Origin of the sequence: Pseudonocardia sp. (genome assembly GCF_050250275.1) — a bacterium.
GTDB lineage: Bacteria > Actinomycetota > Actinomycetes > Mycobacteriales > Pseudonocardiaceae > Pseudonocardia.
Map to the genome: position 1 here is coordinate 1 of NZ_JBFWOY010000038.1, position 48,252 is coordinate 48,252.

The 48,252-nt window shown below is 72.3% G+C and carries 41 protein-coding genes and 1 pseudogene; 24 read left to right on the plus strand and 18 right to left on the minus strand.

Annotated elements, in window-relative coordinates:
* Nucleotides 1-290: 290 nt before the first annotated feature.
* Nucleotides 291-3,023 (minus strand): restriction endonuclease, encoded by a 2,733-nt coding sequence (locus AB7F12_RS27055; protein WP_428500995.1) that lies wholly within the window; start codon nt 3,021-3,023, stop codon nt 291-293.
* Nucleotides 3,024-3,432: 409 nt separating this feature from the next.
* A complete protein-coding gene (gene sodN / locus AB7F12_RS27060) occupies nt 3,433-3,840 on the minus strand; it encodes a superoxide dismutase, Ni (protein WP_428500996.1) in 408 nt (135 codons plus the stop codon).
* Between the two features lie 125 nt (nt 3,841-3,965).
* Between sodN and AB7F12_RS27065 the strand changes: the two genes are divergently transcribed.
* Nucleotides 3,966-4,250 carry a S26 family signal peptidase gene (locus tag AB7F12_RS27065; protein WP_428501020.1) on the plus strand — a complete coding sequence of 95 codons (285 nt, stop codon included), beginning with the start codon at nt 3,966-3,968 and terminating at the stop codon, nt 4,248-4,250.
* A gap of 99 nt (nt 4,251-4,349) precedes the next feature.
* Here AB7F12_RS27065 and AB7F12_RS27070 read toward each other — a convergent pair whose 3' ends face one another.
* Nucleotides 4,350-4,574, minus strand: a complete 225-nt coding sequence (locus AB7F12_RS27070; protein WP_428500997.1) for a hypothetical protein — start codon at nt 4,572-4,574, stop codon at nt 4,350-4,352.
* Nucleotides 4,575-4,647: 73 nt separating this feature from the next.
* Between AB7F12_RS27070 and AB7F12_RS27075 the strand changes: the two genes are divergently transcribed.
* Complete coding sequence (locus tag AB7F12_RS27075; protein ID WP_428500998.1) at nt 4,648-4,977, plus strand: putative quinol monooxygenase; 330 nt, start codon at nt 4,648-4,650, stop codon at nt 4,975-4,977.
* Here the strand turns inward: AB7F12_RS27075 and AB7F12_RS27080 are convergent.
* On the minus strand, nt 4,974-5,327 hold the full coding sequence (locus AB7F12_RS27080; RefSeq protein ID WP_428500999.1) for a VOC family protein: 354 nt from the start codon (nt 5,325-5,327) through the stop codon (nt 4,974-4,976). The genes AB7F12_RS27075 and AB7F12_RS27080 overlap by 4 nt on opposite strands.
* 119 nt (nt 5,328-5,446) lie before the next feature.
* On the opposite strand from AB7F12_RS27080, the gene AB7F12_RS27085 reads away from it, so the two are divergent.
* The 8 genes from AB7F12_RS27085 to AB7F12_RS27120 all read left to right on the plus strand — a co-directional run bounded on the left by AB7F12_RS27085 (nt 5,447) and on the right by AB7F12_RS27120 (nt 14,766).
* Complete coding sequence (locus AB7F12_RS27085) at nt 5,447-6,223, plus strand: alpha/beta fold hydrolase (RefSeq protein ID WP_428501000.1); 777 nt, start codon at nt 5,447-5,449, stop codon at nt 6,221-6,223.
* 218 nt (nt 6,224-6,441) lie between these two features.
* Nucleotides 6,442-7,605: an NAD(P)-dependent malic enzyme gene (locus AB7F12_RS27090; protein WP_428501001.1), complete on the plus strand. Its 1,164-nt coding sequence runs from the start codon at nt 6,442-6,444 to the stop codon at nt 7,603-7,605.
* A gap of 222 nt (nt 7,606-7,827) precedes the next feature.
* Nucleotides 7,828-10,593: a putative bifunctional diguanylate cyclase/phosphodiesterase gene (locus AB7F12_RS27095; RefSeq protein WP_428501002.1), complete on the plus strand. Its 2,766-nt coding sequence runs from the start codon at nt 7,828-7,830 to the stop codon at nt 10,591-10,593.
* Nucleotides 10,594-10,739: 146 nt separating this feature from the next.
* Nucleotides 10,740-11,867 (plus strand): ABC transporter ATP-binding protein, encoded by a 1,128-nt coding sequence (locus tag AB7F12_RS27100; RefSeq protein WP_428501003.1) that lies wholly within the window; start codon nt 10,740-10,742, stop codon nt 11,865-11,867.
* Nucleotides 11,868-11,878: 11 nt separating this feature from the next.
* Nucleotides 11,879-12,541 (plus strand): ABC transporter permease, encoded by a 663-nt coding sequence (locus tag AB7F12_RS27105; protein ID WP_428501004.1) that lies wholly within the window; start codon nt 11,879-11,881, stop codon nt 12,539-12,541.
* Nucleotides 12,538-13,254 (plus strand): ABC transporter permease, encoded by a 717-nt coding sequence (locus AB7F12_RS27110; RefSeq protein ID WP_428501005.1) that lies wholly within the window; start codon nt 12,538-12,540, stop codon nt 13,252-13,254. Before AB7F12_RS27105 ends, AB7F12_RS27110 begins: the two co-directional genes overlap by 4 nt.
* Nucleotides 13,255-13,283: 29 nt before the next feature.
* Nucleotides 13,284-14,207 carry an ABC transporter substrate-binding protein gene (locus tag AB7F12_RS27115; protein ID WP_428501007.1) on the plus strand — a complete coding sequence of 308 codons (924 nt, stop codon included), beginning with the start codon at nt 13,284-13,286 and terminating at the stop codon, nt 14,205-14,207.
* A 103-nt stretch (nt 14,208-14,310) separates the two neighbouring features.
* A complete protein-coding gene (locus AB7F12_RS27120) occupies nt 14,311-14,766 on the plus strand; it encodes a helix-turn-helix transcriptional regulator (protein ID WP_428501008.1) in 456 nt (151 codons plus the stop codon).
* Between the two features lie 3 nt (nt 14,767-14,769).
* Here the strand turns inward: AB7F12_RS27120 and AB7F12_RS27125 are convergent, their stop codons facing one another.
* Nucleotides 14,770-15,693, minus strand: coding sequence for an SDR family oxidoreductase (locus AB7F12_RS27125; protein WP_428501009.1), 924 nt, complete (start codon nt 15,691-15,693; stop codon nt 14,770-14,772).
* A gap of 165 nt (nt 15,694-15,858) precedes the next feature.
* Here AB7F12_RS27125 and AB7F12_RS27130 point away from each other — a divergent pair, with 165 nt between their 5' ends.
* Both AB7F12_RS27130 and AB7F12_RS27135 read left to right on the plus strand, forming a co-directional pair.
* Nucleotides 15,859-16,929 carry a helix-turn-helix domain-containing protein gene (locus tag AB7F12_RS27130; RefSeq protein WP_428501010.1) on the plus strand — a complete coding sequence of 357 codons (1,071 nt, stop codon included), beginning with the start codon at nt 15,859-15,861 and terminating at the stop codon, nt 16,927-16,929.
* 27 nt (nt 16,930-16,956) lie between these two features.
* Nucleotides 16,957-18,150: an LLM class flavin-dependent oxidoreductase gene (locus AB7F12_RS27135; protein ID WP_428501011.1), complete on the plus strand. Its 1,194-nt coding sequence runs from the start codon at nt 16,957-16,959 to the stop codon at nt 18,148-18,150.
* A gap of 34 nt (nt 18,151-18,184) precedes the next feature.
* On the opposite strand, the gene AB7F12_RS27140 is transcribed toward AB7F12_RS27135, so the two are convergent.
* Together AB7F12_RS27140 and AB7F12_RS27145 are read right to left on the minus strand one after the other, a co-directional pair.
* Complete coding sequence (locus AB7F12_RS27140) at nt 18,185-18,880, minus strand: hypothetical protein (RefSeq protein ID WP_428518025.1); 696 nt, start codon at nt 18,878-18,880, stop codon at nt 18,185-18,187.
* On the minus strand, nt 18,862-19,200 hold the full coding sequence (locus AB7F12_RS27145) for a PadR family transcriptional regulator (protein WP_428501013.1): 339 nt from the start codon (nt 19,198-19,200) through the stop codon (nt 18,862-18,864). Before AB7F12_RS27145 ends, AB7F12_RS27140 begins: the two co-directional genes overlap by 19 nt.
* 100 nt (nt 19,201-19,300) lie before the next feature.
* Between AB7F12_RS27145 and AB7F12_RS27150 the strand changes: the two genes are divergently transcribed.
* The 7 genes from AB7F12_RS27150 to AB7F12_RS27180 all read left to right on the plus strand — a co-directional run bounded on the left by AB7F12_RS27150 (nt 19,301) and on the right by AB7F12_RS27180 (nt 25,931).
* Entirely contained in the window at nt 19,301-19,738 is a 438-nt protein-coding gene (locus AB7F12_RS27150) for a hypothetical protein (protein ID WP_428501014.1), read from the plus strand.
* Nucleotides 19,735-21,318 (plus strand): multicopper oxidase family protein, encoded by a 1,584-nt coding sequence (locus AB7F12_RS27155; RefSeq protein ID WP_428501015.1) that lies wholly within the window; start codon nt 19,735-19,737, stop codon nt 21,316-21,318. The genes AB7F12_RS27150 and AB7F12_RS27155 overlap by 4 nt, the downstream gene beginning before the upstream one ends.
* 120 nt (nt 21,319-21,438) lie before the next feature.
* Nucleotides 21,439-22,083: a DUF5134 domain-containing protein gene (locus AB7F12_RS27160; RefSeq protein ID WP_428501016.1), complete on the plus strand. Its 645-nt coding sequence runs from the start codon at nt 21,439-21,441 to the stop codon at nt 22,081-22,083.
* Nucleotides 22,084-22,224: 141 nt separating this feature from the next.
* A complete protein-coding gene (locus AB7F12_RS27165) occupies nt 22,225-22,485 on the plus strand; it encodes a hypothetical protein (protein WP_428517000.1) in 261 nt (86 codons plus the stop codon).
* A gap of 31 nt (nt 22,486-22,516) precedes the next feature.
* Nucleotides 22,517-22,765: a hypothetical protein gene (locus tag AB7F12_RS27170; RefSeq protein WP_428501018.1), complete on the plus strand. Its 249-nt coding sequence runs from the start codon at nt 22,517-22,519 to the stop codon at nt 22,763-22,765.
* A 65-nt stretch (nt 22,766-22,830) separates the two neighbouring features.
* Nucleotides 22,831-25,545 (plus strand): FtsK/SpoIIIE domain-containing protein, encoded by a 2,715-nt coding sequence (locus tag AB7F12_RS27175; RefSeq protein WP_428516998.1) that lies wholly within the window; start codon nt 22,831-22,833, stop codon nt 25,543-25,545.
* Entirely contained in the window at nt 25,542-25,931 is a 390-nt protein-coding gene (locus tag AB7F12_RS27180) for a hypothetical protein (protein ID WP_428502052.1), read from the plus strand. Before AB7F12_RS27175 ends, AB7F12_RS27180 begins: the two co-directional genes overlap by 4 nt.
* A gap of 74 nt (nt 25,932-26,005) precedes the next feature.
* On the opposite strand, the gene AB7F12_RS27185 is transcribed toward AB7F12_RS27180, so the two are convergent.
* The 8 genes from AB7F12_RS27185 to AB7F12_RS27220 form a co-directional block, all read right to left on the minus strand.
* Nucleotides 26,006-26,176, minus strand: a complete 171-nt coding sequence (locus tag AB7F12_RS27185; RefSeq protein ID WP_428502053.1) for a DUF6104 family protein — start codon at nt 26,174-26,176, stop codon at nt 26,006-26,008.
* 47 nt (nt 26,177-26,223) lie between these two features.
* Nucleotides 26,224-29,946 carry a multifunctional oxoglutarate decarboxylase/oxoglutarate dehydrogenase thiamine pyrophosphate-binding subunit/dihydrolipoyllysine-residue succinyltransferase subunit gene (locus AB7F12_RS27190; protein WP_428502059.1) on the minus strand — a complete coding sequence of 1,241 codons (3,723 nt, stop codon included), beginning with the start codon at nt 29,944-29,946 and terminating at the stop codon, nt 26,224-26,226.
* Nucleotides 29,947-30,285: 339 nt separating this feature from the next.
* Nucleotides 30,286-31,317, minus strand: a complete 1,032-nt coding sequence (locus tag AB7F12_RS27195; protein ID WP_428502054.1) for an LLM class F420-dependent oxidoreductase — start codon at nt 31,315-31,317, stop codon at nt 30,286-30,288.
* A 64-nt stretch (nt 31,318-31,381) separates the two neighbouring features.
* Entirely contained in the window at nt 31,382-32,209 is an 828-nt protein-coding gene (locus AB7F12_RS27200; protein WP_428502055.1) for a DUF427 domain-containing protein, read from the minus strand.
* A gap of 39 nt (nt 32,210-32,248) precedes the next feature.
* A complete protein-coding gene (locus tag AB7F12_RS27205) occupies nt 32,249-33,073 on the minus strand; it encodes a class I SAM-dependent methyltransferase (RefSeq protein ID WP_428516996.1) in 825 nt (274 codons plus the stop codon).
* Nucleotides 33,074-33,149: 76 nt separating this feature from the next.
* The gene (locus AB7F12_RS27210) at nt 33,150-34,709 is read right to left on the minus strand and encodes a long-chain-fatty-acid--CoA ligase (protein ID WP_428516994.1); all 1,560 of its coding nucleotides are present in this window, start codon (nt 34,707-34,709) and stop codon (nt 33,150-33,152) included.
* 65 nt (nt 34,710-34,774) lie between these two features.
* Nucleotides 34,775-35,797, minus strand: coding sequence for an adenosine deaminase (locus AB7F12_RS27215; RefSeq protein ID WP_428502057.1), 1,023 nt, complete (start codon nt 35,795-35,797; stop codon nt 34,775-34,777).
* Nucleotides 35,798-35,826: 29 nt separating this feature from the next.
* Nucleotides 35,827-36,657, minus strand: coding sequence for an aldo/keto reductase (locus AB7F12_RS27220; RefSeq protein WP_428502058.1), 831 nt, complete (start codon nt 36,655-36,657; stop codon nt 35,827-35,829).
* A 221-nt stretch (nt 36,658-36,878) separates the two neighbouring features.
* On the opposite strand from AB7F12_RS27220, the gene AB7F12_RS27225 reads away from it, so the two are divergent.
* The gene (locus tag AB7F12_RS27225) at nt 36,879-40,679 is read left to right on the plus strand and encodes an ABC transporter ATP-binding protein (protein WP_428517004.1); all 3,801 of its coding nucleotides are present in this window, start codon (nt 36,879-36,881) and stop codon (nt 40,677-40,679) included.
* Nucleotides 40,680-40,863: 184 nt separating this feature from the next.
* On the opposite strand, the gene AB7F12_RS27230 is transcribed toward AB7F12_RS27225, so the two are convergent.
* Complete coding sequence (locus AB7F12_RS27230; protein ID WP_428502435.1) at nt 40,864-41,730, minus strand: DUF559 domain-containing protein; 867 nt, start codon at nt 41,728-41,730, stop codon at nt 40,864-40,866.
* 700 nt (nt 41,731-42,430) lie between these two features.
* Here AB7F12_RS27230 and AB7F12_RS27235 point away from each other — a divergent pair.
* Nucleotides 42,431-42,709, plus strand: a complete 279-nt coding sequence (locus AB7F12_RS27235) for a hypothetical protein (RefSeq protein ID WP_428502437.1) — start codon at nt 42,431-42,433, stop codon at nt 42,707-42,709.
* Between the two features lie 9 nt (nt 42,710-42,718).
* Entirely contained in the window at nt 42,719-44,554 is a 1,836-nt protein-coding gene (gene glmS, locus AB7F12_RS27240; protein WP_428502438.1) for a glutamine--fructose-6-phosphate transaminase (isomerizing), read from the plus strand.
* A gap of 65 nt (nt 44,555-44,619) precedes the next feature.
* Here glmS and AB7F12_RS27245 read toward each other — a convergent pair whose 3' ends face one another.
* Nucleotides 44,620-45,846: an MSMEG_0568 family radical SAM protein gene (locus AB7F12_RS27245; RefSeq protein ID WP_428502439.1), complete on the minus strand. Its 1,227-nt coding sequence runs from the start codon at nt 45,844-45,846 to the stop codon at nt 44,620-44,622.
* 300 nt (nt 45,847-46,146) lie between these two features.
* Here AB7F12_RS27245 and AB7F12_RS27250 point away from each other — a divergent pair, with 300 nt between their 5' ends.
* Nucleotides 46,147-47,268 (plus strand): LLM class flavin-dependent oxidoreductase, encoded by a 1,122-nt coding sequence (locus tag AB7F12_RS27250; protein WP_428502440.1) that lies wholly within the window; start codon nt 46,147-46,149, stop codon nt 47,266-47,268.
* Nucleotides 47,246-47,749, plus strand: coding sequence for a MarR family winged helix-turn-helix transcriptional regulator (locus tag AB7F12_RS27255; RefSeq protein ID WP_428502441.1), 504 nt, complete (start codon nt 47,246-47,248; stop codon nt 47,747-47,749). Before AB7F12_RS27250 ends, AB7F12_RS27255 begins: the two co-directional genes overlap by 23 nt.
* On the opposite strand, the pseudogene AB7F12_RS27260 reads toward AB7F12_RS27255, so the two are convergent.
* Nucleotides 47,736-48,252: pseudogene (locus AB7F12_RS27260) on the minus strand (hypothetical protein); the annotation flags it as partial. The gene AB7F12_RS27255 and the pseudogene AB7F12_RS27260 sit on opposite strands and share 14 nt — an antisense overlap.

Below are 48,252 nucleotides of genomic sequence, written 5' to 3' on the forward strand. Positions count from 1 at the left end.
AGGGCCATTCCCGGCCTCCCGCCACCGTCGTCACGAGGACGAGGAGCAGGAAAGCCGATCAGGCCCGGACGTCAAGCATCAGGTGAGACCGGAACGTCAAGCATCAGCCGAGACCCGACAGCGCGGCGTCAGCGTGCCGTGTTCAGACTTTCTCTTCCTGATCAAGGCGGCGCCATCGGCGCCGCGCCGCTTCCCGCCGGCCGGGGCGTGCGGCCTCCGGCCGGTCCCCGCCCGGCGACGCGGCCTGTCTGAGGAATAGCCAATCACTCAGAGGGGCGTGCATTGGCACGTCAGGTCCTGACCGCGTTTGGTCGCCGCACCTGCACTCCAATAGTCTTGGCCCAAGATCGCACATTCTTTCCTATTCCGTATGCAGTTGCGTCGGACCACTGCGCCTTTAGTACCTCTCCTACGATTCTTCCAACTTCAAGGAGGCCGAGGGAGCCGTCAGAATCTAGGGCGTCGAGTGCTGCACGCAGACCGCCCACTTCGGAGAGGAGATCTCGCAGGACTGAACGATTCCAAGAGTCACCTTGGAGGACGTCGGGTGCAAGAAGTGCAACGGAACCGTCGCGTTTGAGAGACACAGCGCGTAATGTGGCCAACTCGCGGCACACTCGGCGATCACGAGTGGGCAAATCGTTGATCGAGGTGACCGCCGAGTCTCGGACACGGAGCAGCATCGCGAGTGCGGGGCCTGCCGGAATCTGAGGGAACACCCCGGTCCGTCGAACAGACGTCTGCGCTGATAGCAGGTTAGTGGAACTCGCATACCCCTCGGGCGCAATCTCGGCAGTCTGTCCGTACACGGTCGCCAGATTCGCATACTCAAACCAGTGCGCGTATACCCGTGCATACGCGACCCAAGTGGTGTCTGCAACAGCGACAGCCGGGAACACGCCGCGAAGTGCCCGCCCTAACGAGACGAAGGAGGCGCTTCCGCCACCTCGTTCGCAGACTGAGAGAAAGGAGGAGTAGGCGCGATGTCGACGCAGCGACCGGCCTACTCGGTTTCTCAGGGCCGCTTCTCGGTCTCCTGCTGTCCAGATCTCAGGCAAGAGATTCGCACGATTCGGCTCGGACGAGCTAGCGCCGAGCAGTCGAAGCTCTCTCACTAGGTTTCGCAGGGTGTTTTCACTCGTAGAGAGGCGTTGTGCAACGTCTGGTAAGTAGCTGTCGCCACCGTCGCGCTCGATCTCTGTCAGCAGGCGTGCAACTGAGATCGGTGCCATTCGAAGAATGTAGGAATCTTCAATTGGGACTCGTCCGCTCACCAGGAAGTCGCGGAAGATGTCCCAGTAAGTATCGAGCCTCTCTCCAACCTGGACGATCAGTCTGCGGTCGAGGAGAGATTGCAGAACTGCAGGCTCGACGCGATCCATTACATCGACCAGATTGATTGGAGCGAAACGCGCTACATGTCGAAGTGCCTCTTGCTGATGAGGATTCAGCTCTGAGAGGTCTGCCTCGAAAAGGCTTTGTACGTTGAGTGCTTCAGACAGAAGCTGCTCTTGGCTAGTGCCCGCACGAACCTCGGCAATGACATGTCCTGCCAGTTTCTTGAAAAGCCACGGCAATCCTTGCGAATATTCACGCAGTCTCTGTCGAAGTTCGCGCGACAAGCGCGTACCAGCAGCCTTTTCAAGCCGTCTGAGCAGAGTTTCGACGTCGCGCGGGCCGAAAGGCTCCAGGCGGACAACTTGCGCAACGGCCCGGATCTCGTCGCGAAGCTGGTACGGGTGACCTTCGGTCCATCCGACGTAGTCAGTCTTCCACGAGAATCCAATAATTAGATTCGTCGGAATCTCTGCAACGCTAAGTGCGAGATCTCGAAACTCTCGAGTGAGAGACTCGTCTCGGAAGACATTCTCAAACTGATCAAAAAGCAGCAGGAGCGTCGCCCCAGGCTTTATGGTGGAGTTTGCGAGGCTGCGTAGCGCTCCAGGTAGTGTGGCCCAACTCGAATCTTCAGGAAGAGTTAGAAGGCCTTTGCGGCTAGAATCTATGGCAAGCCGCCGCAGAACTGAACTGACGTACGCCTTGCTTGAGGCGGTCCGAGCGTCAAGTACCATGGCGTGGCCGCTTGTGTCCTCGACGAGCTGCTTGAAGCGGAGGGCGAGCGAACTCTTCCCCCACCCAGACTGAGCATTCAATACAATGACGCGGCCACGGTTCTCAAGTATTGAGTCGAGGTCTCGAATCGCGTCCCGCCGGCCGACAAAGTATTTCGGCGCGGCCGGCAGCTGATATTCGAAGTCAGAACTGCTGCCGGTCACAGTTGCGATGACGGGCTCGGTCTCGTGCAGAGGGCCCTCTCTCAGGGCAGGTGCCGCCGACGGGGCGTCAGTCTGATGCGAAAGAACTGGCAACCCGCGGGCGTACTCTGACTGCTCAAGCAACTTGATTACAGGATGCGGGGCCGCCAGTCCATGCTCGCCAGCAACCCTTACGGCGGTTCCGAGGCGAGTCGCCTCGTCCAACTCGATTGCTGCTGCGAACGCACCATGCTCGGTGATGACCAAGGCGGGATCTGCGAGGCGGGCATCTGAGCTTGGTAAGTCAACAACTAGATCGCGAGAACTAATTGCTTCAGCGACGTCATTTGCCACAAGTACACGTAGATTCTTGTCGGTAGCTTGAACCTTGTCGGCAAAAGACCTTGCCTCGGCTGTAAGGCGAGGAAGTGCGACGAAGAACCCTTGAGTTGCAGGATGGTCGAGCTTCTCGGCGCTTAGCTTGCCGTAAAAGCTGGTAACTGCTGCTGCGTTTACCGGCGACGAGTAGGCTTTGCATTCGATGATTGCCGTACTGCCGGACAATTTGTGTCGAAGTCGCAGGTCAAGTTCGATTCCATGGGAATAAACCTGTAAGCGATCGGTAGTCGGCTCTTCGTAGCCAAACTGCTCGAATAGGCGCCCGATGAACTGTTCAAACAAATGTCCGCGCTTATGTGAGACGGCGCCATCAGAGTCAGCCTCGGCAAGGACGAGAATGACCGGATCAGGTCGCGCCGTCGTATCCATGCACCCTCCGCTCACTGACTGACGTGATCATGCCACGGGTGGGTGACGACTGAGGTGCGGGGCACGCCCCAAAAGCTCGCCCTCGCCGGGCGGCAGATCAACAGGATGGTGGCCCGTGCCATCCCGACGACCTCCCCGAGGGCTACCACACGGCCACCCGTGGGCGGAGCCTCCGGAGGTCGGCCGGCGGTGGCGTCGAGGGCCGCCCACGGGCGTCCGTGCGGTCGGGCTGCGCCAGGTCGACGGGATGGCACTCGGATGCGGGCAGAGGCGCGTTCAGGGGTGATCGCGGGCCGTCTGCGGGCCGTCCGGGCCGTGGCTGGGCCGTGAAAATTCGCCCGACAACGAAAAACGACGCTGACCCACGAGAAGCTATCCCCGCTGGTCAGCGCCGCTTTCAGCGCCTGGATCAGGCAGCCTGCTTGGTCTCCCAGAAGATCTTGTCGATCTGGGCGATGTAGTCGAGCAGGGCCTGGCCGGTGGCGGGGTCGTTGGACCCCTTGGTGCCGGCGGCACCGGCGGCCTTGGTGGCCTTGTTGAACAGCTCGTGGAGCTCGGGGTACTTCTCGAAGTGCGGGGGCTTGAAGTAGTCGGTCCACAGCACCCACAGGTGGTGCTTGACGAGGTCGGAGCGCTGCTCCTTGATCTCGACGGCGCGGGCGCGGAAGTCGACGTCGTCGTTGCCCTGGTACTTCTCCTGGATCGCCTTGACCGACTCGGCCTCGATCCGGGCCTGGGCGGGGTCGTAGACGCCGCAGGGGAGGTCGCAGTGCGCGGTGGCCTCGAGCTGCGGGCGGAAGATGCGGGACAGCCGCATAGGTCCTCCCAAGATTGGGGGTCAATGGTGATCGTTCTGGCGTGGCCAACCCTACCCTCGGTGCCCTCGGGGTTCAGCGTGACGGCGGGAGGAGATGCGCGGTGTCGAGGTGGCGGCGGGTGGCGGTGCGGGGTCCGTCGATGTCACCTGCGCTTTCCGACGGTGATGTCGTCATCGTCCGGTTCGGGGCGCCGGTCGCGGCGGGCGACGTGGTGCTCGTCAGGTGGGCGTCGCGGCCGGGGCAGCTGTCGGTGAAGCGCGCCGTGCGCGAGGAGGCCGGGGGCTGGTGGGTCGAGGGTGACAACCCGTTCGGATCGACGGACTCGCGCACCCTCGGTCCGGCGATGGTGGACGCGGTCGTCAGGGCGCGGATGTGGCCGAGGCCGGGGACGTTGCGAAGGAGACGGTGAAGCACGCCCCACCCTCGGGTGCGGGGGAGGCGCTGCCGGAGTCGCAGCCGGCGAGGACGAGCACGCCGACCGCTGCGGCGACGGCGGCGGCGGGGAACCTCACGAGCAGTCGTTCGTCCGGATGTCCTCGACGGTCCGCTTCGCGGCGGCGAGCCGGTCGAGGCGGTCCTGGCGTTTCGACAGGCGAGCGGTGACGAGGTCGGCCGGCGCGTCGCCGCCGGCGGCGCGCGCGGTCGACTCCTTGTTCGTGAGCCAGGCGGATGCCGAGCGGGGGTGAAGCGTCGGTGCGGGCCGTGTTCGGGTCGTGTCAGGGCGCAGTCTCACCCGTGAGACACCGCTGGGATCAGGTGTGCGGTATGCCTTCGTTCCGAAGAGGACCGGACCCAGGAGGCCCTGCATGATCTTCATCGTCTTCAGGCTCGACGCCCGACCGGACAAGCGCGACGACTTCCTCGACGGGATCGTCCGCTACTCGGAGCAGGTGCGCGCCGAGCCCGGGAACCTGGTGTTCAGCTGCTACGAGAGCGTCGAGCGTGCCAACGAGTTCACGGTGCTGGCCAACTACGTCGACCAGGCGGCGGGGGAGGCGCACGTGTCGTCGGAGCACGCGAAGTGGTTCTTCGGCTGGCTGCCGTCGGTGGTGACGGCGCAGCCGAAGATCGTCTTCACGGAGCTGCCGGGCGACGGCTGGGGGCCGATGGGCGAGGTCGTGATGGACGAGGCCTAGCGGGCCGCGTAGACGACGACGGTGTTCCCCCACGGGTCACGCGCGACCGCGCGGACCTCGTGGGGGCCTTCCTCGGGGGCGCGGACGACGGTGCCGCCCGCCTCGAGCAGCGCCGTGAGTGCCGACGGCACGTCGGCGACCTTGATCGACGCCGCGGGGACGCCGCCGGTGACGTCCTCCTCGGGCGCGGCGAGGGCGAGGGTGGTGCCGCCGGCGTCGAGGGCGGCGTAGCGCTCGCCGTCGACGAACTTGGTCGCGAACCCGAAGACGGAGCCGTAGAACGTCACGGCCGCGCCGATGTCGGCGACGGGGTGCAGGACATTGCCGATGCGGGCGGGGGTGTCGGACACGGGTGTCTCCCTCTGGTCGGAACGGTGATCGCATCCTGTCCGGGCGGGGGGCCGCGAGGGCAGGCGGGTGTGGCGCACGCCTCCCCGCCGGATCGGCGGAGTGCGTGCAGGGTGGGTGGATGACGACCGTCACGACCTCCGACGGAACCCGCCTGTACGTCAAGGAGCAGGGCGGGGGTGACCCGCTGATCCTGTTGCCCGGTCAGGGATCGAGTCACCTGATGTGGGGGCGCACGATCGGCCTGCTGGCGGCGCGGCACCGTGTCGTCGTGTTCGACTACCGCGGCACGGGGCGGAGCGACACGCCGGCGGACGGGTACTCGACGCGGGGGTTCGCGGGCGACGCCGTCGCGGTGCTCGACGGGCTCGGGATCGGGCGGGCGCACGTGTACGGGTTCTCGATGGGCGGGCGGGTCGCCCAGTGGGTGGCGATCGACCATCCCGAGCGGGTGGGTGCGCTGGTGCTGGGCGCGACGACACCCGGTGACGCGCACGGCGTCCCGCGCCCGGCGCACGTGGACGAGCGGCTCGGCGCGGGCGGTGACCTGACGGAGTTCCTGCACAACCCGGGCTGGGCGCGGGCCCGGCTGCGCGTCGAGGGTGTGTGCGGGGACTGGCGGGCCGGCACGTCGCAGCGGGCGGCGCTGAGGCACTACCGGGCCAGCCAGGCGCACGACTCGTGGGACGGGCTGGCGTCGGTCACGGCGCCGACGCTGTGCGTGCACGGCACCGAGGACGTGCTGAACGTCGCCGCCAACAGCGATCTGCTGGCCGAGCGCATCCCCGGTGCGCGGGTGCACCGCATCCCGGGCGCACAGCACGCCTACTTCGAGGAGCAGGAGGCCGAGGCGGCGGAGGTCGTCCTCGACTTCCTGGCGCAGCATCCGATCGGGTAGGGGTGACGAACGCGACCGTGCCCGTCGTCGGCGGGTCTGGGTAGCATCGGCGGCGAACCCGACCGCCTCCACGGCCGGCAGTGACCGCGACATCCGCGGTGACCGGCAGGTGGGGCAGTCCGGCACCGCGAGCGGGAGACCACCCGCCACCTCCGGTGTACGGAACGCGCGATGTCGTCGCGCACACCCACCGCACCCGAGGACGAGGGACCCCTGTCATGACCACCGCGCCCGAGCGCGCCCTGTCGACCCCTACCCGCGACGAGATCTTCGACGCCCACCGTGGCGGCAAGCTGTCCACCGGGCTGACCGCCGCCCTGCGTGACCAGCGCGACCTGGCGATCGCCTACAGCCCCGGTGTGGCCGAGGTCAGCCGGGCCATCGCCGCCGACGCGGCCGTCGCCCGCACCCACACCTGGGCCGACCGGCTCGTCGCCGTCGTCAGCGACGGGACCGCGGTGCTGGGCCTGGGCGACATCGGTCCCCGTGCCGCGCTGCCGGTGATGGAGGGCAAGTCGGCGCTGTTCAAGACGTTCGGCGGGCTCGACTCGATCCCGCTGGTCCTCGACACGACCGATGTCGAGGAGATCGTGGAGACGCTGGTGCGGCTGCGGCCGAGCTTCGGCGCGGTCAACCTGGAGGACGTGTCGGCCCCGCGCTGCTTCGAGCTGGAGGCCCGGCTGATCGAGGCGCTCGACTGCCCGGTCATGCACGACGACCAGCACGGCACCGCGATCGTGCTGCTGGCGGCGGTGCGGGGGGCGTGCGAGGTGACCGGTCGCGACCTGTCGGCGTTGCGGTTCGTCGTGTCGGGTGCAGGTGCGGCGGGCATCGCGTGCGCGCGGATCCTGCTGGCGGCCGGCGCGCGCGACGTGGTCCTGCTCGACTCGCGCGGCATCGTCGACGCGGCGCGTGGGGGCGAGAAGGCGGCGCTCGCCGCGCTCACCAACCCGCGGGGGGTCTCCGGTGGGATCGCGGACGCGATGGTGGGTGCGGACGTGTTCGTCGGGCTGTCGGGTGCGTTGCTGTCCGAGGGCCTGCTGGCGGCGATGAACCCGGGCGGGATGGTGTTCGCACTGTCCAACCCGGACCCGGAGGTGCACCCGGACGTGGCGGGCCGGTACGCCCCGATCGTGGCGACCGGGCGCAGCGACTTCCCGAACCAGATCAACAATGTGCTCGCCTTCCCCGGTGTGTTCCGGGGTGCTCTCGACGCCGGGGCGCGCCGCATCACCGAGGCGATGAAGCTCGCCGCGGCCGATGCGATCGTCGCCGTCGCCCGCGACGACCTGGCGCTGGACCGCATCGTTCCCGGCCCGTTCGACCCGCGGGTGGCCCCTGCGGTCGCCGCGGCGGTCGCGGAGGCCGCGGAACGCGGGTGAGCACGATCCGGGGGTCCACCGATCACGCAACGCAGCGTGAACGAGCCCTGGACCCCCACCTGGGGCTATTCAACCGGTCGGCCCTCGTGATCACAGCCTGTGCGTGTTCCTTCGGTCCCTCACTCGGGGCGGCGTAGTCCGTCCGTGTGAAGTCGGCGCATCGAGTGGACGAGTCCCTCGTTGTTCCCAGTGCACCGTCGGCGCACTTGGTGGGGGAAGCCCGTGAGCGAGTTCGGACGTGGTCCCCGCGACGAGCGGGACGAGAACCGGGACGACATCCCGGTCACGGAGGCCGTCGTCATGGCCGACCTGCGTCGGTCGCGGCAGGCGGTCCGCGGCCCGGTCGACCCCGGTGCGGCGCGGTTCGCCGAGAACCTCGCACGGGCGATCGACCGGGCCCCCGGCCACCCCGACGACGACGTGGACGTCGCGGAGCGCGACGTCGCGATCGCGGCCGTCGCGCCCGCCCCGGCGGTCGCCGAGCCGCTCACCGACCCGCGCCGCGAACGGTCGTCCGGCCCCGCGTCGCTGCCGCCCGGCACGATCCACCCCGGACACCAGGTGCCCCGGTCGTCCGGCCCCGACGCACCGGCCCGCCCCGGCGTGCCGCCGGGCCTGCGGGAGTCGGCGTTCGGCCGGGCGGCGCCGTCGGGGGTCGACATGCTGCCGCTGCCGGCGGCCGCAGCCGCGGTGGTCGTCGACCGGTCCGACCGGATCGTGCGGGTCAACGCCGCGTTCGCCCGCCTCGCGGGCCGCATGTCCGGTGACGCCGACAACGGCCCGCTCGGGATGCCGTTGCGCCGGCTCGTCGTCGGGGCCGACGGTGACGCCCGGCTGATCCGCGCCGACGGCACGCTCGCGCGTGTCCGCGTCGTCCGCTGGGACCTCGCGATGGACCTGCAGGCGGTCGTGTTCGTGGAGCTGGGTTCGGCATCGGACGCGCGTCGCATCGCGGAGCTGGAGCGGATGGCCCGGGTCGGCACCTGGACCTACGAGCTCGCGTCCGCGACGCTGCGCCGCAGCGAGTCGCTGGAGGACCTCTACCGCGCGGCCGGTGTCGTCGCCGACGGCCCCGACGGGCCGGTCGAGGGCGAGCAGGTCGCGCTGCTGTGCCAGGGCCTGCGGGGCGGCAACCGCCCCGGCGACCACCACGTGGACCTGCGCCTGCCCGGCGGCCGGCTGCTGGGCTGCCGCGCCGTCGTCGAGCGCGCGGAGGACGGCACCCCGGTCCGGCTGGTCGGCACGGTGCGCGACCTGTCGGCCCAGCGCATGGCCGAGAACCGGCACCGGGCCGCGGGCGCCCGCTTCGCCGACCTCGTCGCGTTGCTGCCCACCGGCGTCCTGCTGCTCGACGCGGCGGGCCGCGTCCTCGATGCCAACCCGGCGGTGTGCACCATCCTCGACACCGCGCCCGAGGACCTGCGCGGCGTCTCCGCGGCCGCGCTGTCGGCCGAGCCGGAGCCGCTGTCGGCCGACGGCCTGCCCGACTGGCTGCGCCGCGTTCCCGAGGGCGCCGAGCACGGCTACCGGATCGACGCGCTGCCGCTGTTGCGCGCCGACGGCACGCGCGTCTGGTGCGGCGTCGGCGTCACCGTCACCCGTGCCGACGACGGCGCCCCGCTGTTCCTCGTCACCTGCGAGGACGTCGACGACCGCCGCCGTGCCGCCGAGGTGCTGCGCAGCGCGGGCACGGTCGACCCGCTGACCCGGCTGCTCAACCGGGCCGCCGCGCTCGACGCGGTCGACCGGCTGCTGGTCGGCCCGGCCCGCGACGGTGTCGTCCTGGTCTGCGGCGACCTCGACGACTTCGCCCGCGTCAACTCGTCGCTGGGCCACGACGCCGGCGACGACGTGCTCGTCACCCTGGCGGGCCGGCTGCAGCGGGAGCTGCCGTTCGGGTGCACCGCGGCCCGCCTCTCCGGCGACGAGTTCGTCGTCATCTGCTCCGACCACTCCGAGGCGGGCGGACCGGAACGGCTGGGGCACATCGTCGCCGATCTGCTGCGCACGTCGGTGACGGTCGCGGGCCGTCCCGTCGAGGTCACCGCCTCGGTCGGGCTGGCGACGCCGACGCCCGACCCCGGGCTGCGCGCCGCCGACATGCTGCGCTTCGCCGAGGTCGCCATGCAGGAGGCGAAGAAGCGTTCCCGCGGCGGTGTGGGCGTGGCCACCGAGGTGGTGATGAGGTCGGCGACGAGCCAGCTCGTCGTCGAGGCGGAGCTGCGGGCGGCGATCGCCGACGACCGGCTCGTCCTGGAGTACCAGCCCGTCGTCGCCGCCGACGGCACCGTCCGCAGCAGCGAGGCGCTGATCCGCTGGCCGCACCCCGAGCGCGGGATGATCCCGCCCGGCGAGTTCCTGCCCGTCGCGCAGCGCGGCGGCCTGATGCGCGAGCTCGACATGTGGGTGCTGCGCACCGCGGCCCGGGAGGCGGCGTCGTGGGCGCCGCTGGCCGAGGTCGCCGTCGCGGTCAACCTGGCGGGGCTGCTGCCCGGCGACCCGGAGTTCGCCGACGTCGTCAACGCCACCCTGGCCGAGACCGGGCTCGACCACTCGCGGCTGATCCTCGAGCTGGTCGAGACGAGCCTGGTCGCGCTGCCGCCGCACGCCCTGTCGGCCATGGCCGATCTCGTGGCGCGCGGCGTGCGCTTCGCCGTCGACGACTTCGGCACCGGCTACTCCTCGCTGGCCCGGCTCAAGGAGCTGCCCGCCCAGACGGTCAAGGTCGACCGCGCCTTCGTCACGGGCGTCGCCGACGACCCGGTCGACCACGCCGTCGCCCGCGCGGTCGTCGACATGGCGCGGGCCATGGGGCGCACCACGGTCGCGGAGGGCGTCGAGACGTCGGCCCAGTTCGAGGCGTTGCGCGCCATCGGTGTCGACGCGTTCCAGGGCTGGCTCTTCGCCCGCCCGCTGGCGGCCGAGGCCATGCGTGACGTGCTGCGCGCGGGCCGGTTGCGGGTGCCGCCGCGGACCGACGTCGCCTGATCGGCCGGGGGTTCCGTGGGCCGTTCGGGGGCGGCGCGGCAGTGTCGCGGTCAGGTCACATCGGTCGCGGCTGTCGGTGCGCCGGGCTAGATTCGCGGAACTGCGGCGGCCGACAAGAGGCCGTCGGCGACGACGGGGGTACCCGGATGATCGAGTTCCGGGGCGTGACGAAGCGCTACCCGGACGGCACCATCGCGGTGGACGATCTCGACCTCGTCGTCGATTCGGGTCGCATCACCGTGTTCGTGGGGCCGTCCGGCTGTGGGAAGACCACGTCGTTGCGGATGATCAACCGCATGATCGAGCCGACCGGCGGCACGATCTCGGTGGAGGGCAAGGACATCATGTCCTGCGACGCGGCCGAGCTGCGCCGGGGCATCGGCTACGTCATCCAGCAGGCCGGCCTGTTCCCGCACCGCACGATCCTCGACAACATCGCGACGGTCCCGTTGCTGCTGGGCTGGAACAAGAAGCAGGCCCGCGAGCGGGCGGCCGAGCTGATGGACACGGTCGGGCTCGCCCCGGAGATGTCCAAGCGCTACCCGGCGCAGCTCTCGGGTGGTCAGCAGCAGCGCGTCGGCGTGGCCCGGGCCCTGGCGGCCGACCCACCGGTGCTGCTCATGGACGAGCCGTTCAGCGCGGTCGACCCCATCGTGCGCGAGACGCTGCAGGACGAGCTGCTGCGGCTGCAGGACGAGCTGAGCAAGACGATCGTGTTCGTCACCCACGACATCGACGAGGCGATCAAGCTGGGCGACAAGGTCGCGGTGTTCCGCACCGGCGGCAAGCTCGCCCAGTACGACGAGCCGGGCGTGCTGCTGGCCCGCCCGGCCGACGACTTCGTCGACTCGTTCGTCGGCCGCGACCGCGGCTACCGGGGCCTGGGTTTCCTGTCCTCGGACGGGCTGCCGATCGGGGACCTGCCCGTCGTCGCGGTGGGCGACCGGATGCCCACCGACGGCTGGGCGCTGGTCGTCGACGGCGAACGGCGCCCGCTCGGCTGGGTCGCCCGCGGCACCGGCACCGTCGCCGAGGACGCACTGGTCCCCGGCGGCTCGCTGTACGACGCGGGTGCCGGCTCGCTGCGCGCCGCGCTCGACGCGGCGTTGTCCTCGCCGTCGGGGCGCGGTGTCGCCGTCGACGGCGACGGCCGGGTGCTGGGCTCGATCGGCGCCGACGACGTGCTGCGTGGCCTCGCCGACTCCCGTGAGGCCGAGGGCGCCCCCGGCGCCGAGGTCGCTCCGGGGCCCGGCGCGAGCGACCGGGTCGGCTGAGGCGGCACGTCGTGAACTGGGTGATCGAGAACCTCGGGTTCATCGCGAGCCTGCTGACCGACCACATCGTGTTCTCGCTGGTGCCGGTGGTCATCGGGCTCGTCATCGCCGTCCCGCTGGGGTGGCTGGCCAACCGGGCCGGGTTCGGTCGCGCCGTCGTGGTCAACCTGGCCGGGCTGCTGTACACGATCCCGTCGCTGGCGCTGTTCGTGTTCCTGCCGGTGATCCTCGGTACGGGCATCCTCGACCCGATCAACGTGATCGTGGCGCTGTCGGTCTACACGGTCGCGCTGCTGGTGCGCACGGTCGCCGACGCGCTGGAGGCGGTCCCGCCGCTGGTGGTCGACGCCGCCACCGCGATGGGCTTCAAGCCCTTCCGCCGGTTCGTCGCCGCCGAGCTGCCCATCTCGGTGCCGGTCATCCTGGCGGGGGTCCGGGTGGCGGCGGTGTCGTCGATCAGCCTGGTCACGGTCGGGTCCGTGATCGGCTTCGGCGGGCTGGGCCAGCTGTTCACCGACGGCTTCCAGCGCAGCATCACCGCCGAGGTCGTCGCCGGCATCGTGCTGGTCGTCGCCCTGGCGCTGGTCGTCGACGCGATCCTGCTGCTCATCGGGCGCCTGCTCACGCCGTGGGACCGGGCCGCCCGCGCGGTGGCGAAGGGGGCGACGGCGTGAACGTCTTCGGGTGGCTGTTCGACCCGGCGCACTGGACGGGCGCCGGGTCCATCCCGCAGCGGCTGGTCGAGCACGTCGGCTACACGGCGCTGACCATGTTGATCGCCGTCGTCATCGCCGTGCCGCTCGGCGCGTACATCGGGCACACCGGCAAGGGCAGCTTCCTGGTCGTCGGCTCGGCCAACGGGCTCCGTGCGCTGCCGACGCTGGGTGTGCTGATCCTGCTGGTGCAGTGGACCGGGCTGGGCCTCACGGGGCCGCTCATCGCCCTGGTGCTCCTCGCGATCCCGCCGGTACTGGCCGGCACCTACGCGGGGGTGCGCAACGTCGACGCCTCGGTGGTCGACGCCGCACGCGGCATGGGCATGCGTGGGCGCGAGATCCTGTTCGGCGTCGAGCTCCCCAACGCCCTGCCCCTGATCATCGGCGGTATCCGCAGCTCGGTGCTGCAGGTCATCTCGACGGCCACGATCGCCGCCTACGTCGGCCTCGACGGCCTGGGCCGCTACATCATCGACGGCCTGTCGACGCGCGACTTCCCACAGATGATCGCCGGTTCCATCCTCGTCGCCCTGCTCGCCGTCGCCGCCGACCTGGTGCTCGCCGGCCTGCAGCGGCTCCTCGTCTCACCCGGCCTGCAGACCGCCGGCACGGGCCGCCGGGTGCGCGCCCTGGCCACCCGCCCCACCGACACGGCCGCTCAGGCGGCCTGAGCCCCGACCGAACCGCCGGAGGAACAACCATGAAGCGCAGTCTGATCGCCCGGATCGCGGTGGTCGCCACCGCCGCACTGGCGCTCGCCGCCTGCGGCGGAGGCGGCGACCCGCTGCAGAACGGCGGCTCGGGGGGCTCCGCTCCCTCGGGCGACACCGTCGTCATCGGGTCGGCCAACTTCACCGAGAGCCAGATCATCGCCAACATCTACGCCCAGGCCCTGGAGGCCAAGGGTGTGAAGGTCGACCTGCGGCCGCCGATCGGCAGCCGGGAGACCTACTACCCGGCGATCCAGGAGGGCTCGATCGACCTCATCCCCGAGTACACGGGGACGTTGCTGCAGTACATCAACAAGAACGCCACCGAGACCGAGCCGGACGCGGTCTACGACGCCCTCAAGGCGGCCCTGCCCGCCAACCTCACGGTGCTCGACAAGTCGGCCGCCGAGGACAAGGACGCCGTCGTCGTCACCCAGGAGACGGCGACGAAGTACAACGCCAAGTCGATCGAGGACCTCGCCGCCAACTGCGGCCAGCTCGTGTTCGGTGGGCCGCCGGAGTTCCAGACCCGTCCCGACGGCATCCCGGGCATCCAGAAGACGTACAACTGCACGTTCAAGGAGTACAAGGCGCTCGACGCCGGCGGCCCGCTCACGGTCGCCGCGCTGAAGAACGGCGACATCCAGGCCGCCGACATCTTCACCACCGATGCCTCGATCGTCACCAACAACTTCGTCGTGCTCACCGACCCGAAGGACAACTTCGCGGCGCAGAACGTCGTCCCGTTGATCACCAAGGCCAAGGCCACCGGGGCCACGCTCGACGTGCTGAACCAGATCTCGGCGAAGCTCACCACCGACGGGCTGACCAAGCTGAACGCGGAGGCGTCCTCCGACGCCAAGCCGTCGCTGGCGACGGTCGCGAAGAACTGGTTGTCGCAGAACGGTTTCTGACCGCACCGACCGGGGCCCGTCCGCGTTGCGCGGGCGGGCCCCGTCGTGTGTCCGGGGGGCGCTCGGCGCACCGATCGCCCCGGGTTGTGATTCCGGTCACCTGATGGGAGCATCGCGGCGCCAGGAGTTCGCCACGTCGACCTTGGGGGCACCGTTGGCCGAGCTCGAACCGAGGAACTTCCTGCAACCGTGCCTGCTCCTGCTGCTGCGCGAGCAGCCCGACCACGGCTACGAGCTGGCGGCGCGGCTGCGCCCGATGCACGACGGCGACGGTGACGCGGGCGGGGTGTACCGGGCGTTGCGCGGCTTGGAGAAGCGCGGGCTGGTCCGGTCGCAGTGGGAGTCGTCGGAGGTCGGCCCGGCGCGGCGGATCTACCACATCACGTCGGAGGGCCTCGCCTGTCTCGACGCGCAGGCCCGCGGGCTGCGCCACGTCGACGACGCCCTGCACGTCTTCCTGGACCGCTACGCGAAGGCGACCGGAGCCGGTGGTCCGGGCGGCCCGCGGGGCGCGGTGCAGCGCGCGCACGCCGGGGCGTCGAACGGCCGTCCGCGCTGATCGTCAGCGGTAGCCGGTGACGTCGGCAGGCCGGCCGGCGTCCTGCACCTCGACGACGTAGCGCCACGCGTCGGGGGCCGATCCGTCGAGGTCGGTGAACCCGTACTCCTTGGCGAGCCCGCCCGACGACAGCGACCGCCCGTTCCAGCGGTGCCGGTCGTCGTCGGCGGCGAGCGCGGCGACGGCCCGCCCGACGAACCGTGGCGTCTCCGAGATCGCGAAGTGCGGTTCGGCCCCGCACGCGTCGCGCCAGGTGTCCTCGGTGACGCCGTAGTGGTCGAGCATGCCTTCGGAGCGCAGCCAGCCCGGCGTGATCGCGACGGACGTGGCGCCGTGGTCGCGCAGCTCGTGGGCCCAGCTGCGGGACAGCCGGATCGGCGCGACCTTGGCCAGGTCGTAGTAGAGGTTGAGCCGGTAGTTGTCGTCGTTGTACTCGGCGGTGCCGTCGGTCACCTCGACGACGAGCCCGCCCGGGTTGCGGATCATCAGCGCGAGCGCGAAGTGCGCGGTGACGATGTGGGTGTCGATCGCCAGGTGCAGCAGGTGCAGGCCGTTGTCGAGCGAGTGCTCCCAGACGGGGGTGTCCCACTCGGTGAGCGGGTCGCCGCCGAAGATGTCGTTGACCAGGATGTCGAGGCGGCCCCGCTCGGCGTCGATGCGCTCGACGAGCGCACGGACCTGGTCGGGGACGAGGTGGTCGGTCGGGACGGCGATGCCGGTGCCGCCGGCGGCGGTGACGAGGTCGGCGGTGTCCTCGACGGTCTCGGCGCGGCCGTACTCCGAGGGGGCGCCGCGGCGGCTGCGCCCGGTGACGTAGACGGTCGCGCCGGCGGCGCCGAGCTCGACGGCGATGCCGCGGCCGGCTCCTCGGGTGGCACCGGCGACGAGGGCGACACGGCCGGTCAGGGGGCGTTCTGGTGTCGTCATGAGCTCATCGTGGCGCCGTCCCCTGACACCTCCTGTCAGGGATCGTGGGCCGTCCAGGAATTGAACAGGTCACGCTGCCGTGTGACTTCGCATACTGGGGTCGTGGGCGGTGCGGGGCTCCACCGGTCAGCGACGACCGGGCCCGGGACGGCCGGTGGGGGTGCGATGGACAGGCGACGGGAGTGGGAGACGTTCGTGTCCGGTGCGGAACCGGGCGGTGTCGGCTCCGGGCTGCTGGCGTCGTGGCGGCGATCGCGGTGGAGCGGCGTCGACCCCGTGGACACCGACATCCCGCAGGTCACCGTCGACGCCGACACCCCGTTCGTGCGGGTCGCGTCCCCGGTGATGCACGCGCTCGCCGACCAGCTCGTCGGCACGTCGAGCTGCCTGGCCCTCGCCGACCCGCGCGGCACCGTCGTCTGGCGCTGGGTGTCCGACGCCGCCATCGCCGGCGAGCTCGACGACGTCGGCGTCGTCCGCGGGGGCATGTTCGCCGAGGAGGCCATCGGCACGAACGGGATCGGCACCGCGCTGGAGAGCGGCGCCGCCGCGGTGGTGCTCGGCGCCGACCACTACGTCGAGGCGTTCCACCGCTGGGCGTGCGTCGCCGCGCCGGTCGTGCACCCGGTGACACGCAAGGTGTGCGGCGCCGTCAACATCACCTGCCACGCGCGGGACGCGAGCGGGTTCCTGACCCTGGCCGCGTCCGCGATGGTGCAGGGTGTCGTCGAGGCGCTGCGGGCCGACGCGACCGTGCCGGAACGCCGGTTGCTCGACGCCTTCCGCACCGCGCGCTCGCGCACGACCGCACCCGTCGTCGCCCTCGACGCGTCGACCCTGCTCGCCGCCGACAGCACCGGTGGTGTCGGCCTCGACCACGCCGAGCTGTGGGCGCTGGTCACCGAGGCGGGCCCGGGGGAGGACATCGATGTCGCCGACGGGCTGCGCGCCCAGATCTGGCCGCTCACCCCGGGCACGACCGCCGACGGCGTCGTCCTGACGCTTCGGCCCGACCCGATGGCCGTCGCGCCGGTGGGCGGGCACGACCCGCTCGCCGGCCTCGGGCCGCTCGAACACGCGGAGGCCGAGGTCGTCGCCGGGGTGCTCGCGGAGTGCGGAGGCAACAAGGCCGCCGCGGCCGCCCGGCTCGGTATCTCCCGCGGAACCCTGTACGCCAAGCTCCGCCGCTACCGCCTGACCGCCGCGCCGACCCGCGGCGCGCACCGCCCCGTCTGAGGCAGACCGCCGTCCCCGAGGAGAGCCATGCCCGTGAACCCCGTCAACAAGCTGCGGTTCGGGATCTTCATGCCCCCGTTCAACAGCCCGTCCACCCAGAACCCGACGACGTCGTTGCAGCGCAACATCGAGACGATCCAGCTGCTGGACCGCCTCGGCTACGACGAGGCGTGGATCGGCGAACACCACAGCGCGGGGACGGAGATCATCGCCGACCCGCTGACGTTCATCGCCCACGTCGGTGCGGTGACCCGCCACATCAAGCTCGGCACCGGCGTCGTGTCGCTGCCCTACCACCATCCGCTGTGGATCGCCGACCGCGCGATCCTGGTCGACCACCTGCTCCGGGGCCGGCTGATGCTCGGGGTCGGGCCCGGGTCGCTGCCGACCGACTCCGAGATGATCGGGCTGGAACCCTCCCAGCTGCGCCCGGCGCTGGGCGAGGACCTCGACGTCCTGCTGCGGCTGCTGCTGACCGAGGAGCGGGTCACGCACCGGACCGACCGGTACTCCGTCGTCGACGCCCGCACCCAGCTCGCGCCGTTCTCCGACCCGTGCTTCGAGATCGCCGTCGCCGCGACGGTGTCCCCGGCGGGCCCGATCCTCGCGGGCAAGCACGGGCTCGGCCTGCTGTCGCTGGGGGCCACGACCCGTGAGGGCTTCGACGTGCTCGCCCACCACTGGGACGTCGTCGAGGCGGAGGCCGCGAAGGCGGGACAGCCGACCGACCGGTCGCGGTGGCGCCTCGTCGGCCCGATGCACATCGCGGAGACCAAGCAGCAGGCGATCGAGGACGTCCGCTACGGCTTCGACCTGTTCTGCGAGTACACACAGAAGACGCTGGCCCTGCCGACGTTCCGCGCGGTGGGGGAGACGTTCGAGGAGCGGGTGGCCTGGATCAACGAGACCGGCCTGGGCGTCATCGGCACCCCGGACGAGGCGGTCACCCAGATCCAGCGGCTGATGGACCAGTCCGACGGCGGGTTCGGCTGCTACATGATGATGCAGCACGACTGGGCCAACTGGGAGGCGACGCAGCGCCACTACGAGCTGTTCGCCCGCCACGTCATCCCGGCGTTCCAGCCGTCGCAGCGGCGGCTGCTCGCCGCACAGGACTGGGCCCGTAGCCGCCACGGCGAGCTGGACGAGAAGAACGGTGCGGCGATCCAGGCGTGGTCGGAGAAGTACGCGGCCGAGAAGGAGGCCGCCGGTCAGGCGTGATCAGCGCCCGTGCGTGGCGGTGGCCGCCAGGCGGCTACCGCCACGCACAGGGGTTGCGGGAGGTCCCCCGGGTATGGACCAGCATCCGGTGCGCCCTGGTGACCGAGCGGACCAGCAGCGCCAGGACCGAAGCGGTCGCGACGTACCCGGCGACGTGGGCGCCCCCGCCGTGCGGACCGAGCACGGCCATGCCGAGCGCGGCGCCGACGCACAGGGTCGGGGTGAGCACCCCGAGCGTCGTGACCAGCATCAGGACGCGCCGCGGGGGGCCGTGGCGCAGTGCGACGAGGGCGCCGAGGGCGAGGACGCCGGCCACGAGGCTCGTGATGTCCTCCAGCCGCGACAGGAACGAGAACATCGGCGTCGACGGCGCCACGGTGCCGGGCACGACCGACCACAGCAGGTTCCCCGACAGGAGCCGCGGGGGGAACGCGACGCCCATCAGCGTGGCGGTCCGCCGGCAGTGGGCGGCCGACAGCTCGTCCTGGTCGCCGTCGGCGACCTCGCGGCCCGGTCCGACGTCCGCGACCGCCTGGCGGCGCGCCTGCGCAGGCGCGCTCCCGCTGTCGCACAATGCCTCGGCCGCGTCCTCCAGACCGTCACGGGCCTCGGCGAGCAGGCTCGCGCACGCCCGGCCGGGACCGTGCAGCACGGCGCGGAGCTCCCGGATGTGCGCCTCGATCGGGTCGGTGCCCGGCCCGGCGGTCGCGGTCAGCCCGTCGCCGGCCACGACCCACCTCCCAGGACCCGGCTCACGACGTCGCGGAACTCCTCCCACTCGCCGCGCTGCGCGGCGAGCGCGTGCATGCCGGCGCGGGTGAGCCGGTAGGTGCGACGCTCGCGGCCGCCGACCGTGCTCCACGTCCCGGCCAGGTGCCCGGCGCGCTCGAGGCGGCGCAGCGCGGGGTACACGGTTCCGGTGGGCAGGTCGAGTGCGCCCCCACTGCGGGCCTGCAGCGCCTCGATGATCGCGTAGCCGTGCAGCGGGCCGGACTCGAGTACCGCGAGGATCAGGCCGTCGAGGTGGCCGCGCACGCTGTCGGGTCTCACGGGTAGCGAGTCTACGCAGCCTCGCCTCGCGGAGGCGGGTATCGGTATCAGGGGGATCCCTGATGCATGAGTAGGCTGCCAACCTATAGCGTTCCTGGTCGTGGACACCAGCGCACCCGCACCACCCGACGTCGCCACCCCGGCCCGGCGGCCCCGCGTCAGCCTCTGGCTCCTGCGCGGGATCCTCGCCGTGCACCTGGTCGCGGTCCTCTGCCAGCCGGTCCTCGCCGGGTTGTTCCTCTCCGGCGACGTCGCCGCCATCGAGATCCACGGCGTCATCGGCACGGTCATGGGCTTGCTGACCCTGGTCGCCCTCGGAGCGGCCGTCGCCTACGTCATCGCCGGGCGCGGCCGCCTGTGGGTGCTGCCCGTCGGCGTCGTGCTCCTGCTGGCCGAGGGCGCCCAGATCGGCCTCGGGTACGCCCACGAGCTGCAGCTTCACATCCCCCTCGGGGTGGCGATCGTCGTGGCGTCGGTCCTGCTCGCGATCTGGGCGTGGACCCCGTCGGCGGCGGCGCCGCGCCGAGGCCGGTCATGAGGCCGGTACCGTCCCCGCGCCTGTCGCGCCGGGGCTTCCTCGGCGTCCTCGGCGGCGCCGCCGCCGTCGCCGGGCTCGCCGGCTGCGGCGCACTCGGCCTCGACACCCCCGCAGGCCAGACGGGCGAGACCCTGACCAGCGCCGTTCCCCTGCCCGCGCCCTACCGCGTCCCGCTGCCGATCCCCGCCGTCGCGGCGCCGACCGGCACCGTCGACGGCGCCGACCTCTACGAGATCACCCAGCGCGCCACCGACGTCGAGATCCTCCCCGGCCTGCGCACCACGATCTGGGGCTACGACGGGACCTTCCCCGGACCGACGTTCGAGACCCGGTCGGGCCGACCGGTCGTGGTGCGCCACACCAACCGGCTACCCGTCCCGACCGTCGCGCACCTGCACGGCGGCCACACCCCGGCCGACTCCGACGGCTGGCCCCTGGACCTGGTGCTCCCCGTCGGCGACACCTCCGACTGGGCCCACGCGCACAACGGCGTCGCCATGGTCGGCGACCTCGCCGCGGGCATGCGCGAGCACCGCTACCCGATGACGCAGCGCGCGGCCACCCTCTGGTACCACGACCACCGCATGGACTTCACCGGCCCGTCGATGTACCGGGGCCTGGTGGGGCTGCACATCGTCCGCGACGACGCCGAGGACGCGCTCGGCCTCCCCGCGGGCGACCGCGAGCTGCCGCTGATGATCTGCGACCGGGCCTTCGCCGCCGACGGGTCGTTCGCCTACCCCTCCCTCGACCGCACCCTGCGCACCGTGCCCGGCGTCGAGGACCACTGGATGCCCGGCGTGCTCGGCGACGTCGTCCTCGTCAACGGCGCGCCCTGGCCCGTCCACGACGTCGACGCCGCCCGGTACCGGCTGCGGATCGTCAACGCCGCCAACGCCCGCCGCTTCGTCCTCGCCCTGCGCGTCCCCGGCGGCCCGGACCTGCCGTTCACCCAGATCGGGTCCGACGGCGGCCTGCTCGGCGCACCGCAGCAGCTGGCGACCGTCGAGACGGCGCCCGGCGAACGGTTCGACGTCGTCGTCGACTTCGCCGCCGTCCCCGTCGGCACCGAGGTCACGCTCGTGAACACGCTCGGCACCGGGTCCACGGCCGACGTCATGCGGTTCCGCGTGGTGCGCGCCGCCACCGACGACAGCCGCGTCCCCGACCGGCTCGCCGACGACGTCGCGCCCCTCGTCCCGGGCCCGGTGCTGCGCGAATTCGTGTTCCGCCGCGGCGACGTCGCCCCGAGCCATCGCGGGTGGACGATCAACGACCTCGCCTTCGACCCGCAGACGTCCATCGCCGACGTCCCGCTCGGGCAGGTCGAGACGTGGCGCTTCCGCACCGACGTCCACCATCCGGTGCACGTGCACCTCGACCACTTCCAGGTGCTCGCCCGCGGGGGCCGCGAACCGAGGCCGAGCGACGCCGGCTGGAAGGACACCGTCGACGTGCTGCCCGCCGAGATCGTCGACGTCGCCGTCCGGTTCACGCAGTACGCGGGCCGCTACGTCTTCCACTGCCACAACCTCGAACACGAGGACATGGCGATGATGGCGACGATCCGCACGATCTGAGCCCGGTCCCTGCACGTCCGGGCCGGGATGTCACTACCCCCTGGACGTATGGATTCGCAGGGTGACGGTCCCTTACCGTTCTGGGCGACACAGGCTTGGACGGGTGAGGGGGTCCCGCGGATGGAGTGGGTCCACGTCCTCCTGGCCATGGGCTGCCTCGGGCTGGGCGTCCTGCACCTGGCGCGACTGCTGCTGATGCGTGGCGACCGCGTCGGCGAGGCGTCCCACGCCGCGATGGGGTTCGGCATGGCGGCCATGTACTCGCCGCTGGGCGACCCGGTACCCGACGCCGTCTGGCTCGTCGTGTTCGCCGCCACGGGGCTGTGGTTCGCCGCGCTCGCCGTCCGCGCCGGACTCGGCACCCGCGACGCCGGCTACCACGTCGTCTGCGCCGTGGCGATGCTGTTCATGCTGACCATGGGCGGCCACGAGGCGGCCGGCGGCCACGGCGGGCGCGGCGGCATCGGGCTGCTCCCGGTCGCCGCGCTGGCGCTCGCCGGGTTCTTCGCCTGGCACGCGCTGCGCTGCGGTGACCGGCTCCTCGCCGCGGCCCGCGGCGAGGCCGACTGCGCCTGCGGACCCGACGCCGGCACCGACCTCGCCGCCCGCACCGGGAGCCCGTTGCGGGCCGGCGTCTCCACCCGCGAGCTCACCGCCGCTCCCGCCGCCGCGAGGATGGCGCGGCTGCGGTCGGCGCGCACCGCGACCGGAGCCCACATCGCGATGGCCGGGGCCATGACCGTGATGTGTCTCGGGATGCTCTGAACCTGCCCGCCGGCACCCGCAGACGTAGCATCGCAAGGGGATGACCCGGACGGGTACGACCGCGGCGGGCCGCTAGATTTCACGCCTGCACCGGCGGACCCCGACCGCGCGGTGGAACGAGCGGAAGTGAGGCGCCCCGCCATGGCGAGCATCGAAGAGGTCCGGGCCGGGATCGCACTGGCCAACGACAAGGCCTCCGAGAGCCTCGGGGCGCTGCAGCAGGCGCAGTCGTGCATCGAGCAGGCACAGTCCGCGCTGCAGCAGGTCACGGCAGGGAGCAGCCAGTCCGACGTCGACTCCGCCAACGCCGCCTACGCCGAGGCCGCCCGCAGCATCGGCGAGGTGCAGCAGGCCGTCGCCTCGGCGATCCAGGAGTCCGAGGGCGTCGCGGCCCGGCTGTGAGGGCCGGGACCGCCGAGGACGGGAGCGCGACGTGTCGCTCGCCGAGGTGAAGGCCGTCGTCGCCGACGTGGCCGACCAGACGCGCACGGCCGCGGAACTGGTCCGCCGCGCCCGCGACGGAGTCGCCGAGTCCGTCCGCATCCTCACCGACCTGAGCCGTCAGCACCCGGAGTCGTTGGTGCCCGTCGTCCTCAGCCGGGCCGTCGACGAGCTCGACCGCTGCCACGACCACGTCGCAGGCGCGCTGCAGGCCGTCGGCGACCTCGACGCGCGGCTGTAGCCGATGACGGCCGGCCACGAACCCCCCGCGGCGGCGGCGGCGACCGCGCACCCCCGGCGGCGGCGGTGAGGGCGCGCCGCGGTCGCCGCGACCGCATCAGCGACGCCTTCGACGCGTTCGTCGACGCCGTGGAGGCGACGCTGCGTGCCGCCGGCGGCGCCCGCGAGGAGGCCGTCCACGCCCACGCCCGCACGATGCTCGAGCTCTGGCTGCGTGACGAGGGCATCGACGCCGCCCGCGCCGACCCCGGCCTCGCCGCCGCGCTCGGCTCGCCCGCATTCGCCTCCGTCGTCGAACGCGTCGAGGCCGACCGGGCCGCCGCCTTCGACGGCTGGCAGGCCGACGGCCCCGCCGACCTGCGCGCGGTCTTCGCCTCCGCCGCGCCCGGCGTCGCCGGCGACGACCCGCGTCGCTGGCTCGGCGAACCCGGCAAGGACGACGCCGCCGGCGCCGTGCCCCGGCTGTGGCGCATCGGCTCGGCGTCGGTGGCGGGCGGGCCCGGGTTCCCCGTCGGCGTCCCCCTGCTCGACGACTCCCACCTGCAGATCTCGTCCGACCACGCCACCCGCGGCGCCGCCGAGGCCCTCGTCGAGGGCCTGCTCGTGCGCGTGCTCTCCCACTTCCGGCCCGGCCTGGTCACCGTGCACGTCTGGGACGTCGGACAGTTCACCGGCTCGCTGCCCGGGCTCTACCCCCTGACGGGCAGCGGACTGCTCACCGTCCACGACCCCACCCGGCTGCCGGCCCTGCTCGAGGAGCTCTCCGACCGCATTCGCCGCGTCCACACCCGGGTCCTCGTCGACGGCCAACCGTCGCTGCGCGCCCTCGCCCGCGAGACCGGCGACCCCCGCACCGAACCGTGGGTCGTCGCCGTCCTCGTGGGCAACCGGTCGGCGCTGTCCGAGGACGACCACCGCCAGCTCCAGCGCGTCGCCCGCGGCGGCCTGGCCTGCGGCATCTCCCTCGTCCTGCTCGACGTGCCCGTCACCCTCAGCGCCGCCGTCGAGACCGTCGACGTGGCGCCCGAACGGGTGCGCTGCTCCATGACCGGCCCGCACGTCGACGTCGCCCTCGACGCCCAGCTCGAACGCGACCGCGTCGTCGCCGCCTGCCACGAGATCAGCCGTGAACACGAGGAGTGGCGCAGCCGCGTCGGCACCTTCGCCGACCTCCTGCCCCGGCACGCCCCCGAGTCCCGCCCGCACACCACCCACGCCGGCGTGCACGCCCCCATCGGGTTCGCCGACGGCGTCGCCAAGGACCTCGTCCTCGCCGACGCGTCCCCGCACGCGCTCGTCGGCGGGCCCAGCGGCACCGGCAAGACCAACCTGCTGCTCGCCATGATCGGCTCCATGGCCGCCAAGTACGGCCCCGACGAGCTGGAGTTCTACCTCCTCGACTTCAAGGAGGGCGTCTCCTTCGCGCAGTTCGCACCCGGGCAGCGCGACCCGACGTGGCTGCCCCACGCCCGGCTCATCGGTGTCAACGTCAACACCGACCGCGAGTTCGGCCTCGCCCTGCTGCGCTTCCTGTCCGACGAGATGCGCCGCCGCGCCGAGGCCGCCAAGCACCACGAGGTCACCAAGCTCGAAGAGCTGCGCCGCCACGACCCCGGCGGGCGGTGGCCCCGCATCGTCGCCGTCGTCGACGAGTTCCAGTACCTGTTCGCCGAACGCGACGACGTCACCCGCGCCGCCACCACGCTGCTCGAGGACGTCGCCCGCCGCGGCCGCTCCCAGGGCATCCACCTCGTCCTGGCCAGCCAGGACGTCTCCGGCATCGAAGCCTTCTGGGGGCGGCCCGCGATCTTCGAGCAGTTCGTCCTGCGCATCGCCCTGCCCCGCGCCCGACGCGTCCTCGCCGACCTCAACGACGCCGCCCTCGACCTCCCGCGCTGGCACGCCGTCCTCAACCACGAGTCCGGCATCCGGCACGGCAACGAGACCGTCCGCATCCCCGACGCCACCGCCCCCGGCACCGTCGACGTCGTACAGCGCAGCGCGTTCGACGCCCGCCCGCCCGGACTCGCCCCACCCACCCTGTTCGACGGCTCCCGCGCGCCGCGGTACTGCGACCTCGCGCGCCGGTCCACCCCCGGCGCCGGTCCGCGCGCGGTGCTCGGCCAGGTCATCGACGTCGAGGGCAGCCCGGCCACCGTCGCGCTGCCCGACGCCCCCGGGCGCAACCTCGCGGTCCTCGGCGCGAGCGCGGGCGACGCCCTCGCCGTCCTCGGCGCGGCCACGATGTCCGTCGTCGCCGACGGCGACGCCGTCATCCTCGCGCCGCTCGTCGCCGACGCGACCGACGTGGCGGCCGCCGTCGCCGCCCACCTGCCCGGGGAGGTCGACACGATCGGGATCCGCGACGTCCGCGCCCGCGTCGAGGAGCTCGCCGCCGAGGTCACCGCCCGGCTCGCCGGCGGGCCCCGCAGCCCCCTCTACCTCGTGCTCTTCGCCGCCGACGCCGCCGACCACGTCCTCGACCGCCCCGGCACCGAGGCCCTGCGCCGCGTCCTGCACTTCGGCCCCGAGACCGGCGTCCACGTCCTCGGCTGGTGGCGCAGCGTCGCCCGGCTCAAGACCCTGCTCACCCTCGGCGCCGCACCCGACGACGTCGGCGCCTGGGTCGCCCTCGACGTCCAGGGCGCCGAGCTCGGCGCGCTCGGCACCGGTGCCGTCGCGTGGGCGCCCCGGCCCGGGCGCGGCCTGTTCTTCGACCGCACCCAGCACGCACGCCCGCAGGTCGTCATCGTGCCCGAGCTGGACCGGGGGACACCGTGACCGAGCCCGCTACCGACCCGATCCGCGAGTACAAGGCCATCACCGCCGCGGTCACCGACGCCGTCGACGCCCTGCGCGACCGCGACCTGGCCCGTGCCGCCGAGCTCACCCATCTCCTGTCGACCCTCGACGCCGCGATGGCGCGCGTCGGTGACCGCGTCGCGCTCTCCCGCGCGGGCGTGGAGCTGCTGTGGGAGGCGGCGCTGGAGATGCTGTGGTCGGAGTCGTGGATGACGTTGCGCCCCATGCCCTGGCCGGAGCCCGCCGGGCCCGCCACGGGCCTGCGCAAGGCCCTGGACCTCGACGCCCTCGACGCCGAGGTCGCCGCCCGCTTCGCCGAGCTCGCCGACGCTGTCCGCCGCCGGGGCCTGAGTCTGCGCCGCTGACCCCGCTGCTGACCCCGCCGCCGTCGGTCAGCCGGCGGCCGTCGGTGACGCTCGGGGCCGGACCGGCGCGACGGTCAGTCCTGGTCGTCGCGGGCGAGGAAGCTGGCGAGGCGCTCGACCGCGTCCTCGAAGGTGGGGTTGAGGTCGACGAAGGCGCGCAGCCGGTCGGCCAGCCACTCGACGCTGACCTGCTCCTCGCCACGCCTGTCGACGAGCTCCTCGATACCCCGGTCGGTGAAGTACACGCCTGCATCCTAGGAAGCAGGCGTGCACCTCACCGAAAGAGGTCGGGTCAGGCCAGGGCTTCCTCGATCAACGCGGCCTGCTCGAACTCGTGGACCTTCGACGACCCGGCGGCCGGCGCGGCCATCCGCCGCCGCGAGACCCGCTTGAGCCCGGCCATGCGCTCGATCTTCTCCGGCAGGGCGAGCCCGTAGAACGGCCAGGCGCCCTGGTTGGCCGGCTCCTCCTGCACCCACCGGATGTCGGCGGCGTTGGGGTAGCGGTCCAGGATCGCCTCGAGCTGGCGGTGCGGCACCGGGTAGAGCTGCTCGACGCGGACGAGCGCGATGTCGTCGGGGTTGCCCTGCTTCTCCAGTGCGGCGGCGAGCTCCCAGTAGATCTTGCCGGAGCACAGCCGCAGCTTGCGGACGCTCGCCGCCGGTCCGTCGCCCCCGCGGAAGCGGGGGTCGTCGATGACGGTGCGGAAGCGGCCGCCGGTGAAGTCGGTCAGCGGGCTGACGACCTGCTTGGCGCGCAGCATCCACTTCGGGGTGAACACCACCAGCGGGCGGCGGACACCGTCGAGGGTGTGGCGGCGCAGCAGGTGGAAGTAGTTCGCCGGCTCCGACGGCATGGCGACGGTCATGGAGCCCTCGGCGCACAGCTGCAGGAACCGCTCGATGCGGCCGGAGCTGTGGTCGGGGCCCTGGCCCTCGAGGCCGTGCGGCAGCAGCAGCACGACGTCGGACATCTGCCCCCACTTGGCCTCGCCGGAGGAGATGAACTCGTCGATGATCGACTGCGCGCCGTTGACGAAGTCGCCGAACTGCGCCTCCCACAGCACGAGGGCGTCGGGGTTGGCGACGGAGTAGCCGTACTCGAAGCCGACCGCCGCGTACTCCGAGAGGGCCGAGTCGTAGGGCAGGAAGCGGCCCTGGTCCTCGGCGAGGTTGCGCAGCGGGAAGTACTCCTCGCCGGTCTTGCGGTCGATCAGCACGGAGTGGCGCTGCACGAACGTGCCGCGTCGCGAGTCCTGACCCGACAGCCGGACGAGCTTGCCGTCGAGGGCGAGCGAGCCCATGGCGAGGAGCTCGCCGAAGGCCCAGTCGACGCCACCCTCGCGCGACATCTTCTCCCGCTTGGCCAGCACCGGCTTGACGCGCTGGTGGACGGTGAAGCCCTCGGGCAGCTGGACGTGCGCGTCGCCGATGCGGTGGACGACCTCCAGCGGCACGGACGTGTCGAGGTCGCTGGGGACGTGCTGCTCGTCCTCGACCGACGGTGACGCGGTGGGCGGGGTGCGCTCCAGCTCGCGGACCTCGTTGAAGACGTGCTCGAGCTGGTTGGAGAAGTCCTTGAGCGCGGCCTCGGCCTCGCCCACGGTGATGTCGCCGCGACCGATCAGGGACTCGGTGTAGATCTTGCGGACGCTGCGCTTGGCGTCGATGACGTCGTACATCGCCGGCTGGGTCATCGAGGGGTCGTCGCCCTCGTTGTGGCCGCGGCGGCGGTAGCAGATCATGTCGATCACGACGTCGTTGTGCCAGCGCTCGCGGTACTCCACGGCGAGCTTGGCGACCCAGACGCAGGCCTCGGGGTCGTCGCCGTTGACGTGGAAGACCGGCGCGCCGATCATCTTCGCGACGTCGGTCGAGTACTGCGACGAACGCGACGCCTCGGGGGCGGTGGTGAACCCGACCTGGTTGTTGACGACGACGTGGACGGTGCCGCCGGTGCGGTAGCCGCGCAGCAGCGCCAGGTTCAGCGTCTCGGCGACCACGCCCTGCCCGGCGAACGCGGCGTCGCCGTGCATCAGCAACGGCAGCACGGTGAACGCGCCGTCGCCGTGGTCGAGCAGGTCCTGCTTGGCCCGCACGATGCCTTCGAGGACCGGGTCGACAGCCTCGAGGTGCGACGGGTTGGACGCCAGCGACACCACGGTCTCGCCGTCGCCGAACATCCGGAAGTACTTGCCCTCGGCGCCGAGGTGGTACTTGACGTCGCCGGAGCCGTGGGCCTGGCCGGGGTCGAGGTTGCCCTCGAACTCGCGGAAGATCTGGCTGATGGGCTTACCGACGATGTTGGCGAGCACGTTGAGCCGGCCGCGGTGCGGCATGCCGATGACGACCTCGTCGAGCTCCTGCTCGGCGGCCTTGTCGAGCACCGCGTCGAGCAGCGGGATGACGGTCTCGCCGCCTTCCAGCGAGAACCGCTTCTGGCCGACGTACTTCGTCTGCAGGAAGGTCTCGAACGCCTCGGCGGCGTTGAGCTTGGACAGGATGTACTTCTGCTCGACGACCGGGGGCTTCTGGTGCGGGACCTCGATGCGCTCCTGCAGCCAGGCCCGCTGCTCCGGATCGGCGATGTGCATGTACTCGGTGCCGATGGTGCGGCAGTAGGCGTCGCGCAGCACACCGAGGACGTCGCGCAGCTTCATCCGTGACTGACCGGAGAACCCGCCGACGGCGAACTCCCGGTCGAGGTCCCACAACGTGAGCCCGTGGGAGAGCACGTCGAGGTCGGGGTGGCGGCGCTGGCGGTAGTTGAGCGGGTCGGTGTCGGCCATGAGGTGGCCGCGCGTGCGGTAGGACTCGATCAGCTCGAGCACCCGGGCGGTCTTGTCGACGGCGCCCTCGGGGATGTCCTGCACCCAGCGGACCGGCTCGTAGGGAACCCGCAGCGAGCGGAAGATGTCGTCGTAGAAGCCGTCGCCACCGAGGAGCAGGTGGTGCACGCGGCGCAGGAAGTCGCCCGACTCGGCGCCCTGGATGATGCGGTGGTCGTACGTCGAGGTCAGCGTGATGATCTTGCTGACGCCGATCTCGGCGAGCCGCTCCTCGCTGGCGCCCTGGAACTCGGCGGGGTACTCCATCGCGCCGACGCCGATGATCGCGCCCTGGCCCTGCATCAGCCGCGGCACCGAGTGGTTCGTGCCGAGCGTGCCGGGGTTGGTGAGGCTGATCGTCGTGCCCGCGAAGTCCTCCGCGGTGAGCGACCCGTTGCGGGCCTTGTGGATCATCGCCTCGTAGGCGGACCAGAACTGCGCGAAGGTCATCGACTCGCAGCCCTTGATCGACGCGACGACGAGCGAGCGCTGACCGTTCTTGCCCTGCAGGTCGATCGCGAGACCGAGGTTGACGTGCTCGGGCTGCGCCACGGCGGGCCTGCCGTCGGCCTCGGTGTAGTACCGGTTCATCACCGGGAAGTCGGCCAGGGCCTTGACCAGCGCGTAGCCGATGAGGTGGGTGAACGACAGCTTGCCGCCGCGGGTGCGCTTGAGCTGGTTGTTGATGACGATGCGGTTGTCGGCCAGCAGCTTGGCCGGGACCGCCCGGACGCTCGTCGCCGTGGGCACGGTCAGCGACGCGTTCATGTTCTTGACCACGGCGTTCGCCGCACCCCGCAGCGGGGTGAGTGCGCCGGCCGGGGCCGCGGGAGCCGGCTTCGCGGCGGCGCGCGACGTGGTGCCGGCAGCGGGCTTCGCGGGCGCGGCGGCAGGCTTCGCGGGGGCGGCGGGCTTCGTCGCGGGCGCGGCAGCCGGGGCGGCGCTGTGGTTGTTCGTGGGGGTCGACGCACGGGCGGCAGGTTCGGCGGCCGGGCGCTGCTCCGTCGCGGCCGTCCCGGAGGCGGCGGCGGAACGCGTCGAGCCGGCCGGCGAGCCGTCGGCGGTGGTGGTCGTGGTGGTGGATCCGTTGCCTGCGGGGGCGTCACCCTCCGGCGGCCGGTAGTCGGCGAAGAACTCGTGCCAGGCGGCGTCGACGGCGCCCGGATCGTCGAGGAATCGCTGGTACATCTCCTCGACGAGCCATTCGTTCGGGCCGAACTGGCTCGCCTGATCGGAGGTACTGCTGGTGGACACGCTGAATCGCCTCGGTTCGCTCGATCGTCGTCACTCCGCCGGGACGGCTACCACGGTAGTCCTCCCCCGCAGGGGGAGGTACCGCACGGAGGTACCTCTGGGTGTCGTGTTGGTCGCCCCCGACGTTTCTCGGCGGCGGTCAGGGGCGTGATCAGGACGAACGCGACCGGAACCGGCCCGGCGCGCGCCTCCCGCACGGGGGAGGCGGAGGGTGGGACGGGCACCCCCGCGCAGGGGAGGCGGCGGTGGGCGCGACGGGCCCGGCCGGCGACGTCAGCCGAGCCACTCCCGGACCTGGCCCAGCAGCCCCACCGGGTCCTCCGACACCGGTGTGACGTGCAGGTGCGTCACCCCGGCCGCGGCCAGCGACGCGAAGCGCTCCTTGATCCTCCCGGGCGGGCCGGTGAGCGTCATGCCGTCGATGAACTCGTCCGGCAGCGCCGCGGCCGCCTCCTTCTTGCGGCCCTCCAGGTAGAGGTCCTGCACGATCGTCGCCTCGTCGGCCCACCCCTGGCGGGCGAAGACGGTGTTGTAGAAGTTCTTCCCGCGCGCGCCCATCCCGCCGATGTAGAGCGCGTACATCGCCCGGGCGGCGTTGCGCGCGTGGACGATCATGTCGTCGTCGACGGCCAGGAACCCACCGCCGGTCATCTGCAACGGGCCGAGCGCCGGGTCGCGCTTCGCGAGGCCCTTCCGCAGGGCGTCGGCGAAGACGTCGTGCGCCTTCTCCGGGATCACGACGTGCGGCAGCCACCCCTGCGCGATCTCCGCCGTCATCGCGACGTTGCGCTCGCCCAGCGAGGCGATCCACACCGGGATGTCGGCGCGGACGGGGTGGTTGATCAGCTTGAGCGGCTTGCCCAGCCCGGTGCCCTGCTCCGCGGGGAGCGGGATCTCGTAGAGCCCGTGGTGCTCCACCCGCTCGCGCGCCCACACCTTGCGGCAGATCTCGACGACCTCGCGGGTCCGCGTGACCGGCTTGTCGTACGCGACGCCGTGGAAGCCCTCGATCACCTGCGGGCCCGACGCGCCCAGCCCCAGCAGGAACCGCCCGCCCGACAGCGCGTCCAACGACGCCGCCGTCATCGCCGTCAGCGTGGGGGTGCGGCTGTAGATCGGCAGGATCGCGGACCCGATCTCGAGCCGCTCCGTGCGTGCGGCGAGATAGCCCATCGTCGAGACGGCGTCGAAGCTGTAGGCCTCGGCGACCCACACGACGTCGAGGCCCGCCTTCTCCATCTCGACCACGGACTCGGCCGTCCTGCGCGGGTCGTCGCCGTAGGCGACCTGGGTCGAGAGCTTCATCGCCGACATGGTCGACAGTTAGCCGCAGAAGTTACTCGCGGGTCAAGTTCGGGTCGGTCACCCGTCAGGACCACGGCGTCGGGTGGCGCTCGGCCGGCACACCGTCGACCTCGATGTCGACGCGCTCGCCGAAGAACGCGACGAGACCGGTCAGCTGGGCGGCGTCGGGCAGCGGGGCGGGATAGGTCCAGGCGACGTCGCGCCGGGTCGACGACGACAGGTACGAGGCCCTGCCCTTGTAGGCGCACGTCGTCACCGTGTCGCTGGGGTGCAGGTCGGCGACGACGTCCGCACGCGGCAGGTAGTGGCGGACCGGCAGGTTCGTCTCGAAGACCAGCATCGGCCGGGTGCTGTCGGCCAGCACCTGCTCGCCGTCGCGGACCACGACGTGGCGTGAGCTGCGGCGGGCGTCGACCCGGTGGAAGGGGTCACGCGGGTGCCCGACGACGTCCTCGTCCTCCTCGGCCCAGCGGTCGGGCGCGGTGAAGTCGACGACGACGTGCCCCGCCAGCTCCGGGTCCTCGGGCCGGAACCCCGCGCCGCGCAAGGGCTCCGCGCCGCCCGTGCTCAACGTCAGGACCGCGCCGGGGCAGGTGTGCATGCCGAAGCCGGTCTCGGGCGTCAGCCATCGGGCACCGCCCGGCCCGGCCGGGACCGGCCCCGGCCCCTCGCGGCGGCCGGAGAAGCCGGGATCGGGGGTGAGGTGGGTGCGGACGTCGTCGACCGGTACGGCGTACTGCGGCACGATCCGACCCGGCTCCCACACGAGCAGGGCGTGGGTCGAGTCGAGCAGCAGTCGGTCGCTCGCCCAGGCGCGCACCCGTCGTTCGATCGGCTCGTAGCGCAGCCCGGTGAGGCTCGCGGCGAGGTGCTCGCCGACCCGAAGTGCCATGGCGGTCTCCGTCCGTCGGGCCCGCCACCGGTGACGGGGTCAGGGCCTTCGCAGCGTGAAGTATGCGTAGCGGCGGTCGAGATCGTCCTGCGGGCGCAGCTCCACGAGCTCGGGGACGAAGCCGACGCGCGTCGCCAGCTCCCAGAACTCCTCGACCCGGTAGGCCGTCATGCCCGCGACCGAGGACCGGTAACCCCAGCGCCGCGGGCGGGTCGCCCACGTCCCGTCGCTGTACTTGATCTGGACGCTCGCAATGCCGCCCGGGCGCAGCATGCGGTGGGCCAGCGCCAGGAGCCGGGCGCCGTACTCGCGCGACGGCAGCAGCTCGAAGACGTAGTAGGACAGCCACAGGTCGCACGGGCCGATGCCCGCCACGGCGTCCTCGGGGTGCGCGACGTCGACGAGGACGGGCTTCCACGGGGTGTCGCACACGGCCCGGACCTGGCTCCCGCACTCGTCCAGGCTCTCGGCGGCGACGTCGACGCCGACGAACTCGTCGGCACGGGGCGCGAAGTGGATGGCGTTCGCGCCTCCGCCGCAGCCCCATTCGACGACGCGTCCCCACCGGCCGGCGGGGCGGCCGAGGGCGCGTTCGCCGCGCTCGACCATGTCGAGATGACGCAGGCCGAGGTGTGACCAGAGGTCGTTGCCGGTGAACACGTCGGCGTCGCGCCAGTGCGAGTCGGACCGCCAGCGGTCACCGTCGGGGCGCGTCCAGTAGGCGCCGGCCTGGGCGGCGAGAGTCTCCTGGGACTGCCGGACGCCGGCGGCGGTGAGGATGCGCAGCGCCCGGTCCTCGACTCCGCGTACGACCTGCTTCATCGCGGGAACGAGCACGGCTGCCGCCTCTCGGTCGTCGGTCACCGGGAGACGGGCTCGCTCCGGACGCTCCTCGTGCTACCCGTATGTGACGTGCATCACTCCGTCGGCTCCGGGGGCCTCACACGGTCTGGCGGTCGCGACCCTCCCAGTACGGCGCGCGCAGGTCCTTCTTCAGGATCTTGCCCGTCGGGTTGCGGGGCAGCTCGGCGACCACGTCGACACTCTTGGGGCACTTGAACGACGCCAGGTGGTCGCGGCAGTACGCCAGCAGCGCCTCGCGGTCGACCGTCGCCCCCGGCGCGGCGACGACGACGGCCTTGCCGACCTCGCCCCAGCGGTCGTCGGGAACCCCGATGACGGCGACGTCGCCCACGTCCGGGTGCTCGGCGAGGACCCGTTCGATCTCGGCCGGGTAGATGTTCTCGCCGCCGCTGATGATCATGTCCTTGATCCGGTCGGTCACGTAGACGTAGCCGTCGGCGTCCATGTGCCCGCCGTCGCCGGAGCGCAGCCACCCGTCGTCGGTGATGGCGTCGGCGGTGGCGTCGGGCTTGTGCCAGTAGCCCGCCATGAGCTGCTCCGTGCGCACCCAGATCTCGCCGGGCGCGCCCGTCGGCACCCGGTCGCCGGTCCCGGGGTCGCGGATCTCGATCTCCACCCCCGGGATCGGCAGCCCCGCCGACACCAGCCGGTGCGCGACGTCGGGGTTCTCGTGGTCGGCCGGGCCGAGCGCGGTGACGACGCCGCACGCCTCGGTCATCCCGTACACCTGCTGCAACGTGCCCGGGAACAGCGCGACGCAGGCCCGCAGCACCGGCAGCGGGATCGGGGAGGCGCCGTAGGACAGCACCTGCAGCGCCGAGTAGTCGCGACCGGCGGCGCCGGGGACCGCGGCGACCCCCGCCATCAGCGCGGGGACCAGGAAGGTGTGGGTGATCCGTTCGGCGACGAGCATGTCGAGCACCGCGGCCGGGTCGGGGATGCGCAGCATCACCAACCGTGCCCCCGCGGTCAGTGCGACGAACGCGTAGCTGGTCCCGCCGACGTGGAACAGCGGCATCGCGACCTGCACGACCGCCTCCGCGGCCATCGGGATGTCGGCCAGCACGTTCGTGGCGTGGGCGAGCATCCCGTGGTGGGTGAGCATGGCGCCCTTGGGGAAACCCGTCGTCCCGGAGGTGTAGAGCTGCACGAAGCAGTCGTCCGGGGCCGGGGGATGGACGTCGGTGTCGGGATCGTGCGCGGCGAGCAGCGCCTCGTACTCGTCGCCGTCGCCGCCGATGCGCACCAGCCGCTGCACCGTCGGCACCTTGTCGGCCAACGACTCCGCGGCGGCCGCGAACTCCGGGCCGACGAACAGCAGCTTCGCCTCCGCGTCGTTGATCACGTAGACGATCTCCGGCGGGGCCAGCCGGAAGTTGACGACCGCGTTGGCCGCCCCGATCTGCGCACACGCCAGGGTGAGCTCGAGGCACGACGGGTGGTTGAGGTCGAGGACGGCGATCCGGTCACCGGGGCCGATACCGGCTGCCCGCAGCGCCCCGGCCAGCCGGTGCACCCGCTCCTGCAGCTGCCGCCACGTCCACGTGCGCTCACCCGCGCGGAGAACCTCGTCGTCGGCGCGTTCGCCGGCCCAGTGGGCGAGCAGCGCGGGGATGTCGGAGAACTGCGGCGTCATCGGCGCTCCCGGTGTCCGGCGGTGTGTCCCGGTGTGTCGCACGCCACGCTAGCGCCGTGGCCCGGTCACCGGAACCGGACGTTCGTGGCATCGGCGACGTAGGTGTCGAGCGCGCGCAGGTGCTCCCGCTTCTCCTCCTCGGGCAGGAACGACGAGCGGAACGAGTTGGCGGCCAGGGTGTGCAGCTCGTCGTCGGTGAGGGCGAGGGTCTCGCGGACGGCGTCGAGGTTGTCGCCGACGTACCCGCCGAAGTAGGCGGGGTCGTCGGAGTTCACCGACACGGTCAGCCCCAGCCGCAGCATCCGGGCCAGCGGATGGTCGGCGAGCGTGGCGCAGCCGCGCAGGCGCACCGTCGAGAAGGGGCACACCGTCAACGGCATCCGGGACTCGACGAGGTGCGCCACCAGCGCGTCGTCCTCCAGCGACCGCAGCCCGTGGTCGACGCGCTCCACCCGCAGCGTGCGGATCGCCTCCCACACGTACCCGGGCGGCCCCTCCTCGCCGGCGTGCGCGACGACGTGCAGCCCGGCGGCGCGGGCATCGCCGAACACGTCGGCGAACAACCCGGGCGGGAACCCGACCTCGGCGGAGTCCAGCCCCACACCCACCAGCTTGCCGACGTGCGGCAGCGCCGCGGCGAGGGTGGCGGCCGCGTCGGCGACGGGCCGGTCGCGCATGAAGCACAGGATCAGTCCGGCGCTGACCCCGTGCCGCTCCCGCGCCGCCGACGTGGCCGCGTACAGGCCGTCGATCACCGACCCGATCGGCACCCCGCGGGCCACGTGGGCCTGCGGGTCGAAGAACAGCTCGACGTGGCGGACCCCCTGAGCCGCGGCACGGCCCAGGTAGGCGTCGGCGACGTCGGTGAAGTCGGCCGGGGTGCGCAGCACCGCCATGACCGCGTAGTAGACGTCGAGGAACGACTGCAGGTCGTCGAACTCCAGCGCACCGGCCAGCGCGGCCGGCGTCGGCCAGGGCAGCGTCACCCCGTTGCGGTCGGCGAGGGCGAACGCGGTCGCCGGTTCGATCGTGCCCTCGACGTGGACGTGCAGCTCCGCCTTGGGCAACCCCATCACGAACTCGCGCACCGGGGGAACCTACTCCCGCCGGTCCGGCCTCAGCCGCCGTTGAACGCGTCGGGGTCCGGTCCGATCCGGCTGCCGCGGTCCAGCGCCGACAGCGCAGCGACGTCGTCGTCGGACAGGGCGAACCCGAACACGTCGAAGTTCTCCGCGATCCGCGACGGCGTGACCGACTTGGGGATCACGACGTTGCCCAGCTGCAGGTGCCAGCGCAGGATCACCTGCGCCGCGGTGCGTCCGTGCGCGGCCGCGATCTTGCCGACGACCGGGTCCTCCAGCAGGCCGCCGCGGGCGAGGGGGCTCCACGCCTCGGTGGCGATGCCGTGCTCGGTGTGGAAGGCGCGCAACGGCTCCTGCGTCAGGTTCGGGTGCAGCTCCACCTGGTTGACCGACGGCACGACGCCCGTCTCGTCGATGACCCGCTGCAGGTGCGGGACCTGGAAGTTGGAGACGCCGACCGAGCGCACCCGGCCCGCGTCGCGCAGCTCCACGAGCGCCCGGAACGTGTCGACGTAGCGGTCGCGCGCCGGCGTCGGCCAGTGGATGAGGTACAGGTCGAGGGTGTCGAGGCCGAGCCGGTCGAGGCTCGCGTCGAACGCGGCCAGGGTCGCGTCACGGCCCTGGTCGGCGTTCCAGACCTTGGTGGTGACGAACAGCTCGTCGCGCGGGACGCCCGACTCCGCGACGGCCTCGCCGACCTCGCGCTCGTTGTCGTAGATGCGGGCGGTGTCGATGTGGCGGTAGCCGACGCGCAGCGCCTCGGCCACCGACGCCTTCGTCTCGCCGGGCGGGACGAGGAACACCCCGAACCCCAGCTGGGGGATCTCGACGCCGTCGTTGAGTGCGATGTGCGGTACCTGGGTCACGGAAGGCTCCAACGTGTGCACGGCGCGGCACCTTCCGGATCGTGCGGTGACTCACCGTCGGCGACGGGCAGGATGTCGGTGGCCGGGCATAACCTGCTCGGGTGGTGGGGGCAGGGGTCGGCACGGAGGCGGTCGACAAGACGGTCGGCACGGCGGGGACCGTCGAGGAGCAGGCGCCCCGCGAGGGACCCGGCTGGATCCGCAAGCTCGTGCGCGCCTGCATGCGCCACCGCGGGGTGACCGTCGGAGCGCTCGCGGCATCGGTGTGCGGGGTCGGCCTCGACGCGGTGGGCCCGCTGCTCACCCGCGTCGCCGTCGACGACGCGGTCCGCGGCGTCACCGACGTGCTCGTCCCCGTCGTCGTCGCGATCCTGGCCCTGGCCACCATCCGGTTCGGTGCGTCGTTCCTGCGCCGCTACCTCGCCGGCCGGATGGCCCTCGACGTCCAGCACGACCTGCGCCGCCAGGTGTTCGCCGCCGTCCAGCGCCTCGACGGGCAGCGCCAGGACCAGATGCGCACCGGCCAGGTCGTGTCCCGCGCCATCACCGACCTGCAGCTCGTGCAGGGCCTGCTCGCCATGGTGCCGCTCGCCGCCGGGACGGTCGTGCTCGTCGTCGCGTCGATCGTCGCCATGCTGTGGCTGTCGCCGCTGCTCACGCTCGTCGCGCTGGTCATGCTGCCGCTCGCGGCATTCGTCACCAACCGCACCCGCCGCACCCTGTTCCCCGCCACGTGGTCGGCCCAGCAGCGCGCCGCCGACGTCGCCCAGCAGGTCGAGGAGACCGTCACCGGCGTCCGCGTCGTCAAGGGGTTCGGGCAGGAGGACCGCGAGGTCGCCACCCTCGAACGCATCTCGCGACGGCTGTTCGCGGAGCGGATGCGCGCCGCCCGGATGACCGCCCGGCTCAACCCGACACTGCTCGCCCTGCCCACCCTCGGCCAGGTCGCCGTCATCGGCGTCGGCGGGATGCTCGCCCTCGACGGCTCGATCACCATCGGCACCTTCCTGGCGTTCACCACGTACGTCGCGCAGCTCGTCGGGCCGGCCCGGCTCGTCGGCTCCCTGATCGTGTCGGCCCAGCTCGCCCGCGCCGGCGTCGAACGCGTCTACGACCTCGTCGACGCCTCCTCCGACGTCACCGACCCCGACGACCCCGAGCCACTGCCCGACGGCCCGCTCGGCGTCGAGCTCGACGACGTCTTCTTCGGCTACACCCGTCGCGACCCTGTGCTCGACGGCGTCAGCCTCACCGTCGCCCCGGGGGAGACCCTCGCGATCGTCGGCGGCGCCGGCTCCGGGAAGTCGACGGTGGCGCTGCTCCTCCCACGCTTCTACGACCCCCAGGCCGGGGCGCTGCGCCTCGGTGGCGTCGACCTCCGCCGGCTCCGCCTGGCCGACCTGCGCTCCGAGCTCGGCGTCGTGTTCGAGGAAGCGTTCCTGTTCTCCGACACCATCCGCGCCAACATCGCCTACGCCCGCCCCGGCGCGAGTGACGACGAGATCCGCGCCGCCGCCGACGCCGCGCAGGTCGCCTCGTTCGTCGAGGCCCTGCCCGACGGCTACGACACCCTCGTCGGCGAGCGCGGCCTCACCCTCTCCGGCGGGCAACGCCAGCGCATCGCCCTCGCCCGGGCCATGCTCACCGCCCCGCGCGTCCTGGTCCTCGACGACGCCACCTCCGCCGTCGACACCGCCACCGAGGCCGCGATCCACGCCACCCTGGGGGAGCTCACCGCGGGCCGCACCACGCTGCTCGTCGCGCACCGCCGCTCCACCCTCGCCCTCGCCGACCGCATCGCCGTCCTCGACGAGGGGCGCGTCGTCGACATCGGCACCGAGGCCGAGCTCGTCGCCCGCAGCCCGCTGTTCCGCAGCCTGCTCGCCGCCGACGGCCCCGAGCTCGGCGCCACCGACGTGCCCGTCTTCGAACCCGCGTCCACCCCCGCCGACGGGGTCACCCCCGAGCTGTGGCCCGAACCCGTCACCGGGCCGGCCGCCGGATCCGACGGCGCCGTGCGTGCTGCCGCCGCCGCATCCGGGAGCGGCGGTGGGATGCGCGGCAGCGCCGGGGCGACCGCCATGGTCGGCGGTATCCCCGCCACCCCCGAACTGCTCGCCCGCGTCGACGCCCTCCCACCGGCCACCGAGACGCCCCGCCTCGGCGACACCGACCCCACCACCCCGCAGGACGGCGCCCGCCTCGCCCGCATCCTCGCGCCCGTCCGCGGCCTGCTCGCCCTCGGCCTGCTGCTCGTCACCCTCGACGCGCTCACCTCGCTGGCGTTCCCCACCATCGCCCGCTACGCCGTCGACAACGGCATCACCGCCCGCTCCGCGCACGCCGTCCTCGTCGCCACCCTCCTCGGGGTCGGGCTCGTCGCCGTCGCCTGGTTCGTCGTCGCCGCCGAAACCCTGGTCACCTCACGCACCGGCGAGAGCCTGCTGTACTCGCTGCGCGTCCGCAGCTACGCCCACCTGCAGCGACTCGGCCTCGACTACTACGAGCGCGAGCTCTCCGGCCGCATCATGACGCGGATGACCACCGACGTCGACGCCCTCTCGACGTTCCTGCAGACCGGGCTCACCCAGGCCGTCGTCAGCCTCCTCACCGTCGTCGGCGTCGCCGTCGCACTGCTGCTCACCGACCCCCAGCTCGCCCTCGTCGCACTGTCCGTGGTGCCCCTGCTCGTCGTCGCCACCATCGTGTTCCGACGCCTGTCCTCGCGCGCCTACGCCGAGGCCCGCGAGAAGGTCTCCGCCGTCAACGCCGACATGCAGGAGAACGTCTCCGGCGTCCGCGTCGCCCAGGCCTTCGTCCGCGAGGAGCACAGCGCCCAGGCCTTCGGCGTCCGCAGCGACGCCTACCGCCGCACCCGGCTGCGCGCCCAGCGCTACATCGCCACCTACTTCCCCGGCGTCGCCTACCTCTCCGACATTGCCCAGGCCGCCGTCCTCGGTGTCGGTGCCGCCCGCGTCGCCTCCGGCGACCTCAGCACCGGCGTCCTCACCGCGTTCCTGCTCTACCTCGGCATGTTCTTCGCCCCCGTCCAGGCGCTGTCCCAGGTCTTCGACGGCTACCAGCAGGCCCGCGTCGGCCTCACCCGCATCTCCGAGCTGCTGCGCACCCGCACCTCCGTCCCCGCCGCGCCCGACCCCCGCCTCGGCGCCCCCGCCGCCGTCCCCGCCCGGCTGCGCGGCGACGTCGAGCTGCGCGACGTCTGCTTCCGCTACGACGCCGGCGCCGACCCCGCCGTCGTCGGGATCGACCTGCACGTCGCGCCGGGGGAGACCGTCGCGCTTGTCGGCGCCACCGGCGCCGGCAAGTCCACCCTGGTCAAGCTCGTCACCCGGTTCTACGACGTCCGGGCGGGCGCGGTCCTCGTCGACGGCGTCGACATCCGCCGCTACCCGCTGTCGGCCTACCGGCAACGCCTCGGCGTCGTCCCCCAGGAACCGCACCTGTTCACCGGCGACCTCGCCGCCAACATCGCCTACGGCCGCCCCGACGCCACCCCCGCCGACATCGAACGCGCCGCCCGCGCCGTCGGCGCCCTGCCTCTGGTCCGGTCGCTGCCCGGTGGGTTCCGCCACCCCGTCGGGGAACGCGGGCAGGGCCTGTCCGCCGGGCAGCGCCAGCTCGTCGCGCTCGCCCGCGCCGAGCTCGTCGACCCCGACATCCTGGTGTTCGACGAGGCCACCGCCGCCCTCGACCCCGCCACCGAGGCTGCCGTCCTCGCCGCCGGCGACCACGTCACCTCGCGACGCACCGCCTTCGTCGTCGCCCACCGCCTGGCCACCGCCGCCCGCGCCGACCGGATCGTCGTCCTCGACGGCGGCCGCATCGTCGAGCAGGGCGCCCACGCCGACCTCCTCGCCGCAGGAGGGCGCTACGCCGCCCTCTGGGCCGCGGGCGAGCTGGAACCCGCCGCCCCCGACCCCGCCGCCCCCGACCCCGCCTCCCCGGGCCCCGCCGCCCCGGACCCCGCCTCCCCGGGCCCGACGGCCGCCCGCTCGGCCTGACCCGCTCCGTCGCGACCCGGCCGGGGCGTCGCCGGTTCGGTGGTGATCGCCGGGATGGGGACATGAGCGCCACCAGTGACGGCCATGTCCCGCTTCCGCTCGACGGGTCGGCGGAGTGGCACATGCCCCGTGGTGATCATCAAATGCGGGACATGGACGTCACCTGTGACGCTCGTGTCCCTGTTCACGCGGCGCGGGCGAGGGTGGTGCGGATCGTCGCGACGACCTGATCCGGGTCGGACGTGAGGTCGTGCCACGTGAAGCGCAGGAGCGTCCAGCCTTCCGAGACCAGGGCGTTGCCCTTGCGGCGGTCGGCGCGGAACCGGTCGATGTCGACGTGCCACGCCCACCCGTCGACCTCCACCGCCACCCGGCGCCGCGGGAACGCCAGGTCGACGACCCAGGCGCCGAACGGGTGCCCGAGGCGCCAGCCCGTGACGCCTGCCTCGCGCAGGAGTCGGACGAGGATCCGCTCGGCCGCCGAGCCCGCCCGGTCGGCCGCCGCCACCAGCAACCGGCCCGCCACCGGCGATCCGCGCCGCCCCAACGTCCGGCAGTGCGCCCGGTGCAGCTGCTCGAAGCCGACGTGCCGCTGGAGGGCGCGGTCCAGGAACGCAGCCCCGTCCGCCACCGCGACGGCAGTCTCCAGAACGGTCAGCGCCGCCTCCGTCACCCATACTCCTCGGAGCCCGACCCGGTCGGAATGCCCCAGGTCCCGGCGCCGCAGCTGCAGGCCGGGCTGCGGCCGCGGCTTGGCCCCGGCCGCGACGGTGACCTGCACGATGTGCGGCGCCGCAGGCAGCATCCCGTGCCAGTGCGCCGCCGCGGGGCCGGACACGGTTGCCTCATCACCGGCCCAGAGAGCGGCCGCGCGGACGCGGGCCTCATCGGTCAGGCGGTGACCGGCGGCCAGATAGGTCCCGGGGTGCAGACGCCTCCAGCCCCCGTGCGCGGCGCGCCGCTGCAGGGTGCGGGGCGAGAACCCGTACTCCCGCGCCTGCGCGACGCCGACCACGCCGGCCTGGAGCTGGAGCAGCGCGTCGATCGACATGCGCGGATGGTGCCCCGCGCAGGACCGACGCCCGGCGACTCGGGCCGAACCGTTCGCACCGGCCAACGCCGCGGGCGCGCACCGAACCCCGGCCCGGCCCAGGGCGGGGGCGATCCCCGGGCGTCTACGGGAACGCTCGCCACGGGCGACGCTGAGTGGCCAGGCACGAGGGGATCGAGGGTGCGCCTCGCCCCACACCCTCGTCCGCGGGACATGAGCGTCAGTGGTGACGCCACGGTCCCGGTGTCGGTGATCAACCCGGTTGGCCTCGACGAGGCAGGCGCCGACCGAGTGTCGGAACGGAGTCCCCCACGCACGGGCGAACACGATCGACGATCCAGAGTCGCCGGCGGCCGTCGCCCACGTGTGAGAGGGACATGAGCGACGCCGGTGACGTTCATGTCCCCTGTTCGACGATCAGCACGGTCGGGCCACGCAGGAGTAGGCCGTCAGCGGTCGTCCTCGGGACATGAGCGCCACCAGTGACGCCCATGTCCCTCATTCGGCGATCACCGCGGGGGAGAGGCCCACTGTGCAGGCCTCAGGGTCCGCCCAGGCGGGCGAAACGCGGCGAGGCTCGAGTGCGAATCCATATGCGGGCGGCGGGTGAGCGGCGCGTCCGGAGCGGGTAACGGCGCGGGCTTGCCCGATTTCGGGCAGGATTTTGGCGTTTCGCGCCGGGGTCGGGCACCATCGCGGGGTGCCCGCTGACCCCCTCGACGCTCATGTGGAGCTCGTGGAGCACCTGGTGCAGAGCACGCCGTTGTCGGCGGGGGAGGCACAGCGGGTGGTGGCCGAGGTTCTCGGCTACTTCGCCGAGTCGACGGAACGCTACGTGCGGCGTCGGCACGGCGAGCTGCAACGTCGGGGGATGACCAACGACCGCATCTTCGAGCGGGTGGGCGCCGAGCTGGCTGCCCGCCGGGTCGCGCCGCCGGCGCTGTCCGCCCGCCAGCTGCGTCGGATCGTCTACGGATAGGAGCCGCACGTGTGCGGGATCGTCGGATACGTCGGGGCGCAGGACGCCGCCCCGATCCTGTTGGAGGGCCTCGGCCGGCTGGAGTACCGCGGGTACGACTCGGCCGGTCTCGCGGTGCTGCAGCGCGGTGCGCTGAAGGTGCGCAAGGTCAGCGGCAGGGTGGCCGACCTCGCGGGTGATCTGCCCGCCCGGTTCAAGGGTTCGCCCGGCATCGGGCACACCCGCTGGGCGACGCACGGCGAGCCGAGTGTGGCGAACGCGCATCCGCACACCGACACGTCGGGCCGGATCGCGGTGGTGCACAACGGCATCATCGAGAACGCCGAGGAGCTGCGGGCGAAGCTGACCGCGGACGGCGTGGAGTTCGCGTCGCAGACCGACACCGAGACGGTGGCGCACCTGATCGCGGCGGCGTTCGCGGCGGGCGCGGAGACGCTGGAGCAGGCGGTGCGCCTCGCGCTGCGCCAGGTCGTCGGCGCGTACGGGCTGGCGGTGCTCGACACCCAGCACCCGGACCGGATCGTCGTGGCGCGCAACGGGTCGCCGGTGCTGCTGGGCGTCGGAGAGAAGGAGATGTTCGTCGCGTCGGACGCGGCGGCGCTGGTGGGCTACACCCGCCAGGTCGTGTACCTCGACGACGGCGAACTGGCGACGATCACGGCGAGCGGCTACCGGACGTTCACGATCGACGACCGCTCGACGGCGAAGAGCCCGTCGACGATCGACTGGGACATCATCGGTGCTGAGATCGGCGACCACGCCCACTTCCTGATCAAGGAGATCCTGGAGCAGCCGCGGTCGATCGAGCGGGCGCTGTCGGGCCGGCTGGACGAGCGGTTCTCGACGGCGCACCTGGGTGGGCTGAACCTGACGGTCCGCGAGGCGCGGGAGTTCCGGCGGGTGAAGATCCTGGGCTGCGGGTCGGCCTGCTACGCCGGTGACCTGGGCGCGCAGCTGATCGAGGACCTGGCGCGGGTGCCGGCGTCGGCGGAGTCGGCGTCGGAGTTCCGTTACCGCAACCCGGTGGTGGAGCCGGACACGTTGTACGTGGCGGTGAGCCAGTCCGGCGAGACGAGCGACACCCTGGCCGCGGTGCAGGAGATCCAGCGCAAGGGCGGCAAGGTCATCGGCGTGATCAACGTCGTGGGCTCGACGATCGCGCGTCAGGTCGACGGCGGCATCTACCTGCACGCGGGTGCGGAGATGTCGGTGGCGGCGACGAAGTCGTTCACCTCGACGGTGGCGGCGTTCGCGCTGCTGGCGCTGCACCTGGGCCGGATCCGGGACCTGTCACCGACCGAGGGTGCGCGCATCCTCGCGGGCCTGGCGAAGCTGCCGGAGCAGATCTCCGCGATCCTGGAGGCGGAGAAGGAGACGGGCGCGATCGCGGCCGCCGCGAAGGAGATCGCGGCGCGCGACAGCGTGTTGTTCATCGGGCGCCGTCGCGGCTTCCCGGTGGCGCGTGAGGGTGCGCAGAAGCTGAAGGAGATCTCCTACGTCCACGCGGAGGGTTACGCGTCGGCGGAGCTCAAGCACGGGCCGTTGGCGCTGGTGAGCCCGGAGCTGCCGACGGTCGCGGTGGTGCCCGACGACGACCTGTTCGACAAGAACACGTCGACGCTGGCGGAGATCAAGGCGCGGCGTGGCCCGATCTATGCGGTGGCGCACCGGGAGCTGCCGGTGGACATCGCCGACCGCACGATCGTCATCCCGGCGAACGAGCCGGAGCTGGACCCGATCCTGCAGTCGGTGCCGTTGCAGCTGTTGGCCTATCACGCCGCGGTGGCGCTGGACCGGGACGTGGACCGGCCGCGGAACCTCGCGAAGAGCGTGACCGTCGAGTAGCGGCTGCGGACGTGGAAAGGGGCGGGCCCGCGATCGCGGACCCGCCCCTCGTTCGTGGGGAGCGGTCAGGCGCCGGGGCGCTTGCCGATCTGCAGCAGCGGCGCCGACGTCGGGCCGCCGGCGGGGGCGCCGAACGAGCCGCACGCGGGGGCGTTGCCGGCCTGCTGGACGAGGTTGAGGCTGGAGCACGCCTGGCAGCGCGCGCAGCCGGCGACGGCGGTGTCGGCGCCGAGGCCCTTCTCCTCGAGGAAGCCGGCGACCTTGCGGTAGATCGGCTCGGTGTACTCGCGCGACGGCGCGGGCAGGTCCTCGAGCAGCGACCCGGCGACGGGCCGCAGCGGCACGACGAACGGGTAGACGCCGATGTCGACGGCGCGGCGGCACATCTCGACCGTCAGGTCGGGGTCCTCGCCGAGGCCGAGGATGACATACGTCGACACCCGGCCCTCGCCGAACAGGTTGACCGCGTACTCCCAGGTGCGGAAGTAGGTGTCCATGCCGGTGCGGAACTTGCCGGGGGCGACCCTGGCCAGCACCTTCGGGTCGAACGACTCGATGTGGATGCCGAGCGCGTCGACCCCCATGTCGTGGACCTGGTCGATGTAGCTGAGGTCGCGCGGCGGCTCGAACTGGACCTCGACGGGCAGCCCGGCCTGCTCCTTGACGGCCTGACCGCACTTGGCGACGTACAGCGCGCCGCGGTCGGGGGCCACCGACGAGCCCGTGGTCAGCGTCGCGTCGACCGCACCGTCGAGCTCCTTGGCCGCGAGGGCGACCTCGGCGAGCATCTCGGGGGTCTTCTTGGCGATGGTACGCCCGGCCTTGAGCGACAGACCGATGCCGCAGAAGCCGCACTGGTCGGAGTTGCCCCAGTAGTTGCAGGCCTGCACGACCGTCGACGCCAGCGAGTCGAGGTGCAGCAGCGCGATCTGCTCGTACGGGATGCCGTCGGCGGTCTTGAGGTCGTAGAAGCGCGGGCGGCGGGTGCCGGACACGTTCGCGACCTTGACGCCGCCGCGGTAGATGCCCTGGCCCTCGTCCTCGGCGCGCAGCGAGTACGGCGAGGAGTCGCTGGGCGGCACGGTGACCGGCACGCCCTCGACCCACAGGAAGCCCGAGTCGGAGGGGCCGGCGCCGCCCTGCCGACCGGTCTCCAGCCGCGTCTCGATCCGCAGGCCCACCGACTGCAGGTCCATGATCAGTTCGGCCACGGCTGCGGAGTCGGTCGAGTCGACCGGGGTCGGAACCTCGGCACTCGGCCGCGCGGGAGCGGAGTCCAGCACGTCGGTCATACGACAACCACCTCGGGATAGCGAGCAGTTCCGTCCACTATAGGAGGTGAGGTGTCGGATGCGATACGAGTCGGTGAACTGAATTCCCGAGCGTCCGCCTCCGGCGCCCGCTCCGGCCGTCGCCGTGGACCCGTGCCAGCGCCATCGTAGGTGATGGCAGGGTCCGTGACCGTGGAGTTCACGGCGCCACGCGGCGAGCGGACGTGCTGTGGCTCACGGCGGGAACATCGCGGGTGAACGCGGGGTTGACCGAAGAAGTCCATGCAAACGCATGAACTGAGCTCCGGAAGGGGGCCCGCCGTGCAGTTCGGCATCTTCACCGTCGGTGACGTCACCCGTGACCCGACGACCGGCCGCGCACCCACCGAGCACGAGCGGATCAAGGCGATGGTCACCCTCGCCGAGCACGCGGAGGCCGTCGGTCTCGACGTCTTCGCCACCGGCGAGCACCACAACCCCCCGTTCGTGCCGTCGTCGCCGACCACCCTGCTCGGCCACATCGCCGCGCGCACCGAACGCCTCGTGCTGTCGACGTCCACGACGCTGATCACCACCAACGACCCGGTGAAGATCGCCGAGGACTACGCGATGCTGCAGCACCTGGCCGACGGTCGCGTCGACCTCATGCTCGGCCGCGGCAACACCGCGCCGGTGTACCCCTGGTTCGGACAGGACATCGAGCAGAGCGTCCCGCTGACCGTCGAGAACTACCAGCTGCTGCGCCGGCTGTGGGACGAGGAGGTCGTCGACTGGGAAGGCCGGTTCCGCACCCCGTTGCACGGCTTCACCTCGACACCGCGCCCACTCGACGGTGTCGCCCCCTTCGTGTGGCACGGCTCGATCCGCACGCCGGAGGTCGCGGAGATCGCCGCCTACTTCGGCGACGGCTTCTTCGCCAACAACATCTTCTGGCCGCCGTCGCACTACACCCAACTCATCAACCTCTACCGGCAGCGCTTCGAGCACTACGGCCACGGTCGCGCCGACCAGGCGATCGTCGGGCTCGGCGGGCAGTTCTTCATGCGCCGCAACTCCCAGGACGCCTGGAACGAGTTCCGGCCCTACTTCGACGAGGCCCCGGTCTACGGGCACGGTCCGTCGATGGAGGACTTCACCTCGCAGACGCCGCTGACGGTCGGCAGCCCGGCCGAGGTCGTGGAGAAGACGCTGACGTTCCGCGAGCACTTCGGTGACTACCAGCGCCAGCTGTTCCTCGTCGACCACGCGGGCCTGCCGCTCAAGACGGTGCTCGAGCAGCTCGACCTGCTCGGGGAGATCCTGCCCGAGCTGCGCAAGGGCTTCGACGAGCTGCGCGCCCCGGGCGTGCCGGCGGACCCGCCGTCACACGCCTCGCGGGTCGCCGCCGCGCGCGCCGCGGAGCAGGTCGGGGCGGACGACGATGTCGCCGTCGCCGCGGGCTGATCGTGGTCAGGGGTCGGCCCCCGTCGGGGCCGGCCCGGCCGTCGAGGCCTGGGAGTCGTTGCTGCGCAGTCAGGTCGCCGTGTGGCGGCTGCTGCAGGCCGACGACGTCTGGGACACCGTCGGCGTCCACGAGTACGACGTGCTGCACACGTTGCACCGCAGCGGCGACGGCCGCGCCCGCATCCGCGACCTCCACCGCGAGGTGCTGCTGAGCCAGCCGTCGCTGTCGCGGCTCGTCGAACGCATGGCCGAGGCCGGGCTCGTCGCGCGCGAACCGGATCCCGACGATCGGCGCGGCACCGTCGTGGTGCTCACCGATGCCGGGGACCGGGCCCGGCGACGGGTGGGCGCCCGGCACGCCGACAGCATCCGTCGGGTCGTCGGGACCTTCCTCGACGAGCGCGAGCTGCGCGCGCTGCGCATCCTCTGCGACCGGCTGCGCGCGGGTGCGACCGATCCGGGCCGGGTCAGCCCAGGCTGATGCCGAGCGTCCCCGACACCGGGGCGCCCCCGACGCCGAGCGACGCATCGGCGGACACGGACAGCAGTGACCCGCCCGGGTTCCCGGAGTCCTGGGAGGCCGGCTCCGCGGAGCCCTGCGCGTCCTGGTCCTGCGCCCCGGCCTGGTCGTCGGTGCCCTCGGTGCCGGTGCCCTCGGTGCCAGTGCCCTGGTCGGACGCGGTGTCGGCGGCCTCGGTGCCGGTGCCCTGGTCGCCGGTGCCCTCGGTTCCGGTGCTCTGGTCGGACGCGGTGCCGGCGTCACCCGAACCGCCGTCGGTCGACGTGGTGCTGTCGGTCGACGCGGTGCTGTCCGTCGGCCCGGTGTCGTCGGTCGGCCCGGTGTTGTCGGTCGGCCCGGTGTTGTCGGTCGGCCCGGTGTTGTCGGTCGGCCCGGTGTTGTCGGTCGGCCCGGTGTTGTCGGTCGGCCCGGTGTTGTCGGTCGGCCCGGTGTTGTCGGTCGGCCCGGTGTTGTCGGTCGGCCCG

Bases quoted from the DNA above. Each gene is read 5' to 3' on its own strand.
- AB7F12_RS27055 (WP_428500995.1), bottom strand. From the start codon at position 3,023: ATGGATACGACGGCGCGACCTGATCCGGTCATTCTCGTCCTTGCCGAG.
- sodN (WP_428500996.1), bottom strand. From the start codon at position 3,840: ATGCGGCTGTCCCGCATCTTCCGCCCGCAGCTCGAGGCCACCGCGCAC.
- AB7F12_RS27075 (WP_428500998.1), top strand. From the start codon at position 4,648: ATGATCTTCATCGTCTTCAGGCTCGACGCCCGACCGGACAAGCGCGAC.
- AB7F12_RS27085 (WP_428501000.1), top strand. From the start codon at position 5,447: ATGACGACCGTCACGACCTCCGACGGAACCCGCCTGTACGTCAAGGAG.
- AB7F12_RS27090 (WP_428501001.1), top strand. From the start codon at position 6,442: ATGACCACCGCGCCCGAGCGCGCCCTGTCGACCCCTACCCGCGACGAG.
- AB7F12_RS27100 (WP_428501003.1), top strand. From the start codon at position 10,740: ATGATCGAGTTCCGGGGCGTGACGAAGCGCTACCCGGACGGCACCATC.
- AB7F12_RS27115 (WP_428501007.1), top strand. From the start codon at position 13,284: ATGAAGCGCAGTCTGATCGCCCGGATCGCGGTGGTCGCCACCGCCGCA.
- AB7F12_RS27120 (WP_428501008.1), top strand. From the start codon at position 14,311: ATGGGAGCATCGCGGCGCCAGGAGTTCGCCACGTCGACCTTGGGGGCA.
- AB7F12_RS27125 (WP_428501009.1), bottom strand. From the start codon at position 15,693: ATGACGACACCAGAACGCCCCCTGACCGGCCGTGTCGCCCTCGTCGCC.
- AB7F12_RS27130 (WP_428501010.1), top strand. From the start codon at position 15,859: ATGGACAGGCGACGGGAGTGGGAGACGTTCGTGTCCGGTGCGGAACCG.
- AB7F12_RS27135 (WP_428501011.1), top strand. From the start codon at position 16,957: ATGCCCGTGAACCCCGTCAACAAGCTGCGGTTCGGGATCTTCATGCCC.
- AB7F12_RS27155 (WP_428501015.1), top strand. From the start codon at position 19,735: ATGAGGCCGGTACCGTCCCCGCGCCTGTCGCGCCGGGGCTTCCTCGGC.
- AB7F12_RS27160 (WP_428501016.1), top strand. From the start codon at position 21,439: ATGGAGTGGGTCCACGTCCTCCTGGCCATGGGCTGCCTCGGGCTGGGC.
- AB7F12_RS27165 (WP_428517000.1), top strand. From the start codon at position 22,225: ATGGCGAGCATCGAAGAGGTCCGGGCCGGGATCGCACTGGCCAACGAC.
- AB7F12_RS27190 (WP_428502059.1), bottom strand. From the start codon at position 29,946: ATGTACCAGCGATTCCTCGACGATCCGGGCGCCGTCGACGCCGCCTGG.
- AB7F12_RS27195 (WP_428502054.1), bottom strand. From the start codon at position 31,317: ATGAAGCTCTCGACCCAGGTCGCCTACGGCGACGACCCGCGCAGGACG.
- AB7F12_RS27200 (WP_428502055.1), bottom strand. From the start codon at position 32,209: ATGGCACTTCGGGTCGGCGAGCACCTCGCCGCGAGCCTCACCGGGCTG.
- AB7F12_RS27210 (WP_428516994.1), bottom strand. From the start codon at position 34,709: ATGACGCCGCAGTTCTCCGACATCCCCGCGCTGCTCGCCCACTGGGCC.
- AB7F12_RS27225 (WP_428517004.1), top strand. From the start codon at position 36,879: ATGCGCCACCGCGGGGTGACCGTCGGAGCGCTCGCGGCATCGGTGTGC.
- AB7F12_RS27230 (WP_428502435.1), bottom strand. From the start codon at position 41,730: ATGTCGATCGACGCGCTGCTCCAGCTCCAGGCCGGCGTGGTCGGCGTC.
- AB7F12_RS27245 (WP_428502439.1), bottom strand. From the start codon at position 45,846: ATGACCGACGTGCTGGACTCCGCTCCCGCGCGGCCGAGTGCCGAGGTT.
- AB7F12_RS27255 (WP_428502441.1), top strand. From the start codon at position 47,246: ATGTCGCCGTCGCCGCGGGCTGATCGTGGTCAGGGGTCGGCCCCCGTC.